The sequence below is a fragment of the Paenibacillus sp. DMB5 genome, assembly GCF_001517085.1.
Classification (GTDB): domain Bacteria; phylum Bacillota; class Bacilli; order Paenibacillales; family Paenibacillaceae; genus Paenibacillus_AQ.
Map to the genome: position 1 here is coordinate 1 of NZ_LRAC01000172.1, position 55344 is coordinate 55344.

General features: G+C 52.5%; 59 protein-coding genes, 3 pseudogenes and 1 riboswitch (1 of these 63 only partly in view). Of the genes and pseudogenes, 23 read left to right on the forward strand and 39 right to left on the reverse strand.

Features of this window, described 5'->3' with window-relative positions:
• Positions 1–764: 764 nt before the first annotated feature.
• Both AWJ19_RS32325 and AWJ19_RS32330 read right to left on the reverse strand, forming a co-directional pair.
• Positions 765–1577: an ABC transporter permease gene (locus AWJ19_RS32325; protein WP_068729800.1), complete on the reverse strand. Its 813-nt coding sequence runs from the start codon at positions 1575–1577 to the stop codon at positions 765–767.
• Complete coding sequence (locus tag AWJ19_RS32330; RefSeq protein WP_068729802.1) at positions 1561–2598, reverse strand: ATP-binding cassette domain-containing protein; 1038 nt, start codon at positions 2596–2598, stop codon at positions 1561–1563. The genes AWJ19_RS32325 and AWJ19_RS32330 overlap by 17 nt, the downstream gene beginning before the upstream one ends.
• A 253-nt stretch (positions 2599–2851) precedes the next feature.
• On the opposite strand from AWJ19_RS32330, the gene AWJ19_RS32335 reads away from it, so the two are divergent.
• Positions 2852–3316 (forward strand): MarR family transcriptional regulator, encoded by a 465-nt coding sequence (locus AWJ19_RS32335; protein ID WP_082708240.1) that lies wholly within the window; start codon positions 2852–2854, stop codon positions 3314–3316.
• Positions 3317–3323: 7 nt separating this feature from the next.
• On the forward strand, positions 3324–4154 hold the full coding sequence (locus AWJ19_RS32340) for a DUF6544 family protein (RefSeq protein ID WP_068729804.1): 831 nt from the start codon (positions 3324–3326) through the stop codon (positions 4152–4154).
• Between the two features lie 15 nt (positions 4155–4169).
• Here the strand turns inward: AWJ19_RS32340 and AWJ19_RS32345 are convergent, their stop codons facing one another.
• Positions 4170–4715, reverse strand: a complete 546-nt coding sequence (locus tag AWJ19_RS32345) for a GNAT family N-acetyltransferase (RefSeq protein WP_068729806.1) — start codon at positions 4713–4715, stop codon at positions 4170–4172.
• A gap of 95 nt (positions 4716–4810) precedes the next feature.
• Complete coding sequence (locus AWJ19_RS32350; protein WP_068729808.1) at positions 4811–5731, reverse strand: 2-dehydropantoate 2-reductase N-terminal domain-containing protein; 921 nt, start codon at positions 5729–5731, stop codon at positions 4811–4813.
• Positions 5732–5902: 171 nt separating this feature from the next.
• On the opposite strand from AWJ19_RS32350, the gene AWJ19_RS32355 reads away from it, so the two are divergent.
• The 3 genes from AWJ19_RS32355 (at position 5903) to AWJ19_RS32365 (ending at position 7954) form a co-directional block, all read left to right on the forward strand.
• Complete coding sequence (locus tag AWJ19_RS32355) at positions 5903–6475, forward strand: TetR/AcrR family transcriptional regulator (RefSeq protein ID WP_068729810.1); 573 nt, start codon at positions 5903–5905, stop codon at positions 6473–6475.
• 96 nt (positions 6476–6571) lie between these two features.
• Positions 6572–7153 carry a LysE family transporter gene (locus tag AWJ19_RS32360; protein ID WP_068729812.1) on the forward strand — a complete coding sequence of 194 codons (582 nt, stop codon included), beginning with the start codon at positions 6572–6574 and terminating at the stop codon, positions 7151–7153.
• 18 nt (positions 7154–7171) lie between these two features.
• Entirely contained in the window at positions 7172–7954 is a 783-nt protein-coding gene (locus AWJ19_RS32365) for an AraC family transcriptional regulator (protein ID WP_068729815.1), read from the forward strand.
• Between the two features lie 51 nt (positions 7955–8005).
• Here AWJ19_RS32365 and AWJ19_RS32370 read toward each other — a convergent pair whose 3' ends face one another.
• Together AWJ19_RS32370 and AWJ19_RS32375 are read right to left on the reverse strand one after the other, a co-directional pair.
• Positions 8006–8887, reverse strand: coding sequence for a GyrI-like domain-containing protein (locus AWJ19_RS32370; protein WP_068729817.1), 882 nt, complete (start codon positions 8885–8887; stop codon positions 8006–8008).
• A 93-nt stretch (positions 8888–8980) separates the two neighbouring features.
• On the reverse strand, positions 8981–9529 hold the full coding sequence (locus tag AWJ19_RS32375) for a hypothetical protein (RefSeq protein ID WP_157890134.1): 549 nt from the start codon (positions 9527–9529) through the stop codon (positions 8981–8983).
• A 246-nt stretch (positions 9530–9775) separates the two neighbouring features.
• Between AWJ19_RS32375 and AWJ19_RS32380 the strand changes: the two genes are divergently transcribed.
• Entirely contained in the window at positions 9776–10063 is a 288-nt protein-coding gene (locus AWJ19_RS32380) for a DUF2087 domain-containing protein (RefSeq protein ID WP_068729821.1), read from the forward strand.
• 93 nt (positions 10064–10156) lie between these two features.
• Here the strand turns inward: AWJ19_RS32380 and AWJ19_RS32385 are convergent, their stop codons facing one another.
• Both AWJ19_RS32385 and AWJ19_RS32390 read right to left on the reverse strand, forming a co-directional pair.
• Positions 10157–11584, reverse strand: coding sequence for an SPFH domain-containing protein (locus AWJ19_RS32385; RefSeq protein WP_082708241.1), 1428 nt, complete (start codon positions 11582–11584; stop codon positions 10157–10159).
• Positions 11585–11605: 21 nt separating this feature from the next.
• Positions 11606–12103, reverse strand: a complete 498-nt coding sequence (locus tag AWJ19_RS32390; protein WP_128083750.1) for a hypothetical protein — start codon at positions 12101–12103, stop codon at positions 11606–11608.
• 198 nt (positions 12104–12301) lie between these two features.
• Positions 12302–12485, reverse strand: a riboswitch (cyclic di-AMP (ydaO/yuaA leader).
• A gap of 291 nt (positions 12486–12776) precedes the next feature.
• Between AWJ19_RS32390 and AWJ19_RS32395 the strand changes: the two genes are divergently transcribed.
• Entirely contained in the window at positions 12777–13598 is an 822-nt protein-coding gene (locus AWJ19_RS32395) for a lipase family protein (RefSeq protein WP_068729828.1), read from the forward strand.
• Here AWJ19_RS32395 and AWJ19_RS35520 read toward each other — a convergent pair.
• The 3 genes from AWJ19_RS35520 to AWJ19_RS32405 all read right to left on the reverse strand — a co-directional run bounded on the left by AWJ19_RS35520 (position 13590) and on the right by AWJ19_RS32405 (position 16551).
• Positions 13590–13757, reverse strand: a complete 168-nt coding sequence (locus AWJ19_RS35520; protein WP_157890135.1) for a hypothetical protein — start codon at positions 13755–13757, stop codon at positions 13590–13592. The two genes, AWJ19_RS32395 and AWJ19_RS35520, sit on opposite strands and share 9 nt — an antisense overlap.
• Positions 13758–13858: 101 nt before the next feature.
• The gene (locus tag AWJ19_RS32400) at positions 13859–15799 is read right to left on the reverse strand and encodes an ABC transporter permease (protein ID WP_068729830.1); all 1941 of its coding nucleotides are present in this window, start codon (positions 15797–15799) and stop codon (positions 13859–13861) included.
• A complete protein-coding gene (locus tag AWJ19_RS32405; protein WP_068729831.1) occupies positions 15796–16551 on the reverse strand; it encodes an ABC transporter ATP-binding protein in 756 nt (251 codons plus the stop codon). The genes AWJ19_RS32400 and AWJ19_RS32405 overlap by 4 nt, the downstream gene beginning before the upstream one ends.
• 202 nt (positions 16552–16753) lie before the next feature.
• On the opposite strand from AWJ19_RS32405, the gene AWJ19_RS32410 reads away from it, so the two are divergent.
• The gene (locus AWJ19_RS32410) at positions 16754–17692 is read left to right on the forward strand and encodes a hypothetical protein (RefSeq protein ID WP_068729833.1); all 939 of its coding nucleotides are present in this window, start codon (positions 16754–16756) and stop codon (positions 17690–17692) included.
• Here AWJ19_RS32410 and AWJ19_RS32415 read toward each other — a convergent pair.
• The 3 genes and pseudogenes from AWJ19_RS32415 to AWJ19_RS32425 all read right to left on the reverse strand — a co-directional run bounded on the left by AWJ19_RS32415 (position 17684) and on the right by AWJ19_RS32425 (position 19867).
• Positions 17684–18691 carry a sensor histidine kinase gene (locus tag AWJ19_RS32415; RefSeq protein WP_068729835.1) on the reverse strand — a complete coding sequence of 336 codons (1008 nt, stop codon included), beginning with the start codon at positions 18689–18691 and terminating at the stop codon, positions 17684–17686. The genes AWJ19_RS32410 and AWJ19_RS32415 overlap by 9 nt on opposite strands.
• Positions 18688–19376: pseudogene (locus AWJ19_RS32420) on the reverse strand (response regulator transcription factor). Before AWJ19_RS32420 ends, AWJ19_RS32415 begins: the two are co-directional and overlap by 4 nt.
• Before the next feature lie 41 nt (positions 19377–19417).
• The gene (locus tag AWJ19_RS32425; protein WP_068729837.1) at positions 19418–19867 is read right to left on the reverse strand and encodes a hypothetical protein; all 450 of its coding nucleotides are present in this window, start codon (positions 19865–19867) and stop codon (positions 19418–19420) included.
• A gap of 307 nt (positions 19868–20174) precedes the next feature.
• Between AWJ19_RS32425 and AWJ19_RS32430 the strand changes: the two genes are divergently transcribed.
• Genes AWJ19_RS32430 through AWJ19_RS32440 form a run of 3 tightly spaced genes read left to right on the forward strand, consistent with a single transcriptional unit; the run spans position 20175 to position 24942 of the window.
• Positions 20175–21287: a winged helix-turn-helix transcriptional regulator gene (locus AWJ19_RS32430; protein WP_128083751.1), complete on the forward strand. Its 1113-nt coding sequence runs from the start codon at positions 20175–20177 to the stop codon at positions 21285–21287.
• Between the two features lie 59 nt (positions 21288–21346).
• On the forward strand, positions 21347–23149 hold the full coding sequence (locus tag AWJ19_RS32435; protein WP_068729842.1) for an ABC transporter ATP-binding protein: 1803 nt from the start codon (positions 21347–21349) through the stop codon (positions 23147–23149).
• Positions 23146–24942, forward strand: a complete 1797-nt coding sequence (locus AWJ19_RS32440; RefSeq protein WP_068729844.1) for an ABC transporter ATP-binding protein — start codon at positions 23146–23148, stop codon at positions 24940–24942. The genes AWJ19_RS32435 and AWJ19_RS32440 overlap by 4 nt, the downstream gene beginning before the upstream one ends.
• Positions 24943–24950: 8 nt before the next feature.
• On the opposite strand, the gene AWJ19_RS32445 is transcribed toward AWJ19_RS32440, so the two are convergent.
• From AWJ19_RS32445 to AWJ19_RS32455, 3 genes are all read right to left on the reverse strand, one after another.
• A complete protein-coding gene (locus AWJ19_RS32445; RefSeq protein ID WP_068729846.1) occupies positions 24951–25379 on the reverse strand; it encodes a GNAT family N-acetyltransferase in 429 nt (142 codons plus the stop codon).
• Between the two features lie 257 nt (positions 25380–25636).
• Positions 25637–25828 (reverse strand): hypothetical protein, encoded by a 192-nt coding sequence (locus tag AWJ19_RS32450; protein ID WP_068729848.1) that lies wholly within the window; start codon positions 25826–25828, stop codon positions 25637–25639.
• 145 nt (positions 25829–25973) lie between these two features.
• Positions 25974–26525, reverse strand: coding sequence for a polymer-forming cytoskeletal protein (locus AWJ19_RS32455; protein WP_068729850.1), 552 nt, complete (start codon positions 26523–26525; stop codon positions 25974–25976).
• Positions 26526–26804: 279 nt separating this feature from the next.
• On the opposite strand from AWJ19_RS32455, the gene AWJ19_RS32460 reads away from it, so the two are divergent.
• Positions 26805–27749, forward strand: coding sequence for a serine hydrolase (locus AWJ19_RS32460; RefSeq protein ID WP_068729890.1), 945 nt, complete (start codon positions 26805–26807; stop codon positions 27747–27749).
• Positions 27750–28348: 599 nt separating this feature from the next.
• Here AWJ19_RS32460 and AWJ19_RS32465 read toward each other — a convergent pair.
• The 3 genes from AWJ19_RS32465 to AWJ19_RS32475 all read right to left on the reverse strand — a co-directional run bounded on the left by AWJ19_RS32465 (position 28349) and on the right by AWJ19_RS32475 (position 30831).
• Complete coding sequence (locus tag AWJ19_RS32465) at positions 28349–29101, reverse strand: CPBP family intramembrane glutamic endopeptidase (RefSeq protein ID WP_068729852.1); 753 nt, start codon at positions 29099–29101, stop codon at positions 28349–28351.
• 112 nt (positions 29102–29213) lie between these two features.
• Positions 29214–29765 (reverse strand): hypothetical protein, encoded by a 552-nt coding sequence (locus AWJ19_RS32470; RefSeq protein ID WP_068729854.1) that lies wholly within the window; start codon positions 29763–29765, stop codon positions 29214–29216.
• A gap of 49 nt (positions 29766–29814) precedes the next feature.
• A complete protein-coding gene (locus AWJ19_RS32475; protein ID WP_068729856.1) occupies positions 29815–30831 on the reverse strand; it encodes a copper amine oxidase N-terminal domain-containing protein in 1017 nt (338 codons plus the stop codon).
• Positions 30832–31175: 344 nt separating this feature from the next.
• Here AWJ19_RS32475 and AWJ19_RS32480 point away from each other — a divergent pair, with 344 nt between their 5' ends.
• Positions 31176–31544, forward strand: a complete 369-nt coding sequence (locus AWJ19_RS32480) for a hypothetical protein (protein ID WP_068729858.1) — start codon at positions 31176–31178, stop codon at positions 31542–31544.
• A gap of 90 nt (positions 31545–31634) precedes the next feature.
• Here AWJ19_RS32480 and AWJ19_RS32485 read toward each other — a convergent pair whose 3' ends face one another.
• The 3 genes from AWJ19_RS32485 to AWJ19_RS32495 all read right to left on the reverse strand — a co-directional run bounded on the left by AWJ19_RS32485 (position 31635) and on the right by AWJ19_RS32495 (position 33796).
• Positions 31635–31817: a hypothetical protein gene (locus AWJ19_RS32485; RefSeq protein ID WP_068729861.1), complete on the reverse strand. Its 183-nt coding sequence runs from the start codon at positions 31815–31817 to the stop codon at positions 31635–31637.
• A gap of 120 nt (positions 31818–31937) precedes the next feature.
• A complete protein-coding gene (locus tag AWJ19_RS32490) occupies positions 31938–32810 on the reverse strand; it encodes a tetratricopeptide repeat protein (protein WP_068729863.1) in 873 nt (290 codons plus the stop codon).
• Positions 32811–32836: 26 nt separating this feature from the next.
• On the reverse strand, positions 32837–33796 hold the full coding sequence (locus tag AWJ19_RS32495) for an ATP-binding protein (RefSeq protein ID WP_068729865.1): 960 nt from the start codon (positions 33794–33796) through the stop codon (positions 32837–32839).
• Positions 33797–33928: 132 nt separating this feature from the next.
• Between AWJ19_RS32495 and AWJ19_RS32500 the strand changes: the two genes are divergently transcribed.
• On the forward strand, positions 33929–34357 hold the full coding sequence (locus AWJ19_RS32500) for a PH domain-containing protein (protein ID WP_068729867.1): 429 nt from the start codon (positions 33929–33931) through the stop codon (positions 34355–34357).
• A gap of 135 nt (positions 34358–34492) precedes the next feature.
• Here AWJ19_RS32500 and AWJ19_RS37095 read toward each other — a convergent pair whose 3' ends face one another.
• From AWJ19_RS37095 to AWJ19_RS32530, 7 genes are all read right to left on the reverse strand, one after another.
• Positions 34493–34744 carry a hypothetical protein gene (locus AWJ19_RS37095; RefSeq protein ID WP_241781968.1) on the reverse strand — a complete coding sequence of 84 codons (252 nt, stop codon included), beginning with the start codon at positions 34742–34744 and terminating at the stop codon, positions 34493–34495.
• Entirely contained in the window at positions 34678–35304 is a 627-nt protein-coding gene (locus AWJ19_RS32505; protein ID WP_241781969.1) for an alpha/beta hydrolase-fold protein, read from the reverse strand. The genes AWJ19_RS37095 and AWJ19_RS32505 overlap by 67 nt, the downstream gene beginning before the upstream one ends.
• Positions 35301–36350, reverse strand: a complete 1050-nt coding sequence (locus tag AWJ19_RS32510; RefSeq protein ID WP_068729869.1) for an ABC transporter substrate-binding protein — start codon at positions 36348–36350, stop codon at positions 35301–35303. Before AWJ19_RS32510 ends, AWJ19_RS32505 begins: the two co-directional genes overlap by 4 nt.
• A 42-nt stretch (positions 36351–36392) precedes the next feature.
• Complete coding sequence (locus tag AWJ19_RS32515; protein ID WP_068729870.1) at positions 36393–37598, reverse strand: helix-turn-helix domain-containing protein; 1206 nt, start codon at positions 37596–37598, stop codon at positions 36393–36395.
• Between the two features lie 128 nt (positions 37599–37726).
• Positions 37727–38272, reverse strand: coding sequence for a hypothetical protein (locus tag AWJ19_RS32520; RefSeq protein ID WP_128083752.1), 546 nt, complete (start codon positions 38270–38272; stop codon positions 37727–37729).
• A 129-nt stretch (positions 38273–38401) separates the two neighbouring features.
• Positions 38402–39112: a hypothetical protein gene (locus tag AWJ19_RS32525; protein WP_068729878.1), complete on the reverse strand. Its 711-nt coding sequence runs from the start codon at positions 39110–39112 to the stop codon at positions 38402–38404.
• Positions 39112–40056 (reverse strand): MBL fold metallo-hydrolase, encoded by a 945-nt coding sequence (locus tag AWJ19_RS32530; RefSeq protein WP_068729880.1) that lies wholly within the window; start codon positions 40054–40056, stop codon positions 39112–39114. Before AWJ19_RS32530 ends, AWJ19_RS32525 begins: the two co-directional genes overlap by 1 nt.
• A 151-nt stretch (positions 40057–40207) precedes the next feature.
• On the opposite strand from AWJ19_RS32530, the gene AWJ19_RS32535 reads away from it, so the two are divergent.
• A complete protein-coding gene (locus tag AWJ19_RS32535; RefSeq protein WP_068729882.1) occupies positions 40208–41245 on the forward strand; it encodes an asparaginase in 1038 nt (345 codons plus the stop codon).
• A 421-nt stretch (positions 41246–41666) separates the two neighbouring features.
• Here the strand turns inward: AWJ19_RS32535 and AWJ19_RS32540 are convergent, their stop codons facing one another.
• On the reverse strand, positions 41667–43085 hold the full coding sequence (locus AWJ19_RS32540; protein ID WP_068720820.1) for a PLP-dependent aminotransferase family protein: 1419 nt from the start codon (positions 43083–43085) through the stop codon (positions 41667–41669).
• A gap of 222 nt (positions 43086–43307) precedes the next feature.
• Here AWJ19_RS32540 and AWJ19_RS32545 point away from each other — a divergent pair, with 222 nt between their 5' ends.
• The 4 genes and pseudogenes from AWJ19_RS32545 (at position 43308) to glpX (ending at position 46978) form a co-directional block, all read left to right on the forward strand.
• Positions 43308–44258: an EamA family transporter gene (locus AWJ19_RS32545; RefSeq protein ID WP_068720782.1), complete on the forward strand. Its 951-nt coding sequence runs from the start codon at positions 43308–43310 to the stop codon at positions 44256–44258.
• A 177-nt stretch (positions 44259–44435) separates the two neighbouring features.
• On the forward strand, positions 44436–45092 hold the full coding sequence (locus AWJ19_RS32550) for a helix-turn-helix transcriptional regulator (RefSeq protein ID WP_068720780.1): 657 nt from the start codon (positions 44436–44438) through the stop codon (positions 45090–45092).
• An 18-nt stretch (positions 45093–45110) separates the two neighbouring features.
• A complete protein-coding gene (locus tag AWJ19_RS32555) occupies positions 45111–45911 on the forward strand; it encodes a pyruvate, water dikinase regulatory protein (RefSeq protein ID WP_068720778.1) in 801 nt (266 codons plus the stop codon).
• A 72-nt stretch (positions 45912–45983) separates the two neighbouring features.
• A pseudogene (glpX, locus tag AWJ19_RS32560) lies at positions 45984–46978 on the forward strand (class II fructose-bisphosphatase).
• Positions 46979–47125: 147 nt separating this feature from the next.
• Here the strand turns inward: glpX and AWJ19_RS32565 are convergent.
• Positions 47126–48313 carry a YsnF/AvaK domain-containing protein gene (locus AWJ19_RS32565; protein WP_068720776.1) on the reverse strand — a complete coding sequence of 396 codons (1188 nt, stop codon included), beginning with the start codon at positions 48311–48313 and terminating at the stop codon, positions 47126–47128.
• Between the two features lie 341 nt (positions 48314–48654).
• On the opposite strand from AWJ19_RS32565, the gene AWJ19_RS32570 reads away from it, so the two are divergent.
• The 4 genes from AWJ19_RS32570 to AWJ19_RS32585 all read left to right on the forward strand — a co-directional run bounded on the left by AWJ19_RS32570 (position 48655) and on the right by AWJ19_RS32585 (position 52302).
• Positions 48655–48966: a (2Fe-2S) ferredoxin domain-containing protein gene (locus AWJ19_RS32570; RefSeq protein ID WP_068720774.1), complete on the forward strand. Its 312-nt coding sequence runs from the start codon at positions 48655–48657 to the stop codon at positions 48964–48966.
• A 319-nt stretch (positions 48967–49285) separates the two neighbouring features.
• Positions 49286–50131 carry an AraC family transcriptional regulator gene (locus AWJ19_RS32575; RefSeq protein ID WP_068729884.1) on the forward strand — a complete coding sequence of 282 codons (846 nt, stop codon included), beginning with the start codon at positions 49286–49288 and terminating at the stop codon, positions 50129–50131.
• A gap of 121 nt (positions 50132–50252) precedes the next feature.
• Entirely contained in the window at positions 50253–51242 is a 990-nt protein-coding gene (locus tag AWJ19_RS32580; RefSeq protein ID WP_068720772.1) for an aldo/keto reductase, read from the forward strand.
• Between the two features lie 151 nt (positions 51243–51393).
• Positions 51394–52302 (forward strand): aldo/keto reductase, encoded by a 909-nt coding sequence (locus AWJ19_RS32585; protein ID WP_068720770.1) that lies wholly within the window; start codon positions 51394–51396, stop codon positions 52300–52302.
• Between the two features lie 194 nt (positions 52303–52496).
• Here AWJ19_RS32585 and AWJ19_RS32590 read toward each other — a convergent pair whose 3' ends face one another.
• From AWJ19_RS32590 to AWJ19_RS32605, 7 genes and pseudogenes are all read right to left on the reverse strand, one after another.
• The gene (locus AWJ19_RS32590; protein WP_068720768.1) at positions 52497–52790 is read right to left on the reverse strand and encodes a hypothetical protein; all 294 of its coding nucleotides are present in this window, start codon (positions 52788–52790) and stop codon (positions 52497–52499) included.
• Positions 52791–52884: 94 nt separating this feature from the next.
• Complete coding sequence (locus tag AWJ19_RS32595) at positions 52885–53616, reverse strand: ZIP family metal transporter (RefSeq protein WP_068720766.1); 732 nt, start codon at positions 53614–53616, stop codon at positions 52885–52887.
• Positions 53617–53675: 59 nt separating this feature from the next.
• A complete protein-coding gene (locus AWJ19_RS32600; RefSeq protein ID WP_068720764.1) occupies positions 53676–54239 on the reverse strand; it encodes a GNAT family N-acetyltransferase in 564 nt (187 codons plus the stop codon).
• Positions 54240–54279: 40 nt separating this feature from the next.
• Positions 54280–54420, reverse strand: a complete 141-nt coding sequence (locus AWJ19_RS35530) for a hypothetical protein (RefSeq protein ID WP_157889914.1) — start codon at positions 54418–54420, stop codon at positions 54280–54282.
• On the reverse strand, positions 54395–54544 hold the full coding sequence (locus AWJ19_RS37100) for a hypothetical protein (protein WP_241781558.1): 150 nt from the start codon (positions 54542–54544) through the stop codon (positions 54395–54397). The genes AWJ19_RS35530 and AWJ19_RS37100 overlap by 26 nt, the downstream gene beginning before the upstream one ends.
• A pseudogene (locus AWJ19_RS37825) lies at positions 54545–54589 on the reverse strand (hypothetical protein); the annotation flags it as partial.
• A protein-coding gene (locus tag AWJ19_RS32605) for an amidohydrolase family protein (RefSeq protein WP_277815773.1) crosses the window boundary here: on the reverse strand, positions 54571–55344 show its 3' portion. Its footprint extends 372 nt past the window's final position; 774 of the gene's 1146 nt are visible here — the last part of the coding sequence; the start codon falls outside the window, past its right edge; the stop codon is at positions 54571–54573. The gene AWJ19_RS32605 and the pseudogene AWJ19_RS37825, both read right to left, overlap by 19 nt.

The window sequence follows — 55344 nt, forward strand, 5'->3', positions numbered from 1 at the left end:
TCACTCATTTCGCCTCATCCGCCGAATCGAAAGGGCATTATGATCCTTCATTCTGCCTCATTTGGCCTCATCAGCCGAAATCAGAGGCATTTATGCCCTTCATTTCACTCATTTCGCCTCTTCCGCCGAAATCAGAGGCATTTATGCCCTTCATTCTGCTCATTTGGCCTCAACGGCCGAAATCAAGGGCATTTTTGCCCTTCATTCTGCTCATTTCGCCTCATCCGCCGAAATCAAAGGCATTTATGCCCTTCATTCTGCTCATTTCGCCTCAGCGGCCGAAATCAGAGGCATTTATGCCCTTCATTTCTCTCATATCGCCTCAGCGGCCGAAATCAAGGGCATTTATGCCCTTCATTTCACTCATTTGGCCTACAGAGGCTGCGTTAATCCAGCGCTGTAGCTCCAGACCGATCAGTTGCGGGTTATACTCCGTCAGATGGTGAATGCCGTTCCCTATCTGACATAAGATGAGATTACTTAAATGCTCCCGGCACCAGTTAAACTGCGGTTTGAGGATTGTACAGCAGGATCGGCATAAAAGAGCAGCTTAGGCACATCAGAACCGGTGGACCGGCGATTCGTAAGGTAGCGGCAAGTGTACGGAAAAACCGTTTGCATCCGAAGAGGTTTAGGCTGGTTCATATTTCAGATATAAGCAGTTCATTTTTCATGATCAGGTATTGCACATCAATTGCATGAAGTAAGTATAGAAAAAGGACAATCCTCCACTCAAGGAGGATTGTCTTCCGCTAATCTATCAGTTACGTGCGGCGCATATAAGCGCGGACGGTGATCGGTGCAAAGACCGCCACAATAACTGCTGCACCGATCAGGGAATAAACAAGGTCGGAGCCTGCTGTGCCTGCATTGGTCAAATTACGGACAGCGGTGACGAGATGAGAGATCGGGTTGATTTTGACAAACCATTGCAGCCAGTCAGGCATGGTATCAGCAGGTACAAAAGCGTTGGACATGAAGGTAAGCGGGAACAGCACGATCATCGAAATGCCCTGTACGCTGGAAGCTGTACGCGCAATGACACCGAAGAAGGCAAAAATCCAACTGATCGCCCAGGAGCAGCCGATGACCAGCAATGCCGCAAGGACAACAGAGCCCAGGCCGCCTTCCGGACGGTAGCCCATCAGATAACCCATTGCGAAAGTCAGCACCGTAGCAATGGTATAGCGGACGGTATCAGCCAGGAGCGCACCGGCAAGCGGGGCGATACGGGAGATCGGCAGTGACTTGAAACGGTCGAACACCCCTTTTTCCATATCCTCACGCAGCTGCACACCGGTTACAATCGAGGTGGTAATCACCGTCTGCACCAGAATCCCCGGGATAATGACCGGCAGATAGCTGACCACATCCCCCGAGATCGCCCCGCCGAAGATATAGGTGAACATCAGAGTGAAAATAATCGGCTGCAGCGTAACATCGAACAGCTGCTCAGGTGTGCGCTTGATTTTGAGCAGCCCCCGGTAAGCCATAGTCAGGGAGTTGCGGACCGACTGGCGGAGGCTGGAACGATTTTTTAATTGGCGTTCTGCGCCCGGTTTAATGATTGTACTCATAGTGCTGCTCCTCCGTTTTGGCTGTTTTATTTGCCGCCTGTGCTGCATGATCCTCCACCCCGCGGCCGGTCAGTGACAGGAATACTTCGTCAAGGGTCGGCTTCTGCACGCTCATCTCAGACAAGGCTACTCCTGCTTCACGCAGGGCAATGAGCAGATCGGTTACGGCATCCGAATTGCCCATCGGAGCTGTAATGGTTGCCGCTTCCGCTGAAATGGCAGTCTGTACGCGGAGTACACGTTCCACCGTCTGCCGGGCCAGCTGGATCTGCTGCGGATTCTGGACTTTGAGATGCAGCGACGAGCTGCCGATCGAGGATTTCAGATTATCGACGGTGCCCTCGGCAACGACGCGGCCATGATCGATTACAGCAATCCGGTCGGCCAGCTGATCCGCTTCCTCCAGATACTGCGTGGTCAGCAGCACGGTGGACCCTGAACCTACCAGGCGGCGGATCGTATCCCACATCTGGTTGCGTGTCCGCGGGTCTAGTCCTGTGGTCGGCTCATCCAGAAAAATCAGCGGCGGCTGCGCGATCAGGCTTGCCGCCAGATCCAGACGACGGCGCATCCCCCCGGAGAAATTCTTCAGCGGCCGTCTGGCTGCTTCGCTCAGCCCGAATTCCTCCAGCAGGTCTGCTGCCTTGCGCTTGGCTTCGGCCCGCCCAAGTCCAAGCAGACGCGAGAAGATCACCAGATTCTCGGTAGCGCTTAGCGATTCATCGACTGAGGCATACTGTCCGGTAACTCCAATTAGCTGCCGCACAATCTGCGGCTCCTTCACTACATCATGCCCGAAAATTCTGGCAGATCCGCCATCCGGTCTAAGCAGCGTTGCCAGCATGCGGATCGCGGTTGTTTTTCCCGCCCCGTTCGGCCCGAGCACGCCATAAATCGATCCGGTGGGTACCTGCAGATCGACTCCATCTACAGCGCGGTTATCCCCGAATCTTTTGACCAGTCCCTGCGCTTCAATCGCCAAGCCGCCCTGCTGCCGGGCTTCGTTCATTTGTTGACTCATTTGCTTCTCCTCCTGCACTGCTAATATATAAGGATCATAAACCCCTTATTTAAACTGGGTGTAAACGTGTATGTAAGGTTTCAAAGCGTTTTAACCGTTCACCGCTGTCTCATTATACGCCCGTTCTTTGTCCCCGATTAACGGTCTGCGAGACCATTTCCAACTCCGTCTAAAGATGTAGTGACAAAAGGTAACCTATTACATATAATAAATACGTAATAGGTTACCTTTATTCCGGAGGAGATGAAATGAATTGAACGAACAAGAACAGCAGGCTTATATTTTGGGTTCTCTGCTTATGCTTGCCAACAGGATACAGGTTCTGGGCGATAAGCTTGATGAGAAGATTACCATGAAGCAGTGGCTGCTGATCGCGGTCATTTTGAAGAGCGGCCAGCCGGCTCCCGCGTTAAGTGATCTGGCTGCCATGATCGGCAGCTCCAGGCAGAATGTAAAGAAAATGGCGTTGCTGCTGGAGAAGCAGGGCCTGGTGGAGCTTGCCAAAGACCCGCAGGATGCACGGATTCTCCGCGTACGGCTCACTGAAGGCTGTATGGTTTACTTCGCGGGAAGAAGCCGGGAGGAAGAGCGGTTTATGGCGGAGTTATTCGCTGATTTCGGTAAGGAGGCAACAACCGGCCTGTTCAACGGCTTGACCAGGCTTAGCCGGAACATCGCCCGGATGGAAGCAGGCTCGTCAGATGAAGAAAAGGAGTAGAAAGCTTATGATATTGTTGAGCGCCGCAATAATCGGCTTGGCAGCAGTTGCCGCCTTCTGGTACCTCCCCTATTCGAGAACAAAGTCCGACTTTCAGAGGCTGGCTTCCCGCCTGATGACCGGGATAACTGCTGCAGACACAGTGTTCACCAGCCAGGATTGGGAGGCATTGCCGCTGCCGGTGCAAAGGTATTTTGAGGGAGCCGGCTTTACCGGATTTCCTGAAATGTCCTCGATGAAAGCCAAGTTCCGCAATGTAACCTTTAGCCTGGGACAGGGCAAATCTCCAATTACTATTGATTACACCCAGTACAACTTCGTCCGGCAGACGGACAGAATTGCTTTTATCGACACTAAGATGTACGGCATCCCTTTTCAGGGACTGGATTCTTATGTGGATGGTAAGGGGGCTATGAAGGGGGTCCTGGGCAAGCTGATTCCCCTGTTCGACCAGAGGGGGGCAGAAATGGACCAGGCCAGTCTGGTTACCTTTCTCTCTGAAGCTCTACTGCTGCCAAGTGCTGCGCTCCAAAGCTATGTCACCTGGAAGCCCATTGATGATCTGCACGCCGAAGCGACGATTTCCCGTTACGGCAGCACAGCCAGCGGCATCTTCAGCTTCCGCGAGAACGGCGAATGCATATCTTTTACTACGGATGACCGTACTGCAATAGGCATGGACGGCTCCAAGCAGAACGTACGCTGGACGGCATACATGGATAACTACAGAATCATTAACGGGCTCCGCCAGCCTACCCGGCTCAGAGCCGTATGGCATTATGATGAGGGTGATCTTGTCTATTTTGACAGTGATAATCTGCACATAGAGTACCGCTAGGCTTACCCCGGCAGTCTACACGTAATCCTTCACCCTGCACAGCCACACCATATGCGGATTGCCGGGACCCCAGTAGTCCCGGGCGGTTACATAAGGCTCACCGAACTTCTGCAGCCATCTCTGCTGTGCGCGCTTATAGCCGCTGTCCAGACAGAACTGCTCGATTCCCTGTCCGTCCAGCCATTCTGCCATGCTGCGGATTAGCGCTGAGCCGATTCCCCGGTTCTGTAGCTGCGGAAGTACGTATAAGCTGCCCAGCTCCCCTACATCGTTCAGCCGGCCGCCGGTGCATATCCGCACTTCTTCACCGCAGGGGCCGAAGGATATCGTACCGGCGGCTTCGCCGTTCAGCCTGGCCAGCAGCAGAAAAGTGTCCGGATTGGCACGGCTAAGCGCAGCCTGGACCAGATGATTTTTACCGTCGATCTCCTGGGCCAGATCCTCCCGCAGATCTCCCAGCCCTTCCTGTTCAAAGGCATCCGTTATTGAAATCTCAAAAATCCGCGCAGCCGCTCCCCTGTCCCCGGCTGTTAGCTTGCTTATGGTCAGCTCATTATTCATTCTTATCGACACCTCAGATGCAGATTAAGCATGCGCTTAAGCTTAGTGTACACAAATTCTCCCGGATTGTCGCCGGATTCTACGTTCTGCCAGTCTTACCTTTCGCCGTTCAGAGCAACAAGCTCATCCCAGACCGGAGTTGCCACCCCTGCCTGCTGCTTCAGCCGCTCAAAAGCACTGTTAAGCGCCGTAAGCTCATGCACTGAGCCATCGATCATCCGGGCAACCGGAAGCCTGTGATACAGCTTCAGGAACAGATACATAAGCCTGCGGTAGGAACGGACTGCCTTAACCTGACCTGCCGGGACTATAGTATATCCCAGTGTCTCAAGCACACTGAAGCCTTCGTCCATCGCTGTGATAATCTGCTGCAGCAGCTTCTTGTTCTTCGCAAGTATTTTCACATCACCTTTGACAGCAAATGTAGCGAGGTTCATCGGCAGAATCGTGATGATGTGGCTTTTCAGCCATGTATCGATATCCTCAAGGAAGCTCAGTTTATATTTGGTATGTGCAAAAGCCGTAGCCAGCATGTCCTGGAACGGCACCGGTCCGTTCAGCGCACCAAGCACCATCTGCCCGCCTGCGCGGACGGAGATCATGCGGTCCTTCTCCCGCCGTCCGCCGCTCAGCTGAAATCCGAACGCTATATTTTTCTTGTTTCCGCTAAGCTCCTCCAGAATTCTCTGCGTAGCATGCGCCTCCGGATTATTGCCCACCAGGACAATGTTGCTGCTGGTATTCACTGCAAGCACCGGCAGGACAGCCGGAAAGTCATTGAATTTCATCACGACAAAAATCAGATCATAATGCTCCTCCGGCTCAAGCGTACTGATTACCGTCACCCTGTCAGTGGTCGTCCTCCGCTGAAAATAGTGGCGGATAACCAGTCCGTCCCGCTTCAGCTCCTCCGCCCGGCTGCCTCTCGCCAACATCGTTACATCATTTCCGCCCTGGATCAGCACATGTGCCAGATAGCTGCCGAGCACCCCGGCGCCATAAACCAATGTCTTCATCGTAATCCCCTCTTTTTCGAACAAATGTTGTTTTCTGATCATTTGTTCAATATAATTCAGCTTATCCTTCTGTACAATTGTTAAAATCGGCGTTAATGTCGGTTTCCCGACAGAATGCACACAAATGTCCGATAACTTTTTAAATAAACGGAATCAAAGGAGAGCCCGAGCATGGACAGACGAGTCCGGAAAAGCCAGGAAGCCATCATGGATGCCCTGATCAGCCTGATGGCGGAAAAGGAATTCGAAAAGATTACAATCAATGAAATTGCCGAGCGCGCAGACGTTAACCGCGGAACCGTCTATGCCCACTATACGGACAAGTACCACCTGCTGGACTTATGTATCGAGACCCATCTGGATCTGCTTATCGCAAGCTGTATGCCGCTGGAAGGGCTTAATGAACCGGCTTATCCGACAAAGGACTCCCTGCTGCGTGTATTCACTATGCTGGAGAAGCATACCGCGTTCTACACCACCCTGCTGACAAGCAAGGGGGTGCCCGCCCTGCGCAGCCGCCTGCTCGAGATGATCTGCCTGGGTATCAGACAGCAGTTTGCAGATCATCAATTCCCCGCTGGAGTGGATCATGAGGTACGGATCCAATTTATGGCTTCTGCGACTGTCGGTGTTATCGAATGGTGGTTTACGAACCCCGTGTCCTATTCTGCCGAAGACATTACCGGGCAGCTGTGGGCGATGCTGGAGCAAAATCAGATGCTGCCCGGCAAACAGCTTGTCTAAGGAATAAGCACGCATGCTGCAATAATGTACTATAGACCGCCCCGCGTTCCGGTGTACGATTCATGTTGACTGTTGACTACACATCAGGAGGTCCTCATGAATCTTACCGCTTTTCTTGTATATTGCGTTGTTGTTACTTTTACTCCGGGACCGACGAATATTGTCATCCTTTCCACTGTCCAGCACAACAGCCTGAAGCAGGCTATGAAGTATGTATGGGGAGCAACGCTTGCCTTCGGCCTGCTGCTTGCCGCTTCCGCCCTGCTGAACCGGATGCTTGCCGGCGTGCTGCCTGGTGTTCTCACCGTAATGCAGGTCGCTGGCAGCCTGTATATGCTGTATCTGGCCTATCAGATTTACCGGATGAACACAGCGGAAGCCCAGAATCACTATACGTCCAGCTTTGCCTCCGGCTTGCTGATGCAGTTTATCAACCCTAAGGTGATCCTGTTTACGCTAACTGTGATTCCCGGCTATGTGCTGCCTTATTACAGCTCTCCGCTTACTTTAGCCGTCTTTGTCATTGTTATAACCGTAATCGGATTTTTGGCCTTTATGGCCTGGCTGGTATTCGGAGCGGTCTTCAGAGCCTTCCTCCAGGCTCACCGGCGGGCGGCGAACACGGTTATGGCGCTGTTTATGGTATACTCGGCTGTAATGGTTTCGGGGATTTTTTAACGAAGGGAGGCGGAAGCTGTGGAGCAGTTTATTTACAAAAAAACAGAGGATGTTCTGGCCTTATCCGCAAGCATGAGCGATTTCACTTACAAAAAACACTGCCACGAGGAATATGCGGTCGGCGTCACCCTGCGCGGCATCCAGCAATATCAGCTCGGCGGCAGCTTCCAGTCCTCACACCCGGGAGGCGTCATGCTGTTTAACCGCGAGCAGTATCACGACGGCAGCTCCTATGACCGGGACGGGATTGACTATATCATGCTCTATCTCCGGCCGGAGCTCGTATCTGAGGCGCTTGGCGGCAGGGAGCTGCGCTTTGATACTCCAATCGTGTATGACCGCGGGCTGGCCCGGCAGATTTGCGCCCTTTCCGGTGCAGTCCAGTCCGGCCGGGAGGATGCTTTATCCGGTGAGCTGCTGCTCTCTCTCATTGAGCGCCTTGCCCGGACAGCTGAAGATACAGCCGCAGGCAGCGCAGGAACAGATAACCGGTTTATTGAACGGGCAAAAGAAATGATGCTGGGCAATCTTGGCAATGTGCTCAAGCTGGATGAGCTGTGCCTTGCGTTCGGCATGTCGAAGTTCCAGTTCATCCGCGGTTTCAAGCAGCATGCCGGCATCTCCCCTTACCAGTTTTTTCTGAATTGCAAAATTGAACACGCCAGGCGCTCCATCGAACGCACCAAAGATATTTATGCGGCAGTGGCAGACTGCGGGTTCTTCGACCTGACCCACTTGAACCGCCATTTCAAAAGCATGTTCGGCATCACAGCCTATGAATATATGTCTCAGCTTAGCTAAAACAAACAGAAGCTCCCGGGAACACTGGTTACCCGCAGGAGCTTCTGCCTGTTACACTTCGTTTTTCTTTTTAACCGGGATCCATATTTCGCTCCGGTATGCCGGAGAAGCCGTATCCTTACTTTCATTCCACAGGATTTCCGGCCCTTCCACCAGCTCATAATGAGAGGACGGGAACCATTCCGAGTAGATTCTGCCCCATATATTCTGCAGTGTCTCCGGAAACGGGCCTACCGCTTCAAATACTGCCCACGTTCCTGCAGCTACCTCCAGCTGTGCGAAGGTATCCGGACATTCCAGCGTTGTAGCTACCCCGATATAGTGGTCCAGCTCCCCTTTTTCCTCCATCCGCCCTTCAGAAAAGTTAACCGAAGCACTGATCATCCCCTGAGGCTTCATGTTGGAGAGCGCCTTGAGCTCGCTGATCAGCTCCATATTCAGACTCTGCCACATGGCGGCAATCTCCGGGTTCACCCCTTCGAACACAATCGGCACCCTTTTATACAGCCCTGCTATACTGAATGCTTCCTTTTCTTCAATCCGGTAATTCATTTCGTTTCCTCCTCTAACCGTTAATTGGAACGTCATCCGGGGAAAGGCCTTCAGCGGTTGTCCATTTAATCTGGCTTCTGAGGGAGTAATACCGTGAAACAGCTGAAATGCTTTGGTGAATGCATCGGGCGAGCTGTACCCGTAGGTTACGGCAATATCAATGATGCGGAGCGGGCTGTGCTGCAGATCAAATGCGGCTAAAGTAAGCCTTCTGCGGCGCACATATTCAGAGAGCGGAATCCCTGCCAAAAAGGAGAACATCCGTTTAAAATGATACTCCGAGCACATTGCCAGCCTCGCTGCTTCCCTGTAATTGATCTCGCCCGCCAGCTGCTCCTCAATATAGCTTAGCGCTTTGTTCATATCCTCCAGAAGATTCATTCGCCAGCCTCCTTTCCCTGACTCCAGAGTAACAAAAAGCTTCCTCTGCGCTCCGATAGTTCGTGCACAGGATTGACGGGTTCACTGCTCCTGTCATTGAACCGCTGCAGGCTCCTGCAGGGAAATGGTGTTCAGAATATCAATGAACTGCTGCTTGCTCCGGGGGTCTTTATCCAGATTCGTAAAATCGAGAATATAGATTACTTTATCCTGAATCGAAACAACTCCGTAATATGTATTATGCGTTCCGGTTATGCCGGACGCAGCTGTGCCGTTATCGGCATCAAGGGTAATTAACCGGCAGTCTCCGGCTGGAAGCTGAATCGTTTCATCGTTAATTACCGAGCTGTGATTAGGCAGCGCATGCTTAAATTCATAGTTAGCCTCATAGGGACTTGAAGAAATTCTTCCTGCAGCCTCTCCCCGCTCATTTATCATCAGGTAATTTAGCTTGTCCCCTTTATCAAGCTCCCACCCGGCGGGCAGCTCAATAACAAGGGAAGACAGGTCATAGGCTGGAATGTCCGCGGCTGCAGCAACAGTTTCCTCGCTGTTGGCCTGGACATCTTCATTTGTTCCGCTGATAAAACAGCCGGTAAGGGTTAACAGTAAAAAAACGGATATAATTATTGTTTTACTCACACTTGGCATTACGCTCTCATCCTCCACGGCTTGTTCAACTGGCCCTGAAGCCGTTATGTTCCCAAGCATTATAACAGATCATTAAGGAATATTATCCCATAGGAATTACTGCAGCGCAGCGGGAAATAACGAAGATTAATAAACAATTGCTTGTCAGACCCGGAAAGAGAACTTTCAGTTGCATTCTAATTAGATATACATATAATTAGATTATGTTCGAATATTATACTATGGAGGGAACAGACTATGAAAAGTAAACTGGATAATTTTCTGGACAGTGACCGGAAGCTGCGCAGCTGGCCGGCCAAACGCGCCAATCAAAGAATCGTCGTGGAGTATCTGAGCACGAATTTTTCTGAGAATGTGGAGTATTCCGAAGCAGAGGTTAACGAGATCATAAAGGACAACCACACCTTCAACGATCACTGCTTCCTGAGAAGAGAGCTGGTAGATAACCGGCTGCTGGGAAGAACCGGCGACGGGAGCAGGTACTGGAAGATCCCGCTGCCGGCAGACCATGCCCGGACGGATTAGGCTTGGGCTTATCCTGCCACTGCAGCTTTACGGCAACACAAACCAGCCCCGCACAGCGCACAATTACGGTGCTGCATGAGGCTGGTTTATAAATCACTGTTCTGATTCGCGATTGCGGCCGAGCAGGCCGCCGAGCGCCTCGGTTACGTCCATGCCGGTTAGGGTGCGGGTCAATTCAGGAACCTGGGCCATCATTTTGGCAATATCGCCGGTAATTTTATTCACACCGGCTGAGGCACCATCCTGGGAAATGACAGTAATCTTATCAACCTTGGCCAGCGGGGAAGCGATTCGCTCTGCCAGCTCAGGCAGAACTTTCAAGAATTCTACCGTAAGCGCGGCTTGGGTGAACTGCTTATAAGCTTCAGCTTTCTTCTCAAGCGCTCCTGCCTCTGCTGCTCCGGCCAGCTGCACGATTTCCGCATTGGCCTTCCCCTTTGCCAGCTCCGCTTCTGCCGTTGCCAGCCCGCGTTTGGTCGTCATGGCGGCTTCAGCCTCCGCTTCAAGAATCTGCCGCTGCTTGGCTGCTTCTGCTCTCATAATGACTGCCTGGTTCTCAGCCTCGGCAGGCTTGATCACGGTTGCCTCCAGCTCCTTCTGTCTCAGTCCAACCTCGATTTCACGGACTGTGCGGTTGGCTTCTGCTTCCATTTGTGTAATCTTGACCTGTTCTGTAACGAGTGACTGCTTGATTTTGTTCTGCTGCAGCTCGTAGGCGAGATCCGCCTGTGCTTTTTTCACTTCTGTCTCCAGCTTGAAATCCGCCTGCTTGATGTTCAGCTCCTTTTCAAACAGGGATTCCTTGGCACGGGCAGCTGTTTCAGCTTCAATGGTAGCCTGGTGCGCATTAGCTTTGGCGATGGAGGATTCCTTCTCGGCTTCAGCCTGCTTGATCTGGATGTCGCGCTCTGCTTCCGCTTTGGCAATGCTGGCATCGCGGCGGATGCGTTCGATTTCCGGCACACCCATATTATCGATATATCCTTTATCATCGGTAATTTTCTTAATGGTGAAGCTGACCACCTCAAGCCCCATTTTATCAAGATCCTCGGAGCAGGTTTCCCGCATCTTGCTGTTGATTTCGTCCGGTGTCTTCAGAATAGACTCAACGCTCAGCTGACCGATCAGTCCGCGCAGATGACCCTCCACCGAATGCAGAATAATGGTCTCACGGTCTTCCTCCGGCCGGTCAATAAACTGCTCGCTGGCAGTCAGAATGGCGGTAGGGTCGCTTTTGATCTTGATCTGGGCCACGGCCTCCAGATTAAGCTTGATGCCCTGCCGGGAGAACATCGCCTGTGCCGGAATGACATCAAAGCTCATCAGCATCATGGAGATGGTCTTATTATTCTGAAAGCCGGGAATAACGAACGTCCCTCCGCCTTGTACCACTCTTTTGCCGCCGAGACCGTACACAATCATCGCCTGGTTGGGCGGTACCTTCTTATACGCGTTTACGATACTGAACACAGCCAGCAGGATCACTGCCACAATTCCCCCGGTTAAATAGAGAATAACCATCTGCTCCGACACTCCCCGATTTTATAATTGGGCGGCTTCCCTTTCAAAAAGAGTTATCTCCGCCATACCTTTATCCACCCTCAAAATAATCACCCTGTCGCCCTTTGCAAGCTGCTGGCCTGTCTCGGCCCGTACACCAATAGAACGCATAGTCCCGTGCAGCACATATTTCATTTCCCCGGCCGTTCCATCCTCTGCAGCAATGCTGATGTACCCGAGCTGTCCCGCCAAATCATAATCTGATTCATTCATGCTGCTGTCATACCGGGTCATCATCCGGATTAGCACAACATACAGCAGACAGCCCGGCAGCACGGCGATTACGGTGCAAATCAGTATTGCCGGCGGCAGGTTCATCCTGCTGAACCGGACAAGCACATAACCCGTGCCGCCCCAGACTGTAACAGACACGATCAGCGGCAGCAGGGGCACAAAGCCGTGACCTCCGCTGCCTCCGGCTCCCGCATGCAAGTGGCCCGTCAGCCCGTGGCCGTGAAATCCGCCGCTGAGAATAAGCACCAGTCCCGCCCAGAAGCACACAATAAATACACTAATGATTTTAATCCCCCCTTTCGTGCAGGCGAGTAAAATAAATGACTATCAAACGTTGTTATAAGAATAATCATTCTTATCCGGACGTCTTATCTGCCTTTATGCGCAGCAAAAAGACCACAGAAGGGCAGGGCTTCCGTGGTCGGTTAAATGATCATGGCGCTCATCCTCTCTCTTCGAGGCTTACGGGGTTAGCTGACGGATTCGGGCAGTGAGATAGCCCTACCCTGCCCGGTTGATGTTCAACCTGCAGCAAGGATTCACCCCGGGTGAGCAGCATCATCAGAACAATACCGCATTCACCGTTGGTTCCCCCGTTCCCTAAACCGGAATTCAGCCGTTTGAGAACAGTTATATTAGATTCAGTTGCTGATTGAATCTTACGCCTGCGGCTGAATATTGTAAAATGTCACGGATGGCAAAAGAAGCCAAAGAATGCCATCCCCAATTGAATGAAGGCGTATTCTTTGGCTTCGTTCTTAATCAGCCGGCGATTTGCTCCTTGTTGCTCCGTTTTCCGTAAGGCCGGATTTTCTGCAGCCTATTTGGCTCCCTCAAAGAAAACCGGGGCAGTTAATGCGGCACATACAAGCACCGCACCGCCCATATCAACATACATAGTGATAATAAGAAGGGCGGGATGCGGGTGAGGAACAATAGCGGGTTTGAGCAGCGGGCGATTTTCCTGGCAGCCATATGCAGTCAGACGTATGTACAATTTAATAATCCGGACGGCTTATTTGTAGTGCCGCAGAATTATACGCTGAGACATACAATCTACGCCAAATCCTTCGGCAGCGGGCGTGAACGGTTCGGCTTTATTCTGGAATCTCCGGATGAGATTATCGTGGCCTTCCGAGGCACCAGCCAGCAAGCCGACTGGATATCCGATCTGATCGCCTCGCAGCGCAGCTTCAAATATATTAAGCAGGACTGCATGACCCACCGGGGATTTACCGATATCTACGCCACCGCCAGAAATGAGCTGATATCCGCACTCTCCATCCTGCCATCCGGCAAACCCTTAACCGTCACCGGGCACAGTCTCGGTGCAGCACTTGCCACCTTGTGTGCGGTTGATGCAGCTGCCAATACCGCCTTCACGTCACCTGCACTGTACACCTATGGTTCACCGAGAGTCGGGGACCCTGCCTTCAAAAAAGCGTTCAACTCATTTATCCGTACCAGCTACCGCATCGCCAATACTTTTGACGCTGTAACCTTTGTCCCGCCCACAGTCTACAAGCTGCCAAAACGCGATAAAAGATTCTATTACAGCCATGTTCCCGAGCTTGTCACACTCACCTTCCAGCTTGGAGCGGTCGGCCTGAATCATATCATCAGCAGCTACTTTGCCGAGCTTGCCAAGCTAGACCCGGCGTATGCCGGGCAGCTGTGCCAATTGAATCCCGGTTTCTGTCCGGCCACCATTCCGGCAGCGGTACCTGTCCCTCTAACCTGATACAGAATGCCTGCTGATGAACTGCAATACCGTTTGTCCCGCCTCTGCCGGCTGATGTTCGAATATACTCTGTACGTACATGGTTCCGGTAACAGTAGGTATATCTCCCGTCTTCCAGCTGCTGCAGACTGTTCTCATAGAACGGCTGGAAATGCTCATTCCACAGGCCCTCTTGTTCCAGCTCGGCACATACCCGGCGCAAAAAGGCAGCTCAGCATCCGCTGGAAGCGGGCTGAGCTGCCTCTTTTCATCAGAATGCTTTACAGTGACTCTCTGATCACACGCTTGTAATACAGCACGGACAGGAAGCCGAAGATCGAATATAGCACCGTGTACAGCACCATCACCAGAATCATCGGTGTCAGCATTTCCGTACCGAAGAAGAACCAGCCGGATTTGACCGCAAAATAGCTGTGGCTGAGGCCGATTACGAGCGGGATGCCGAAGTTGAACAGCTGCTTGAACTGGATGCCGCGCAGCAGATCGCCCTGGGTAAAGCCCAGCTTGCGCAGAATGGTATAGCCGCCCTTTTCCTCCTCGCCCTCATCCATCTGCTTAAAGTACAGAATACAGCCCGAGGTAATCAGGAAGGTCAGGCCGAGAAAGCCGACAATGAACATGATCAGGCCCATATTGCTCCGCTGGTTCAGCTCATATTCATATTGGGAAAAGCTCGGATCCTCCGGCTTCTGTTCCATGAAAATCTTGTTAGCCTGAACCCGCTGTGAACGGTCGGCCAGCTCAATCCCGTAATAATCTCTTTTCCCTTCTCCTCTTTGCACCTTTGGATTCTGGGCTTTAACAAATTCCTCATATATGCTCTCATCCACCACAAATATAGCGCCGCCCCCGCCATAGTAATAGGGCAGAACAGCTTCAGAGGAGCTGCCGTTAACCTGCAGGCTGACAGGTCCGTTTACCGTATCAAATTTGACTTCACCTGAATCGCTGAGTGACATGAACTTCTGCAGCGCACCGCCGTAACCGACAATCGTTGTCTCTCCCGGCTGCAAATCCATACCTTTAATATCCTTTTCACTGAGTACAGCGGTTAGAAGAAGACGGTCATCCGGGGATTTAAAAGCAGACTTGTCCATGATCCCGCTGGCATCCACTTCCATCATGATGGGCTTCATGTAAATCTCTTTGTATTTAATCTTTTGCGCATCCAGCGCCTGGACAAACTTCTCCTTCGCTTCCACACGGGTAAACCCGAAATCATCCGGTGAGCTCTCTTTAGCCGTAGCTTCTGCCGAATAATAGGAAATGTAACTGAGTGACAGCAGTCCGATGGCCAGTGCTGATACAGTGGTGATGATTGTCAGTAGCAGCGCATTCGACTTCATCCGGAACATGATAGAGGACAGCGAGAGCACCTCATTGATCGACAGGTAGCCCTGCTTGCTCTTGCGGATCGCATTGAACAGGAAGCTGACTGAACCTTTATAGAACAGATAGGTTCCAATAATGACCAGGGCCAGAATCGTAATCATCGCCCTCATCAGCTCGGACATTTCTGTATATTTCCCGCTGAACAGCTGGGTTGAAATGTAATAGCCGCCCCCTACAAAAGCAATGCCAAGGAGTCCAAGAACAATCTCCCACAGCGGCATTTTGCGGATCTGTGTCTGAGTGGTTGCATTTACTTTAAACAGTGACAATATACTCTGGCCTTTGATGAACGTATAGTTCATCAGCATAATCAGTACATAAATTGCTGCAAAAACGATAATTGTCCGCACCAGCGCCTCAGACGAGAACCGCAGCTCGGCCATCGCGTCGATCTCCAGGATTTTGAACAGGATCATCAGAATCAGACGCGACACTGCGAATCCGGCGGCTATTCCGGCAACCATCGACCCGAAATAGAGCATCAGGTTTTCGGCGCTGAGCAGCCTGAAGATTTTGCCTTTGGTGAGTCCGATCAGCTGGAACAATCCGATCTCCCGGCTGCGCCGCTTAATGAAGATCGTGTTCGCATACAGCAGGAAAATAGCGACGATTGCAACCAGCAGGATCGAGGAGGTTCCGATTGCTGCGCCTCCTTTTACCGAGCCGGCAACCTCGTCCATCGAAGGATCAAACTGCAGGGTAACGAAGGAGAAATACAGTGCCACACTGAAAATAAGCGCAAAGACGTACAGATAATAGTTTTTGATGTTCTTTTTGAGATTGCGGTAAACAATATAATTCAGGCTCATGACTGGACACCGCCCAATACGCCCTGGGTTTTGATAATATCATTGAAGAAGGACTGCCGCGTTTCATCCCCCTTGTTCAGCTGGGTGTAAATCTGCCCGTCGGAGATAAACACCACCCGGCTGCAATAGCTGGCTGCCACCGGATCATGCGTAACCATGACAATGGTCGCCTGGCGTCCCCGGTTCATATCTGACAGCTTGTTCAGCAGGTCAGAGGCGGATTTCGAATCCAGCGCCCCGGTCGGCTCGTCGGCAAAAATAATGCTCGGTTCATGCACGAACGCCCGCGCAGCCGAGGTCCGCTGCTTCTGTCCGCCGGAAATCTCCGCCGGATATTTATTTTGCAGCTCGGCTATCCCCAGCTCCCCCGCTACCTGCGCAAACCGCTGATGCGCCTCCTTCTTGGAGATTCCGGTAATCGAGAGCGGCAGCAGCACATTTTCCTTGACAGTCAATGTATCCAGCAGGTTATACTCCTGAAAAATAAACCCCAGATGATGCTTGCGGAACTCCGCCAGCTGCTTCTCCTTCATTCCGGTAAATTCCTTGCCCTCAATTTCAATTGTCCCCTGGCTGACCCGGTCGATGGAGGACAGCACATTCAGCAGGGTTGTTTTGCCTGATCCGGACGCGCCCATAATGCCGACGAACTCGCCTTTGTCCACCTGCAGGTCGATCCCCTTCAGCACTTCCTGCTTGTTAAATTTATTTCCGTAGGTTTTGTAAATTTTATTGGCTTGTAAAATGACCATTTCGCAACCACTCCTTTTCTGTACCTCAATCATACCCGGGCCGTGCTTACGTTCCTGCGTTTCACCTAACAATATGAACAGGCATGTGACATTATTGTCACACGCCCGTTATCTGGTGCGGCGTCAGCCGGTGTGCTATATTCAGAGTACGAAACGAAACCCATATTTTACCTATATTCAATTTGTCTGTCAGGAGGATGGCATGAAACAGCTATTTATCCCTGCCCTGGAAAACTTCTCGCTGGATGATCTGCGCAAAATCCCAAAAAGCGATCTGCACAACCACGCCGGGAGGGGCGGAAATTTAAAGTACATAGAAGCCTCGGCTAACATCACGATCCAGCCTCATTCGGGAACTTTTGCCTCACTCGGTGAAATGCAGGAATGGTTCGTGCGCAGCGTGAAAAGCCATTGCCCCGGAATTGAAGGCTATCTTAAACGAATCGAAGCCGCTTTTGTCCAGGCTGCAGACGACGGAATTGAGCTGCTTGCGCTAAGCTTCGGGATTGATGAGATTGAATCGCTTGGCGGCATGGATACGTTTATTCGCATAATGGACACGCTCCGTCAGCGTTATGCTCCACAGACTGCGTTTCTGCCTGAGCTTGCCCTGGATTGGGCCTGCAATACGGATGCTGTTCACGCACGCCTGGATGACATTTTTGCTTATCACTGGTTTCGCTCCATTGATATTTGCGGCCCCGAATTGGCGCAGCCGGTCTCGAATTTCCGCTCCATCTACCGCACAGCCAAGTCTGCCGGACTGGTGCTCAAAGCGCATACCGGCGAATTCGGGACTGCCGACGATGTGCTGGAAGCAGCCGTAGAGCTGGAGCTCCAGGAGGTGCACCACGGCATCGCAGCAGCAGCCTCCCCGCAGATATTGCATTGGCTGGCTGATCATCACATCCGGCTGAACGTATGCCCAACCAGCAATGTGATGCTAGGCCGTGCCCGGGATTATGCCAGCCATCCAATCAGAACGCTGTATGATGCCGGCGTTCCGGTAACTATCAATACTGATGATCTGCTGATTTTTAATCAGAGTGTCTCTGAAGAGTATCTCAACTTGTATCAGTGCGGCTTAATGTCGGCGGTTGAGCTCAACGAAATCCGTGAATGCGGACTCCGCTCAAGCTGATCCATTCGTTTTCACAAAATCATTCTCCCGCGGAAAGGTCATCGTAAAAACTGTACCTATTCCAGGTTCCGACTCCACACCAAGGCTGATCAGCAGCGGTTCCGCCACCTGCTTCGTCAAGTACAAACCCATGCCGGTAGCGGCCCCCTCCTGCCTGCCGAGCACTGAGGTAAACCCTTTGTCAAAAATACGCGGGAGGTCCTTCGGGGCAATCCCTTTGCCCTCGTCTTTAATAACCAGCACTACATGCCCGTCCTGCTCCCGGCTCTTTATTACAATATCTGAAGCTTCACTGTACTTAACAGCGTTGGTCAGCAGCTGACGGAGCATAAAACCGAGCCACTTGCCGTCCGTAAGCACCTCTTCCGCCTCCAGCTCTACATCGAACCCGATGCCTTTCGGGATACACCAGGTTCGCAATCCCCGGATCTCTTTATTTAGAATCGGCTCAAGCGCTGTATGCTCGATAAATAGATCGTTCTGCATAAACGGAATCCGCTTCTGGTGCAGCTGCTGGTCGAGCAGATGGTGAATCCGCAGCCATTCGTACATCATCTGGTTTTGCAGTGTTTCATCCGGCAGGCGCTCGATCATCAGCTGCATTGCCGTAAGCGGCGTCTTCACCTCGTGAATCCAGGCCAGCAGATCGTCCTTTTCCTGCTCCAGCAGCCGGAAGTTATCCGCGGATTCCCGCCGGTAGCGTTCCGTCTGGAGGGTTACTGCATCCTGCACGATGTGCTCAAACGGACTGTCCGCCTCCCGGAACGCCTCCAGATCATACACCTGATCCCAGGCCTCCATTGTCCTGTAGAAACGGGTCTCCTTCTGATACCGGAAGAACACAAACAGTGTGCAGACGAGTACATTCAATAGCACAATATACAGCACAGGCAGGAAAGGGATCGACGCATCGACAAAAGCCACGAACAGTATCAGCAGCTGCATTCCGGCCAGCAGGCAGAGCCAGCTTCTTTTTTCAGCTATGTATTTGGTAATCATAATGCCGCCTCTTCGGTAGCCATGTAGCCCTGTCCAACCCTGGTTTCGATGTAAGCATCCAGCCCGAGCGGCTCCAGCTTTTTACGCAGACGGTTCACATTCACGGTTAGGGTATTGTCGCTAACAAAATGCTCATTGTCCCACAGATTCTTGATCAGCTCCTCACGGTCCACAATCCGGTCCTTGTGCTCAACCAGAATTTTGAGGATGAACATTTCGTTTTTGGTCAGCAGAGCTGCACCCTGGCTGTTGGTTACAGTATTCTTCACATACTCAATCGTGGCACCGCGCCATGTTCTCAGCTCTGTCCGTTCTGTGCTGTAGTTATACACCCGCCGGAGCGTAGCCTGGATTTTGGCGATCAGCACATCGAAATGGAACGGCTTTTGCATAAAATCATCCGCCCCCAGCTGCATCGACATCACCATATCACTCGGATGATCACGCGAGGACAGGAAGATAATCGGCACATTGGAATGCGCACGGATCATCGGCACCAGTGGAACCCGTCGAACAGCGGCAGCTGAATATCAATAATGACCAGCTCTGGCTGAACCGCCGTGAACTCCTGCAGCACCTTGGCAAAATCGGTGACACCGTACACTTCATACGACCATTGGGATAAGCGTTCCTTAATTTCGGTGAATAGCGTAACATCGTCTTCAATCAGCATGATTTTGAACATATCGGCACTCCGTTTCAGGTCTTCGTCTTGTTAGTATCTTCTTACAGCCAGCGGCTAAAATTCTTATGGGCCACCTTAATTTGCCGCTGTTCCGCCCACTGAGTCAATTCCTTTATGTACCGTTCGTCTTCAAAACGGAAGCAATTTTTATACGGAACCAGCACATTTCCCTTAGGTCTGATGCCGATGACAGGGGCAAAGTAGCCTTTTACAAAAACAGTGTTGATATGGTCTGCTGCAATAGTCCTGTTGTTAATGATAAGACTATCCTGATTAAGAATGATGTCAAAAGATCTTCTGGCTGTAAAAGCGCGGTATATCAAAATAATCTCAACAGCAGCAAACAGGGCAAGAATCACCGATGTTATATAAATATTCTGAAAATTTCCGTTAGTCAAAATATAAATCCACAACATTACATTTATACTTATCCCTATAAGCTGCCTTTTTTCTGCGGGAGCTCTGGCTGTGCGTACTATTGGATTGTTCATGTACATCTCCTCCTGATCAAACTGTCCACTACTTCCCCCCGACCTTCCTGCTCCGAACATTATACTATAAACTGGCAAAAAACGGTCGCTAACCTTTCGCGGTCCCCGCAATATCATCCAAGAACTGGGCCGCATCTCATCACAGACGCTAACCCGATAAAGCAACCGCTGTATTTAAAAAATTCAAAGTGATTTTTATCCTATGCGCTTTTTCAGGCATGGGTTATTTTAACATTAAGTGATAACTTAATGTTATGGCACATAATCAAATATTAAACTTTTACTTAAATTCATAACGGAGGTCCAGATGCAAATGCAAACTCTCAATGAACAACTCCGGCATAATATCCGCTTCACCTATAACGAGGCTCTGGAATTAATCGTCGCTATGGGGATGGCGGCTTGCGGAGAGCAGATGTATGCCATGGCTCAGGATTACAAGATAGAAATTGACTCCATGGCTGATTCCTTCTACGAGGATACCAAGGCCCGGCTGTCACCGCACACTTTACGTGAGCTGCAGTTTTTCTTCGGCCACAATTTTCTCCATAAAACACTGGACTTTGGTTTCTATGTGTCCATCTGCAGTAATCCTGAGCCGCAGACAGCGGAAGACTGGATTAGATCACTGGAGACCGTGCCGGCGGAATGGATGCTGACAGAGATGGTATTCGGGGTTTATCACGATAAGCTGGAGGAGCTGCTGCAAGGAAGAGATTGGGAAGCATTAAAAGGCAATCTCAGCCTGCTGGCCGCATTAGTCAGGGATACTCCTCCGCATCAGGAGGTCCTTCTTACACAGGAGCCGCTGCTGGAATGCCTTGCCCATCCGGAGGAATGCAAGCTGAGGTACATGCAGCTTCTCCGCCGGTTCTACAAGGATGTTTTTATCCACTGGAAAGAACAGCTGAAGGAACGTTCTGAACAGGCTTCAGATCATTATAAGACGCTATTCGCTGCCAAGCCTGAGCAGTTCATCCGGGAAATCCACAAAAATGAGCCTGAAATTTTCCTCTCTTTCCCTACTGCTTTTCACGTAAGCCAGGCATCCCAGGTCGGAAATCATTTTTTGAATTTTACTACTGCGGCCGGCAATGTAGGCTGGGTTATCTTCGGAATCCATAATGAGCGGGTATTCGGCCCGGCTGCAGACCGTGAACAGACTGAGCTGTTCCTGAAGGCCTTTTCTGATAAGCGGCGGCTTGATTTCGTACTGTTGCTGAAGCAGCGCCCGCATTATGGGCAAGAGATCGCTTCCGCGCTCGGTATTACACCTGCAGCCGTGAATTATCATTCCAACTTCCTGTTCTTCCTGGATCTGATCAGTGTAAAACGGGAGGATCACCGCATGTATTATCATCTGAATGTTGAGCGGTTACGGGAGCTGCTGGCCTTGACTGCTAAAGTCATGTTGGATTAGAGCTTAATCAGGCAGCATTCTGTAATAAGGGTTACATCTGATAACAGGGAGGGTCTCCATTGAAGAGATCAGAAGCTTCCGGCACATTCATCCGTTTAGTGAAGCTCGGCAGGCCGTATATCGGCTGGTATATTGCTCTTTGTCTGGCTGCTGCCGTTATATCACTGACCTCTGTCGGTATCGCTGAAGCATTGCGGCGGATCATTAATGCAGCCACGGAGCGTGACATATCCAGCCTGGCTTCCAGCGCTATATTTGCTTTAGCTATTGTACTTGTTGATGTTGTCTTTAATTTTCTAAAAAGCTATTTATCCGCAGTGCTTGAGTATAAATCCACTTCCCGGCTGCAGCTGTCCCTGCTGGACAAACTGCTGAAGGTGAAGATGAAAGATCTGGACCGCTACCATTCCGCCGATCTCATCAGCCGTATTCACGATTCCGCACCTGCGGCGCAGCAAGGCATTAACCTGAAGACGGTCGAGCTGTTCAGCAGCCTGCTGCAGATCCTCTTTCTGCTTACCTACCTGATGTCCCTTCATTTCACGCTCACCATGGGCATACTGCTGATCTGCGCCCTGCTGCCGCTGGTGATGCTGCCTTTTACCTCACGGATCCGCAGCCTGTACCGGAAAAGACAGGAAGTGGAAGCCGCCCAGCAAGTGCTGATTCAGGACTCCGTACAGGGTGCTGAAGTCGTCCGCGCCTTCTCACTGGCTTCACGGCTGCAGCAGCAATTCATGGAGCGGGTGCAGCACTACTTCAAGTTCCATGTTCCGCTCTCCCGTGCAGAAGCGGTTGGCTATAATATGAACTTTACCGTTATCTTAGGCGGTCTGCTGTATCTGCTTACTTATGGAGGATATCTCGTAATTGGCGGACGGCTTGATGTGGGGGCGGTGGCGGCATTTCTGATCAGCTTCGAGCAGATTACGAATCCGGTCTCCAGGCTCTCCAATCTATGGGCACAGCTGCAAACCTCCCTGGCTCAGGGCAGCCGGATCTTTGAACTGTTTGAGCTGCAAAATGAACAGGCAGGACAGGAACAAGACATACAGAAGCAGAGGTCCGAGCAGCAGCAGGACAATGTAACAGCAGGTCTCAAGGGACTGCCTATTTTCTTTAACAATGTAAGCTTCAGCTACAGCGGCAATCCGGTCCTGCAGCAGGTACAGCTTAATATTGAGCCGGGCAAAGTGACCGCTTTGGCCGGACCGAGCGGAAGCGGAAAAAGCACGCTGCTCCGCCTGCTTCTGGCAGAATACGAACCCGACAACGGCACCATCTGCTGCGGGTCACAGCCGTTAGGAACCCTTTCGCCTCATCTCTGGCGCAGCAGCCTTGCTTACGTATCTCAGGAGCCTTATCTTTTCTCAGGTACCCTGTATGAGAATATTGCCTGGGGCAGATCCGGAGCTGCCAAAGAGGAGGTTATACAGGCTGCTCGGGACGCAGGAATTCATGAGTTCATTATGAGTACTCCGCTGCAGTATGAGACTGCCATCGGTGAACGGGGAATCACCCTGTCCGGCGGGGAGCGGCAGCGGCTATCTATTGCCAGGGCCTTTGTCCGCGGGCCGGAGCTGCTGCTGCTAGATGAACCGACGGCCGCGCTTGACAGCCACAGTGAAGAGATTGTCCAGCAGGCGCTGCAAAAGCTGATGCAGGGCCGGACAACCGTAGTGATTGCCCACAGGCTGTCGACGATCCGTAATGCCGACACGATCTATTTTATGGAGGCGGGCTCGGTTGTTGAGGAAGGAACCCATCCGGAGCTGATGGCAATGGAGGGCAAATATTACAATATGGTACAGTCCGTCCACCGGACGGATCATTCCCCTGTGCCGGAGGAGAATCAGATATGACGACCAAAGAAGCCGGAAAGTTACCGCTTCGCACCGTTCTGGGCCGGCTGCTGCCTTATGCCTCTCCTTACCGGATTGGCCTGCTGCTGGCTACTCTGCTGCTTGCCGCCAGACTGGTGATGGACATCGGTTTAGCAGCCATCCAGCAGCTGTTCATTGACACCATTAACAGCGCAGATATGGATTCACTTCTCCGGCTGAGCGTTATTGTCGCCGCTGCCTGTGTCCTGATCATACTTTGTCTGATGCTTCAGCATTATTACCGGTTTGTCGTTCAGAGCAGGATGTCCTGGGATCTGAGGGCAGCGCTGTTTAACAAGACGCACCGCCTGCCGTTCCGGCAGATTCAGTCCATGCATTCCGGTGATCTTACCTCACGCAACACCAAGGATGCGGAAGCCGCGATGGGCACAGTCAGCAGCATTATCTACGATTTAAGCTACAATCTTCTGCTCTGCTTTATCTCCTTTCTCTATCTGGCTTCCATGGATGTGTGGCTCGCTTTACTTGCGCTTGGCTCCGGGCCGGTCGTCTTTTTCTCCAGCCGCTTCTTTGACCGCAAATTGCGGCAGCTCTCAACCCGGATTTACGAGGCTGAAGCTCAGCTGCGCGGCATTCTGCAGGAGACCCTGCAGGGTGTGAAGATCGTCCGGGCTTTTTCGCTGGAAACGATGCTGCAGGACAAATATGCGGCTGAGCGCACGAGGCTGAACCGTCTGCTGCTGCAGCGGGCGCTTTTAACGACACTGTTATGGAACAGCGCCGCTTTTATCAACAATCTGGTGATGGTCGTCTGCGCAGGCTTCATTGCTTACTCGGCAATCAAGGGCGGGACCTCTGCCGGGGAAGTGCTTGCTTTCATCATACTGATGGGGCGGGTTCAATGGCCCTTTGTCCATATGTCACAGACCTGGGGCGGTGTCCAGCAGTCGCTTGGCGCGGCAGACCGTGTATTCTCTGTTCTTGACGCACCGTCCGAGGATGACATTCCTTATGGGCACCGGAGCCTCCACTCAGAGATTGATCCGGATGAATCTGCTGCATTAACTATTCATGGTGCATCTTACAGTTACTCCGCAGCAACGGATGATCAGAAGCAGATATTCAGAAATTTGAATCTTCATATCCGGCATGGCGAAACGGTCGCGCTGGTCGGGCCAAGCGGCTCCGGCAAAACAACCCTTATGCGGATGTGCTGCGGATTACTCAGACCCGATGCCGGACATATTTCCGTGTATGGCCAATCTGCATCCGGCGGCCTCCAGGAACTGCGCAGCATGATCACTTATGTGCCGCAGTCCCCTTACTTGTTCTCCGGTACAATTAAGGACAATATTGCGTTCAGCAGCGATATGGCCAGTGATGAAGAAATCCGGGAAGCTGCCAGACTTGCAGGGGCTGATGAATTTATTCTGAAGCTGCCAGCCGGCTATGACACCCGGATCGGCGAACACGGAACTGGCTTATCCGGAGGACAACGCCAGCGTATTGCCATTGCCCGGGCCTTTCTGCGCAATGCACCGCTTCTACTGCTGGATGAAGCGACCTCTGCCCTGGATAATGAATCGGAGCAGCTTGTTCAGCAGTCCCTTGACCGGCTTATGCAGAACCGGACCACGCTGGTCATTGCCCACCGGCTATCCACTGTACGCAACGCCACCAGAATCATCGTGCTGGATAAGGGAGCTGTCGCCGAGGAAGGCACTCATGACAGCCTGCTAGCCAGCAACGGAGTATACGCGGAGCTGTACCGGCTGCAATTTAAGGAGCCGGTCGCTGAAGCTGTCCTGTGAGGCTCGGATCACTGTAGCTTCTTGGTAAGTACAGCTTCATTGTCTCTCGAATAACCGTTATTTTCATAGATTCGCTGAGCCGAATGATTATTACTGCCTGTCAGAATCCTCACGCTAACCACGCTGCGGCGGCTTAACTCTTTTTCAAGCAGATTTAGCAATGCCGTCGCAGCCCCTTTTCTTCTGTAAGCTTGCTCAATGTACATTTCTGTAATCTCACCGCAAGCCTCACTGTAGCAAAAGGAATTATAGCTTCGGGCGCAGCCGAATCCGATCACCCGGTCCTCCATCAAGGCCACTGCTACCACCTCACCATCTCTCAGTAAGCTCTCCGATATTTCCGCAGCCTGCCGCAGCTCACCTCCATTAAATTCATAGTTCAGCCTGGCTAATGCAGCGGCATCGTTTACTGTAGCCAGTCTCACTTTTATTGACACCTAGTCCACCTGCCCTTCCGTTCAAAATTACTCCCCATAAATAAGCTTCCGCAGCTCCTCATGATTTTTAGATGGAATAGAGTAGCCTTTTCCGCTATCTTTAGAGTCCACCAGCAGACCCCGTATCCCCTCCTCTTTTGAATCAGAAATATTTAACACATAATGCTTGATCCTGCCGTTCTTATGAGTCACATCCATCCGAAAAGTCGCACCGTAATCCAGTTCTCCTTTTATCCTTTTAGCCTTATTGATAGCCGTTACGAATAGCTTGATTTCCTGTGGTGCTGTAAAGGTCTTTTCTGCAAAAAGTCCGGCGGGTATCTGCCCGTCACCACATAAATCCGCACACTCCAGCCGGATGCTGCAACCTCGCTTACTTTCAGCTTGCTGTAGCTCATAATCCCAATGGCAAGCAGACAGATTACCAGCAGCGGAATCCACTTTTTCATATCAGCCCCTCCTTCTCTCAGCGCAAAACAATCAACACCTTTCCATATATTTCTATGTAAACATAAAGAAAGCCTGCAAACTCAATCCCCGTGTCAGAGATTAAGTCTACAGGCTCTATCTATTCGATCATCCGCAAAAAACTGATTATTTAACTTCAGTTGTTCCAGTCACTTTGCCTTCCATCACTGCAGTTGCTTGTACATCAGCACTTGCGAAGTACAGGTTACCGTCGATGGTAGCATCTTTATACAGGTTAAAGCCGTTAGCTTCTACATATACGTCACCTTTGATTGTACCGCCTTGTACTCTGAAGTTCTCGCTTTGTACAGTCACTTTAGGTGCAGTCAGTGTATAAGTAGCAGTTACCTTATGGTCAGCATCCTGTGCGTACAGGGCGAGCTTGCGGTAGATAGCATTTTCGGCAGCGCCTTTATCATGGAATTCTCCGGCTACAACAACATCCTGATCTACTGTCAGATCATTCAGAATCGCAACGATCCAGTTGCCCTCTGCACTTACTGCTTTCAGGAACGGATCCTGTTCTTTCACGATGGAAGCTGTCGATACAGCATCGGTCTGTGCAGCAGCAGTTGCAGTGGCAGCCGCTTCATTTCCCGCATTATCACTATTCGAACCGCAACCCGACAACAACGCAGCAGCAACCCCGGCAACCAATAAGCTTTTTACAAATTTCATCTCAATTCCCCCAAATCATTTTTATTTAATTTCTTTTTGATAATCATATTATATATTAAAATTTGATAATTATTAAGTGAACTTTTTCACAAATTTGTGTCTATTACTATTTGTTTTGCCTACAAAGAGACACCGGTCGTAAATAGGCACCAGCGCCTTTAGCATTATGTTATTTAATCGATTTCGTTTTTTGCAATAAGGCTGGTACACTGTTAACAGATATGTACAAATATAATAATGGATTACGCCATCCGGCAGCATAAGAAAGGAACTCATGAAATGGATACATCCAAACTTTCCGCAGTGCTCTCACCTTACCAGTTGCGCAGCTGTCTAATTAGCTCCGAAGGCCGTCTGGTCTTTGAACATTATAGAGAAACCGGCACAGCCGGTGAACTCGCCAAAATCAACTCCTGTACCAAAAGCATCCTGTCTGCTCTCGTCTGCATCGCGGTGCAAAAAGGACTGCTGCCGCAGCCGGAAACGTTTCTGGCGGAATTTTATCCCCGGCTCCGGCAGGACCGTGATCCGCGCAAAGCTGCAATAACACTGGAGCATCTGCTAACCATGTCTGCGGGCTTTAACTGGACGGAATTTGGCGGCCAGAATTCCTTTCCCCGAATGACGCGCTCAGCGAACTGGACAGAGTTTGTGCTGGAGCAGCCGCTGTCCCACAATCCCGGTGAGCATATGGAGTACAACTCCGGTGTTTCCCAGCTCCTGGCGGCTTTGCTGGCAGAAGGTACAGGGATGCCGGTTGCCCGGTTTGCCGAGTCCGTGCTGTTCAGTCCGCTGGGCATAGAACAATATGAATGGGAGCAGGACCCGCAGGGCATTCATACCGGCGGCTTCGGGCTGCGCCTGCGCCCGGTTCATCTGCTTAGGTTCGGCCAGCTCTATCTGCAGCGCGGACAATGGGACCAACGGCAGCTGATTGCTTCAGAGCTGATTGACCGTTCTACGCAAACCGCCCTCCTGGCTGAAGCTCCCCGCCGCGGCGGTTATGCCTGGCACTGGTGGACGGACAGCTATCCTCATTCCGGTGATTCTGCTGGGGAAACAGAACTTCATTATTATTACGCCCGGGGATACGGCGGGCAGTTTATTTATGTTCTGCCGAAGCTGGAAACCGTCGTTGTCCTGACCCAGGATAATCGCGGCAGGCAGAAACGCACTGCAGATGTATTCCGTGAATCGGTCTTACCAATATTAACTGCAACCTGACAGCTTTTATTAGCATAAACGCATAAATCCCCGACTACCTTATCAACCTAGGTAACGGGGATTTATGTGTTCAATCCATTATTCAATTCAATCATTTCCTCCAGCCACAATCCATATCCCTGACATGGTTATTGTTCATTCAATTTCGGTACTTCCCGTTCGCTCCTGATAAGGAGTATTGCCCCATGTCCTGCATATGGGATGAGTTCCCCACGTACACGATTACACGAAAAACGTTTTCACGGACGTTTTCCCTACTGTGTTAACCGTAATTGTACGCTTCGCTAACCTGCTTCAACGGAATCACGCTCCTTCGACTGCAAGATATGTCTTGCCTGAAAAGCTTGTCCCTGGTTCATGGTTTCTTTGGGAATCTCTCCTTCCTTCAGTACTCACCATAAGTAAGCTTAAAGGATAGCCGCTTAGCGGTTATCTGTGCAGTTACTTGTTGGTGATGTCACTATAGTAGCGCATATCTGATAAATTTTAAACTTCCAAAATTTTTCGTATTTTGTCGTATTCTCCGGAAATTCCTAGTCCCAGATATTGGGCTCTCCGAGCCTGAAAATTGCTTCTTTTTTTGCGGTTTTACGCAGATTTTACACTTTTACAATTGTAAATTTACGGCGCAGATTATAAACCAGGTAAAGGCCGTACAGTAAATACAGGACGTTGAGTACAATAACCACCGTCAGCTCTTTATCGGGATTCTCTTTGGTCATGAATGCAAGGGCATCATAGACAAAATGGAACAGAATCAGCGGAATAATATTCCCCGTAGTCTCAATCAGCAAGGCAAGAATTAAGCCGATCAGGAAGGCATTGATTACCTGAAGCACGACACTCAAAGGATCTTTACCGTTTAACGCATTCGCCATATGTAATATTCCAAAGAAGACCGATGAAAACACGATATAAAATACAGGACCCTTAAACTTCAGCTTATCGCGTATAACTCCTCTGAAGATGCTCTCCTCAGTAAAGCCGACCAAGAGGGTAAACACCAGAAACAGGAGTACTTCAGCAGCAGTGAGCTGTACATTAAGTCCGCCCATAACTGGTTGAACCATTGCAATGATCACCAGCGGTATGTAAAACAAAGCGGCCTGAAGCTCTGCTGCACGAATGGGCCTGAATCCAAACTGCTCCAGAGAACGGCTGCCTCTCGTCATATAAACAGTAACAATGACTGCCATTACCAGAAAAGCTGCCGCCTGGACAGCAATTACCCCGTTGTCGCTTAATTCCATGATGGTCGCAACGGCTGAGGCGGCTGAAATCAGAAAGGTCAGCAAAACCCCCAGCATAAGCGAAAAAAGAATGGGGTGAGCCTTTTTAGTGGTATTTGTCATGATAACTCTCCTTTGATCCTGTTTGATCAACGCCCAATCCGGGCAATACTGGATGAATTGTACTACAGGCCCGCGATGAATGAATTACATCTTTTTCAACAATCCCGCATGATCAGTCTTTGCTATCTTCTATCATGGTTTTCAAAGGCCCATCGTCCCACACCTGTACCTCAATATACCGTTCCGGACCGCCGGTTCCGTCTTTATTCCAGATCTGCGGCAATCCGTACTTTTCAATTAGCTGCAATATTTCACAATAAGTATACACTTGACTGCGATATTCCCGTCCGTCCTGCACCCTGGGACTAAAGGTGGGAAATAAATCACCGTATGAGAATGACAACGTACCAGGATCAAAGCTTGAAATCTGTATCTGAACCGATTCTCCCTCAGCGTACCACGATTTCAGCCAGTCACATTCACCGAATACCATATAGTGCGGCACTGTACGGACCGGGTTCCCGCCTTTTGCAGTAAACAGTTCTCTGGCGAGCTGCTCCAGCTCTCTTCTTCGCTCAAGGTAACCTTCTGGTCTGCGCGAAGCCATTACTTCTTTTTCCCGCCGGATCGCTCCCAGTACTTCTTCCGCCTCGGCAGCCGGTAAATCCGAGAGATTCCGGAAGGGGCCCAGCGCTTTTTCGTAATAATGATACAGCATATCCATATCCGATCTATCACCTCCCTGCAGCATGGTTTAATATCAAAAACTCAGCCTAAGGCCGAGTCTTTGACAGATCATATTCGTAAATCCGGCCGTCCAGAACCGCCTGATTCTTGAACTGCAGCAGATTGCCGGTGCGCCGGACAAATTCCAGCTGATCCCCGTGAAACGGAACGTCGTTGGTTTCAGCATACAGCTGCTGGTCAGCATCTAGCAGTTCCTTGTACAGCAGCGTATTGCTCCCTGTTTTGCGGTCAATCAGCATAAGCAGCCCTTTCTGGTTGGGACGGATCAGCAGGAAGTCGTCATCCATGGCCTCCACCAGGTACTTATCATTGATCCCGCCAAGCTTGACCAGATCCAGCGTCTCTTTTACCATTCCGGTCCCGTCCTCAATTACTCTAAGCTGCCTGCCATCCGTCAAAATCAGGTTATCGCCGTACATTTTCACATTATCCCCGTAACGGATCCAATAGCCCACACTGGCCTGCCGGATCACCATTCCGTCCTTAAGGATCAGGGTATACCATTTGTTATTGATGTGCGGTTCTCCGTAAACATCGGTGATTGTCAGGTAAAGTAATCCTCCGTCTGTCTTGCGGAAATCAAAATTAACCATGTCGTACAGCTCGGAGCCAAGACTAGCAATCAGCCGGGGCTGGCCTGCCGGACTTTGGGCATACAGCTTTCCCGTCTGCTTATCAACAGTATAGGAAATTCCTCCGTAAACAGCACTGGCGCTTGAAAAGAACTGAAGATTTTTGGCGGTGTATACCCTGCTTTTGGCGTTCCAGCTTACCGTCTCTCCGTGCAATGCCTGTACTACGAACCGGGCCGGCAGATACAGCTCGTCCTTATATACAAAAGGCCGGCCGCCCAGGCTGACAGTCTGACCATCCAGCTTTCCCTTTGTACTTGCTGTTGTTACAGTCACCGTCTTCTTCCATCCGCTAAAGGTGTATACTGTCCCGCTGCGTGTGCTGCTCCGGGAAGCTTGCAGACCAGCCGACTCCAGGATGCTGGCACGGGCATAAACAGTCCCTTCTTTCAGCAGTGCCGGGCTTGTCATCTGGCCTCCGTTTTCCCAGCTTATTGTTAAATAAGCGGTTGAAGCCGCAGAGGTTACTGAAGGAAAAACCAATAGTAACACTAGAAGAGGCAATAACAGCCAGCTCTTTTTCATAAAAATCAACCCTTTCATCTTGTTCTGATTCCATCTACTCTTTGGACTCCAAAAACAGGAAAAAGTTGCAGACAAAGCCTGTCTATTCCCATGTTCATTAGACTTAGTCCAATTGAACTAGCTTACCATAACTTCCAGTGGGAAAAGCCTGCACTGCATGATATAATCGCTAATAGTTTTGCCGCGAAATGAATCCCGTTTTGGTGTAGGGTGCAGGAGGATTTGTTACCATGAACAGTCATATTAAAATTGTGAAAGTCTCGGCAGCCATTGAAAAGGATGAATTTGCCGTTAAGGTGAGCCATTGGAAGCTTTTGCTGGAGACAAGCCGCTATTATGAGATTAGAGGCGAAGAGGGTCCGGTCAAGCGGATTTACAAAGAAAAGCTTAACACTGTTGTGGATGAGACGAAGTCTTATAGCGCCGGGCAATTATCCTGCTCAGCCTTTTGCGCGGAGGAACGGATTAATGAGATGCAGATCGAAATGCTCCGCAAGCTGCAGCTTAAAATCAACCAATACATGAATGAGCTTCACCTGAATATGAAAGCGATCCAGCGGCAGACGATTTGCCCTGAGGATTTCAAGCAACCGGAGTAGCCACAACGTGAATTGAAGCACAAAGAGCCGCAGATTACAGACTATAATAATAGTTCTGCAGTCCCGGCTCTTTTGTGTTTGCCATGTTCTTTACAGCAGTTCCGCGTTCTTCACAGCATGCTCCCAGCTTGGAAAATAGTACAGCGCACTCCGCATTAATTCCGGGTCATGCTGCTTAACCTGCTTCTTGTTGATGCTTCCTCCGCCCGACTGGAGCTGCTTAATCCGGCTGATGACCTCATCTGATCCCATTGTAATATCCAGCTTTGCCACTCCCTTCCTTATGGTTACCCCCTATTATCACCCATTGTGCTATTTTTAAACCTGTATGAATAAAAGAAAAGAGTGCCCCTGAGCTTAACGGCTGCCGGAGCACTCGTATAAATCAATCTCTTACTTTCGTCTTCGCTGCCAGCCGTAAACCTGCACATGAACGATCGCTTTGGTCACCACATTGGCTATGATATACAGCAGAAGCAGCAAAAGCACCAGCGGCCTGAATACCACCCAGGCCACAATCCAGACCGCGAGAAGCTGCCAGCGCTTCAGCCTGCGGATATACTTGGTCGGCCACAGAAAGATCCCCAGCAGCTTATTGGTCTGCTGCAGCGACTCCAGAAACTCATCCCGCAGCTGCTTGTCATCCGGATCCAGCCGGACGGCATTTCTCATGTAAGTTTCTTTGAGCTTGTAATCCCCGCGGTGTCCGGCAGCCCAGCCCAGGTATAGCAGCACATATTCATTCTCTACCCCGGTCTGGACCGCCTGCCTGTCAAGACTGACCGATTCAGCCATGTTGCCAAGAAGGGCTTCAGTATAGCTCAATGTAGCCAGATAGACAGCATTCTCGGGGCTCAGCTCCAGCGCCTGCAGCAGCTCTTCCTTCGCTTCCTTGTATTTGGCCCGTTTGTTCAGCACATTAGCCTTAAGGAAGTAATAATGCGGCTCATAGGGGTCGATCCGCATCGCTTCCGCTACTGCCTCTATCAGCGCTTTATAGTCCTGTGTATCGTAGTAGACATTAACCCTTACGAACCAGGCCAGCTGCTGCTCGGGATCCCGCTGCAGCGCTTCGCCCGCCCAGTGCATTGCCTTGTTGTAGTCCCCCAGATATAGCTGAATCTGTGCAATAACAGCATAAATATCCGGGTCCTCAGGATCCGCGCGAAGCACCTGCTCCGCTTCAGCCAGCGCCTCCTTGTACCGTTTCATTCCCATAAGCTCATGGACCGCAGCCAAACCGTAGCCGCTGGATTCATACCCCATCCTCAGGACCCCCTGCCTAGCCTGTACTATTTGATGCCATGCTTCTTGGCATAGTCGAGAACAACCTGATAATCCCGGTTCACATCGCTGAACGTGGCATAGTTCTTTGCAGTGGCGAACCACTCCAGTGTTGTCGCCTTGCGGGATTTGGCCGCCTGCCGCAGATCTCCCGCCGTAATCGGCTGAATCTCCCCGGTTTCAAAGGTGCGCTCCATCGCCGTCTCAACGGCATCGCTAACTACCTGCTCCAGATCAGCGCCTGAGAAAAACTTGGTCTCTCCCGCAAGCCTGGACAGATTGAGCGGTTCAACCGGCTTGCCGGCAAGCTTCAGGCCGAGAATGGTTTCACGCTCCGCTTCCGCCGGCGGCGGAACAAATACAAGATGGTTGAACCGCCCCGGACGGCGCAGCGCCGAATCCAGATACCACGGTGTATTGGTCGCGCCGATCACAAACACCTGGTCATTCTCCGCCTGCAGCCCGTCCAGCTCCAGCAGCAGCTGGTTCACCAGCATCCGGTCATGGTGCTGGCGCATCTGATGACGGCTGCCGCCCATGGCGTCCAGCTCGTCAATGAAGATGACGCAGGGCTTGTTTTCCCGGGCCTTTGCAAAAATGTTGTGCAGATTGTTCTCACTCTGTCCCACGTACATAGCAAGGATTGCCTGCAGCTCGATATGCATGAAATTGGCTTCAATCTCTCCGGCTACAGCCCGGGCCAAAAAGGTCTTTCCGCAGCCCGGAGGACCGTAGAGCAGCAGGCTGCCTCCCGCCTCTTTGCCGTAAGCGGCAAACAGCTCCGGCTGCTGCAGCGGCAGGATGAAATTCATCCTGATCTTCTTCTTCACATCCTCCAGCCCGCCGACATCGGCAAAGGTCTCCTTAGGCTTGTCCGATTCAATCAGCGCGTCGTCCTCTTTACTGAACTGTATGAGCTTCAGATTTTTGCGTCGTTTCTCTGCCAGCTCATCATGTTCATCCGCCATATGCCTCTCACCCCTATCATTATTGAAATAAGTTTACCATATTTACAGGCAGGATTAGTCATGAGTTTGGAGAATATTAACAGGGAACTATGCAACAGCATTTCCACTTCGGTGGACTCAGGAGGGAATATAATGGCTAACTTGTTTGGCGGTTTAATGGGCAATTATTCAGAGGTGACGATTCCGGAGCTCATGAACCAGTACGGGGCCTATCTGATGCCCCAGGAACAGATCCGCACAGGCTTCAAGCTGGTCCGCGATGCGTTCATCATTACAGATGAGCGGCTGATTCTGATTGATCATCAGGGGGTTACCGGCAAAAAAACGCGGGTTGCTTCCATTCACCTCAGCTCTATTTATGAAGTAACCATGGAGACCGGCGGCACAGGCTTTGATGATTGTGAAATTAACCTGCACTATATTACCTCTCCTTACCATAAGTCTAACAATCTGCAGACTGCAGTCTATAAATTTGAATTCGCCAAAAAGTTCAACGTACAGCCGCTCTATACCGCCCTTATCAGCATCGCCCATGAGAATCATAAACGGTTGAATGGTTAATTAAAAAATTAAGAGGAACAAAGAAAACCTCTCAGTTATACAAATGGTAATAGTACAATTACCATTTGATAAAGAGAGGTTTTTTGGTGCTTTCCTTTAAGTCTCCCAGCTCTGGTCTGCCGTCAAGAGCCGTCCCTACTGCTTCTCCAGCGCAAACTTCAGCAGCCGGCTGAGCGCTGCAGGCAGGACGCTGACATGATTCTCACCGGAGAATTTGGCCAGGCTGACCTCGAGTCCCTGCGCGGCGAGCGGCTCCAGCAGCACGGGAAGCTTCACGGCATCCTCGACCATATGGTCAAGCTCGTCGGTCCCGATTGTAATCAGCAGCTTCCGCTGCAGGGCAAGCAGAGGATACTCAGCCGTAAAGGCCTTAAGCTCCCGAAGCACTTCATAATCCCCCCACCAGGCGGATGGACTGCCGCCGCATAATGGGTGAACAATTCCGGCCTGGTGAACAGGGCATGCAGGACGAACAAGCCGCCGAAAGAATGGCCAAATACTGCCTGCCGCTGCTGATCTACCGGAAACAGGCCGGCAATCAGCGGCATGATGTCCTTCTGCAGGATATCCAGGAAGCTGCCTGCACCGCCGTACTCCGGCCAGGCGCTGCCGTCCGGCCGCTTGAGCAATGTCTCTTCCTCTACAGGCATCGTGAAATCGTAGCAGCGGCGGGTCATATCAAATGGCTCGCCTGACGGATAGCCGATGGCGACGATCAGCACCGGGTCGAAGCCGTGCGGCTTGCGGGTCTGCAGCCGTGCGGCTTCCGCCAGGGTATGAAATACAGCGTGCCCGTCCAGCGCGTAAATCACCGGGTAACCGTCCGGCGGAGCTTCACCGGACGGATGTGAGAGCAGCAGCCGGTATTCGGCCTTACGCGGACCGGCGGTAATGACAATCTCCTCACAGCCCTGATGCGGATAGTTTAGTTCCTTGATGCTGCTCATGGCACGATAATCTCCAGCACATCATCTATAACATTGCTGTAGGCGACAACGCCCCCGCCCAGCCAGTACCGGTCATCCACATTGTATACGTGCCCGGCCTGAACGGCAGGAATGCTTTTCCAGAGGGCACTTTCCGTCAGCTCCTTGTAGAAGGTCTCCCCGCTGTTAGCAGTGTCGTTGGCCAGGAAGATGTAGTCGGCATCAATCTGCGGCAGCAGCTCCAGCGACAGCTCCAGGCTGTTCTCTGTCGCAACGAGATCGCTTTTGGCAATGCCCAGCTGATCCGCCAGCACGAACCCGCCGTATACTCCGCCCATCAGGAACATTCCACGCGAATTGAAGCGGATGATCAGTGCTTTTTTGCCGTCCGTATGCGGAGCAAGTGCCGCTTTGGCATCTTCAACCTTCTGGTGATAGGCGGCCAGCCCTTCAGCTGCGGCCTTCTGCTTCCCGATGAGTTCACCCAGCAGCGTTACAGAGCTGTCCAGATCACCTGCCGCCTGTTTGAATACATAGGTCGGGGCGATCTTAGAGTATTGCTCGTATACCCCGTTCTCGGCATAATTGGCGTTGTGCAGCACAATCAGATCCGGCTGCAGATCCATAATGACCTCCGGTGAAGGCAGCCCGCTGTTAAAATCAAGCAGCGGCACGCCGGCTAGCTTGTCCTGCAAATAGGCCTGCCCCTGTCCGTTGTTCGCCCACTGGGCCACAGGCTTGACGCCCAGCACAACGAGGGAATCTTCCAGGTACGGGGCAAAAATGCGCTGCGGCGCCGCTTCCAGCGTCAGCTCATGGCCCAGCTCATCAGTAACAGTAAGTGGATAGGCCGTTTCAGCTGTATGTTCAGCTGCAGACGGCTCAGAGGACGGTTCAGCAGAAGGCTGTGCGCTTGCGGCAGCGGCTGCCGAGGCTGCATTGTCTGCCCCGTGATTTGCTGCATCTGAGCTGCAGCCGCTCAGCAGCGCAGCTGCCAGCAGCAGGCTGAGTGAAGCGGGCAGCAATCCTTTTCTTATTTTACCTGCCGATACGGTTATGTCTTGCATGTCTGATCTCCCCCTAATGATAATCGTTCTCATTAATGGAGATTATAAAGGATAGGCCTGCGGGTAACCATGGACTCTGTCCTCCTGCAGGTTTGGACAATTTCCGGTAAACATCAGCTGTGTTTCCTCCAGCATCCGGTCGATTGCCACCGCCGAGTATTCAAACCAGGGGTCAGATGGCAGCAGATAAATCTGCCTGTTGCGTACCGCCTGAAGGCAGCACCAGCGCTCATTGTGCTGCAGGGACAGCCAGCTCATCCTTGTCTGGGAATCCGGGCAGATCAGCAGCAGCAGCCGCTGCGGGTTCAGAGCCTGAAGTTCATCAATTGAGACAGGTTCATTATAAAGCTCGCTTGAGTGGTTATAAGCCGGGCAGAGTCCAAGCTGCTCATACAGCACGGCCCTGATCCCCCGGTTACAGTAGGCGTACAACTGGTCGCCGCTTAGCCGCAGAACAATCACTTTGTCCCGGCCTACTGCTTTTGAGACCTGCTGTGTAATCTGCTTTGCCTTCTGCTTATACAGCTCAATCCACTGCCTGTACTGCTGCTCCCTGTCCAGAAAAACCGCCAGCTCCAGCAGCTGTTCATCCCAGCGGCCCTGCTCTCCGGGAATAAACAGGGTCTGGGCATTGCGGAGCAGTGACTCCTGCCAGTCCTCAGCCATCCCGGCATGTCCGATGATAACATCAGGTCTCGACCGGATCAGCTTGTCAATCTCCATCTCCTGGTCAAGAAGATCGACCCTCAGATGGGTCTCGATAAGGGAATAGTATTTGTTGTAATAGTAATGGGTCCATTTCGCATCGAGCGGCGCTGCCGCCGGGATGATATCCAGCGCCAGCAGCTGTCCGGTGGCCGCAGCAGAGCAGGCGGCAATCCGCTGCTTCTGACGGCGGACGAAGGCGGACGGCGGTAACCCTGTCTCTTTTTTAAACTTCCGGCTGAAATAGAATTCATCGCTGTACCCGACCATATGGGCAATTTCCCGCAGCAGATAACCGGACTCCTGCAAATATTGCTTTGCCCTGCTGATCCTCAGATCGGTCAGGTAGTCCATCGCACTTTGCCCGTACGTTTTTTTGAACAGCTCACTGAAATATTTCGGTCTGAAGCCGGCCATACGGGCCAGCTGATCAATGGACAAGGGTTCATGAAAGTGATTCGCCATAAAAGCCCGGATACCGGCCATGCCGGTCCGTTCACCAGTATCTGTATCGCTTATATCAAGCGGTTGCACCCGCTCCATCGGAATCCCTCCATTCAAAACACAGCTTTATATTAGTGATAATGATAATCATTATCTTGAAGGATTTCAATAAAAAAGAGCGCCCCAAGGCGCCCTTCTCCTATCATGATATGAACAGCCGCTGTTTATTACAGGCTCGGTCCGACACTTCCGGCATCTGTCCGGAGCACAAAATAAATGTCCTGCAGCTCTCCCCCGCCCATCCCGCTCAGGCGGAAGCCGCGGAGAGTGGCACCAGGCTCATAATCCGATGTACTTGAGCTTAAAAAGGCAGCCGGATTGATACTAAGCTCAAAAGACCCCGACCCTCCGCTAATCACAACCGTCTGAGACCCGTTATCGGGCATTTTGTATTTGTAGCTGCCGTCCGGCAGCAGAATTACATCTGTCAGCTCATAATCAGCATCATCTACCTCCGCCAGATGGACTTCGATCGACTCTCCAAGCTGAATATATGGGATATTCCCCGGTTCTATCAGCTCGACAAGGGCCTGGTATTGCTTCTCATGGCGTTCCCGGTTTGTCTGCCCGTCATTGGCCGCCCGGACCGCCAGCGGAATTTCAGCGCCGTCCGCCAAAAGGGTAACCGCCCTCCCCGTTGAATCTTCCTCCTGATCCCACGGGCTGCAGGCCGTCAGGAGAAACAACAGCAGTACGCATAAGCTACGCTTCATAAGCCAGGCCATAATAAGGAAGCGTCAGCACCGGGCGGAAGCCCAGCTTGTGCGCAAGGCGGTATGATCCGGTATTCTCCAGCCGGCAGGCCCAGACCGGCTCCAGACCATGCTCCAGACAATATTCAATCAGCGCCAGGCTGACCGCAAAAGCGTATCCTTTTCCCCGGTGGGCCTGCAGCGTCTCAATTCCAATCTCCAGCTGCCCCCGGCACAGCAGGAGGAAAACGCGGCAGCAGCTATATCTCCCTCCGCTGTAAGCACTACGAAGCCTGCCCCTTCCTCCTTAAAATGTGCAGCATCCCGCCAAAAAAAGCGGGGAACCACACCCTGCTCCAGCGCCGTAAAATGCTCTTCAGTCAGAAGAACGATGGGAGCGGGCTGCCTGCCGGCAGCTCTTTTTGCAGCTGCAAATGCGGTACGGTCCAGAATAAAATTGACCCTAGTATTGCACTGAATGGCCCTGGAGCAAGCCTCTGCATGTAAGCCTTCACCCAGTCCAAGTGTACTATTATGCAAGGCAGCAGCGGCATCGATGATTTCCGTCCAATTTCCTGCAGGATCTGCCTGCAGCCATTCTGCCGTACGCCTATCGCCTCTGGTGTTCGTTATGTATTCACTTACCGCGCTAACAAAAGCATCATTACTGGTATCTCCAAGCACAAGCGACATCCCATAGGGATGCGCTATATAATAAGCGCTCGGATCGTCCGGATCATCCGTATAGACTTTACCGGTGATCGTGTGCTCCAGAACCGCTTTTGCGAACAAGGTGTTGATCTCTATTAAATCCAGCAACGGGAGGACCTGTGCGTACTTGCCGGTATCCAGTTCAATCATTACTTCACCCCTTCCCCTTGTTTATACTGCTGGTACAGCCAGCGGAAATCCCAGCCGAACACATGGGACATTTCCCATTCGGCAAAAGGTTCAGGAACACCGCCGGCAAGCCAGTAAGCTTCCGTTTCACCGCTTGCTGCCGCCTGCCGGGCATACTCAGGAATGGCTGTCAGGTAACGGATCATTTCCCCGAGACTGCTGCGGTCCGTCACGTCACCGTGTCCGGGAATCAGCTTACTGAATTCAAGCTCACGCCTGATCCGCTTAACAATCCCCGGCCAATTCTCCAGACTGCCGCTCAGCATAGCCGGATGTGTCCGGCTAAGTACAAGGTCACCGGCAATTAATACGCCAGCATCCTCTACGTACACCATCGCATCACTTTCTGTATGCCCGCCGCCAAAGGTAAGTACGGTAGCGGTGCGCGCACTGCCATGTAGCGTCATTTTATCGGAAAAGGTTACTGTTGCCGTCACTCTGCGGATATCCGGAACAGCTCTCAACAAAGCTTTTTTATCCGCGATTTCATTGTCAAAGGCCGTTTGAAGCCTGCTGTCCTGTGCGGACTGTCTGCCTTTTTCCAATGTAGTAATTACCTGCTGTAATCCGTCTTGCCAAGCTTCTACAGGCGGCGTACCCTCTCTGGTTAAAAACTCTCGTGTTACAGCCGTAGATATAATCTGACTGTCCGCAAAAGCCTGATTACCGTAATGATGATCTCCGTGATAGTGGGTATTCACCACGTATTGCACCGGTTTTCCGGTCAGCTTCACTGCCGCTTCTTTCAAAAGTACTGCCGCCTGCGGAAGACTGAATGTATCCACTACTACCGTACTGTCTCCCAAGTCAATGATCGCCGCATTTCCTAATGCACCGCTGCCCGGAACAACAATTGCCGCCCAAACTCCGTCTGCCACTGTATGTAAACTAAAAAATGTATTCATGCACACTCCCCTCAGCGTGTCCCGTGGTATTTTTACCCTCCTATATATTCGGCTGCAAGGTAATATTTTCCTTTAACAAAAATCAGTTGACTTCTTTCTTATTATAAGTTAGCTTTCTCACATAATAGTTTAGACTGAAAGGAACGTACCCATGATCATTCCAACGCCGGAAGTCAATTTTACTGCATCCCCCTTCTATAATCCTAATCTGAAAAATGTCGTTATTCTCGCCACCGGAGGAACGATTGCCGGCAGCGGCGAAGCCCATAAAACCTTAAATTACGAGCCTGGCGCCCTGCCAATTCAGGATCTGCTGGACAGCGTACCCCATCTGGAGCGTGTAGCCAACTGTGTCGGTATTCAGGTAAGCAACCTGGGCAGCGCCGACATCACCAGCCAGCACTGGCTGACCCTTGCCTCCATTATTAACACGTTAGCGCAGCGGGAGGATATTCACGGCTTTGTCATCACCCATGGAACGGATACGCTCGATGAAACCTCCTACTTTCTGAATCTCGTCATCAAAACCGACAAGCCGGTCATTATCACCGGTTCCATGCGCCCCGCTACAGCCATTAGTCCGGACGGTCCGCTGAATTTGTTCCAGTCGGTTGCTCTCGCTGCCAATCCGGAGGCGTCCGGTCAGGGTGTCATGGTTGTGTTCGCAGAAGGCATCTACAGCGGCAGAGATGTGCAGAAGGTAAATACATTCAAGGCCAACGCTTTTGATGAGCGGGACTTCGGCTGTCTGGGATATATGCGTGACAGTGAGGCTTTTTTCTATACCCGTTCCCTGAAAAAGCATACGACCGCCGCCCAGTTCGATGTGTCCCCGCTCAGCGGGCTGCCTGAGGTGTCCGTTGCTTATTTCCATGTCGATGCTGATCCCGGCATACTTGACTACCTGTCCACGATCTCCAAAGGAATTGTCATCGCCGGAGCAGGCGGCGGCATCTACAGCAAGCCGTGGATTGATAAAGTCGGGGAGCTGAAGGATAACAACATTCCGGTTGTCCGTTGCTCACGGATTTCCAGCGGTATCACCCTTAAAGACACCTATATCGATCTTTCTGCCAACTCTATTCCCTGCAACAGCCTGGTCCCGCAAAAAGCGCGCATCCTGCTCTCGCTGGCTCTGACCCAGACGACCCAGTATGACGAAATCGCTGCAATGTTTAATGTGTATTAAAAATAAAGCGCCCGTGGAAATTGAACGGGCGGCTTTATTCTTTGTGGTGCTCGGCTGCGCTAAACGCTGGCTGAAATCAAGGGCATTTTTGCCCTTCATTTCGCTCATTGGGCCGCTTGGGCTGAAATCTAGGGCATTTTTGCCCTTGATTTGGCTCATTGGGCCGCTTGGGCTGAAATCTAGGGCATTTTTGCCCTTCATTTTGCCCGTTTGGCCGCTTTAGCCGATTTCAAGGACATTTTTGTCCTTCATTTTGCTCGTTGGGCCAGTTGGGCCGAAATCAAAGGGCATTTTTGCCCTTCATTTCGCTCACGCGGCCGCCTTTCGGGCAAATCAAGAGGCATTTTTGCCCTTCATTTCGCCACGCGGCCGCCTTGCCTCTGAGTCCCCCAAAAGGGCGGTTCATAAGCATCTCCGCACCTCACAGCTCCCGCGCCAGCTGCATCAGCTTGCGCATCCCCTCGCGCAGCACATTCTCGCTGGCGAAGGAATAGCTGAGCCGCAGCCAGGAGGTCATCTCTCCGAGCGGGTCGCACAGCTCACCCGGGACGAAGGAGATGGACTGCTCCATGCTGCGCTCAAACAGCGCAGCGGCGGAGACGGACTCCGGCAGCTTGATCCACAGGTTCAGCCCGCCCTCCGGAGCGGTCCATTCCCAGCCGCTGCCGGCCAGCTCCTCCTCCATAATCTCCTTATGTACCTGCAGCGCAATCCGCAGCTTGCCCAGATGCTGCTGCAGGCGCGGCGACGTATAGTAATGGAGGAAGATCTTCTGGTTCAGCAGCGGCGAGCCATTGTCGGCCATGGATTTGGCCGTAATCAGGCGCTCCATGAACGGATGGCGGCAGGCCACTGCGCAGATCCGCAGGCCCGGCGCCACGTATTTGCTGAAGCTGCTGATATAGATGACCCAGCCTTCCGTATCGTAGGCGAAGAATGGCGCCGGCGGCGCCTCTCCGAAGTAAATGTCGCGGAAGGGATCATCCTCAACCAGCAGGCAGCGGTACCGCTCGGCCAGCTCCACCAGCAGCTTGCGCTGGCGAGCCGGTACCGTGAAGCCGGTCGGATTATGATGGGTCGGGTTGATGTAGAACATCCTCGGCCGGCAGGTGCGCATCAGCTCCTCGACCGCCTCCAGGTCATAGCCCTCCGGCGTGATCGTAACCGGCAGCAGCCGTGCACCCGCGCGGCGGAAAATATCAAGCGCCACACTGTAGGTCGGCCGCTCCACCAGCACATAATCCATCGGCCCGAGCACAAGTCCGGCGATCAGATTGATCGCCTGCTGGGCCCCCGAGGTAACCAGCAGCTCGGCAGGCGACAGCTGCAGCTTGAAGTGCTCCTGATAATGCCGGCTCAGCACGCTGCGCAGCTCAGGATCGCCCTGGACGGAGGAATACGTGCCCATGACCTTGGGATAGAGGTCGAACACTTTTTTGACATAGTCGGACAGGAACAGGTTCGGCAGCAGGCCGGGATCAATCAGCGCCTGGGAGAACTGGTACTGAACCGGCATACGCTGAATATCGGACATCGGATTGGTCAGCGAGTAGGCCGGTACTCCTGCGGCAGCTTCTGACGCAGGCTCTTCCCTCAGCATGCCGGCAGGTGCAACATAATAGCCGGATTTGTCTTTTACATAGACCCTGCCGCTGCTCGCCAGCTCCCGGTACGCCTTAAAGACAGTCAGCCGGTGCACCTGCAGCTCCTCGGCCAGCATCCGGATCGACGGCAGCTTGTCATGCACCTTCCACTCCTCGCGCACAATCCGGTTCACCATATAATCATAAACCTGCCGGAAAAGCGGATGATTCTGCTCCATGTTGGCCGGTTGTTTCATAGCTTTTGCACTCCCCTCAGCAATTCCCGCAGCCCGTATCTTCTGCAGAGACAGCGTTACAGCCGCAGCCTGCAGCCCGCAGCTCTTGTTATTTCCCCTATTGTACAGCATCCGGCCCGCCATCTGTTCTGTTACTTATTAACTGTTCTGTGCCCGGCCCGTTATGATTAACCAAAATGCTTCACCGTACTGCCATATTACATTCACAAAGGGGAACTATTCATGATTATGCTGGCTTATTCGCTCGTCTGTCTGATCTTTGGCACTACCTTTCTCGCTATTAAAATCGGAGTGGACGCCGGGCTGCCGCCCTTCTTCTCCGCAGGAATCCGTTTCTTTCTCGCCGGTGCTGTCCTGTTTCTCTGGATGGTCATCAAAGGCAAAGCCAGCTTTTCCCTGCTCCTGCGCAAAGAAATGCTGATTACCGGAGCCGCCCTGACCTTTGGCACCTTCTCTGCGCTGTACTGGGCCGAGCAATATGTGTCGTCGGGACTTGCCGCCGTGCTGTCGGCTACCGGGCCGATGATGATCCTGCTGATGCAGACTGCTTTTCTCCGCCAAAAAGCGCCCTCCTACTCCCTCTACGGCTGCATCATCGGCTTCACCGGCGTTCTGCTGCTGGTGCTGCCAAGCCTTGTTGTGGACGTATCCCCGCTATGGATCACGGGCTGTATCGTTGTGCTGATCGGGGAATGCTGCTACGCGGCCGGAGCGATTTATTCCAAAAAAGTGATCAATGCCTTTTCCGGCGTCTCGCCCGTTGCCTTGAATGCCGCGCAGATGATGTACGGGGGTGTACTGCTGTTTCTTTTATCGCTTGCTGCCGAACCATGGCATCCGGAAATTCTGCTCTCCCTCAAAACCGCAGGTTCCCTGCTCTATTTGACCGTTATCGGCTCCATGGTCGGACATACCCTGTTCTACTGGCTCGTCGCCAAGACAAATCCGGTGTTTCCGTCTACCTGGCTGTACATCTCGCCGCCGATTGCCGTTGGTGTGGGATACCTATTTTATAATGAGGCCGTTACCTGGATTACGCTGCTTGGCGTGTTCACCATCATCGCCGGAACCGTACTGGTTAATGCGGGGGCTCTGAAGGAGCTTTTGTTCAAAAAGAAAACAGCACCGGCTGTCCTGTCCGCCCCTCCGCTCGATGCTGCTGCACAGAAATAAAGCAATTTTCACTTACTAAATTTATTTATGACGTACTATATGTTGCATTAGTGATCATTATTGCGTATTATATAAACAAGTTAAGGGGTATTATTACCATTAAGACGTCTGAATGAGAGGGGGAATCGGCTAACGGTACTCCTTTTCCCATAGGAGAGACCTGATAATATCCGGAAAATGGAGGGACCCGCAATCGAACTGACATCCCGTCAACTGCAAATTATTGAAATTGTAAAAAAACGCGCACCGATTTCCGGCGACCAGATCGCCGAAAGCCTGAACCTCAGCCGGCCGACCATCCGCAACGACCTGTCCATTCTGGTCATGCTGGAGTACATTGACGCCAAGCCGAAGGTCGGCTATTTTCCCGGGCAGCGCTCTGTGGCGCATCTGGGCAGCGGCTATCTGCTGCGGGAAACGAAGGTCAAAGACATCCAGAGCATCCCGGTGGTCATCCGTGAGACAACCACGATCCAGGATGCCGTCGTCACCCTGTTCCTGCAGGATGTCGGCACCCTGATTATCTGCGACGGGGACGGCAGGCTGGCCGGAGTAGCCTCGCGCAAGGATTTCCTGAAGGTAACGCTTGGCAATCCCGGTGCGGTATCCATGCCGGTCAGCATGGTTATGACCCGTATGCCTAAGGTAGTAACGGTATCGCCTGATGAGCCGGTGCTGGATGCTGCACATAAAATGATTTTTCACGAGGTAGACAGTTTGCCGGTGGTTATACCCGGCGGCGCGGAAGATACCGTCCCGGGACTTCAAGTAACGGGCCGGCTGACCAAAACTTCCATCGTTAAGCTTCTCCTCGATCTCGAAGCCAAAGGATAACGGGAGGATTAGAAACGCATGGAGCAATCTTCGCACTACATCACGATATGCTCGGATTCAATAGGCGATACGGCAGAAGCAGTAGTGCAGGCCGTTATCCACCAGTTCCAGAATCAGCGTGTCACAATCAGGAGATACGGCAATGTCAGGCATGAGGATGAATTGCGCAAGCTGATGGAGGAAACGGCGCAGCTGCAGGGTTTTGTCGCCTACACCCTGGTGCAGCCTGAGCTACGGGAGATGATCCGTGAGGAAGCAGTCCGGCTGGACCTGCGGATTGTCGATATTATGGGCCCGATGATGCAGGCCTTCATCGACACCTTCGATGACGCGCCGCAGGCCCGTCCCGGACTGCTGCACCAGCTGGACGAGAACTATTTCCGGCGGATCGAGGCCATCGAGTTCACCGTTGCCTGCGATGACGGCCGTGACCTGGGCGCCATGCTGAAGGCCGATATCGTACTGCTGGGCATGTCCCGGACCTCAAAGACACCGCTTAGCATCTTCCTTGCCCACCGGGGCAAGAAGGTGGTCAATTATCCGGTTGTACCGGAGATCGCTCCGCCGCAGCAGCTTCTGAGCCTGCCGCCAAGCCGGATTATCGGCCTGACAATGGAGCCGGAATATATGCTGAAGATCCGTTCCGAGCGCCTGAAGATGCTGGGTCTCCCTGCAGGCTCGCAATACGCCAGCCTTGAGCGCATCCATGAGGAAATGGAATACGCTGCAGTGCTGTTCAAGAAGCTGGGCTGTCCGGTCATCGACATTACCGACAAGGCTATTGAAGAAACCGCCGGTATCATTATGGGCCACTTGTAGACGCATAAACGGCCGCGCGGATGCTTTGCACAACAAACAAATCGATAACCTATATAAATGGAGGGAAAACATATGGAACGCGAATTGGCACTGGAGATTGTACGGGTAACGGAACTGGGCGCTTTATCCTCAGCACGCTGGATTGGCCGGGGCGACAAGAATGCGGCGGATGATGCCGCCACAACTGCCATACGTTCCATGTTTGATTCTGTCTCCATTGACGGAACCGTTGTAATCGGCGAAGGCGAAATGGATGAGGCCCCGATGCTCTATATCGGAGAGCGTGTCGGCACTAAGAACGGTCCTGCTGTAGATGTAGCCGTTGACCCGCTTGAAGGTACGGAGGTCGTCGCCTGCGGGCTGCATAACGCCCAGTCGGTCATTGCAATTGCCGACCGCGGCAGCCTGCTGCATGCGCCCGACATCTACATGGAGAAGCTGGCCTGCGGCCCCGAGCTGGCCGGTAAGCTCAGCCTGGACGATTCTGCCGAGGTTACGCTGCGCAAAGCCAGCATGATTACCGGAAAGGCGCTGTCCGAGCTGACCGTTATGGTGCTCGACCGCAAGCGCCATGAAGATCTGATCAGCACCCTGCGTGAGCTGGGTGTGCGGATCAAGCTGCTCGGCCACGGTGATGTGGCCGGAGCGATTGCGCAGCGCTGCCGGACAGCGATGTCGATCTGTACATGGGCTCCGGCGGTGCGCCGGAAGGTGTTCTCGCTGCCGCTGCCCTGAAATGCCTCGGCGGCGAGCTGCAGGGCCGGCTCCTGCCGGAAGGGCCGTTCGAGCTGCAGCGCTGCCTGATGATGGGTCTGGATAACCCGACCCGCGTGCTGTCGATGGAGGACATGGTCGGCAACGGCGATGTCATCTTCGCTGCGACCGGCGTTACCTCCGGCGAATTCCTGAATGGTGTCCGCTTCATCGGCAAGGAACGCGCCGAGACACATTCGGTTATCATGCGCGCGCAGAGCAAGACTATCCGTTATATCCGCAGCATTCATTTCCTGCCCGGCAAGGAAATCCCGCAGGGTGTCTCAGACCGCCAGAACGTTGCTTTTATGTAAGCTGCCGCCAGGCTCTGGAATCTGCCGCACCAGCCTCAGCGGCAGCCGGACTGCTGCGGAATGCAGCAAAAAGGGTTTGCCCGGGGTCCAGCAGGACCCGGGCAAACCCTTTTATTAGTTATAACATACTGTCAGCCTGGCCGCCGCTTAACGCGTGCGGCTGTGGTCTCTGTTTCTCAGCAGCTCATCGCTGGTATTCACCTTTACATCCCCCGTCTTATCGACACGGGCCTCTTCGCGTTTCAAGGTATCTTTTACCTGCTGAGTACCCTGAACTTCACGCTTGTGAATGTCCACTTCACCGGTGACCACCGTGTTCTTATGAACCTCGACCTGCTCTTCGCTGACCGGGATACGGATGGTTTCATCGGCTCCGACTGGCGTTTGGCTGGAGTCATTGTTGACCGAGCGCCGCTCAATCACAATTTCCTCATGGGATACAGGGACGTTAATCGTCTTCTGCTCCTCCACGATTTCCTTGCGCACGCTGACCTCACCGGCCTGCACCCTGTTTTTGGACACATCCAGCTGTTCCTCGCGCAGGCGGAGCTTACGGGCTTCCTCATCCTCGCCTTCGTAAGCAAGCGAGCTTCTGCTGTCTACATCTTTGCCCATGCCGTCAGGCGTTCCGGAGTACAAGTCAGCCTTCATTCCCGGCCGGTTTAAATCCTCATGTGCCCGGTTATCCGGCAGATCGTGAACCGGAGCCGAATTCATTGTATCAAGCCCGGTGTCTGTCCGTCCTTCAAGACCTGAGCCGTTAAAGGCGGCATCCACGACATCTGACACTGAATGATCAGCCGCATCTCTATACGAACCGTTCGTGCTGTTATCTTCAATATATCTTTCGGCATTGGCCGAATTATGGTTACGGAATACAGTGTACACATCGTTAACGCGTGTATCATCTGCATCTACCATGACCAGAATCCGTCCCTCGTCTACATAATTTTCATAGCTTTCCGCTTCATCCTCAGGAATGCCGAGGCCGATCAGGCCGCCTACCAGCCCGCCGGTACCGGCTCCGATAGCTGCCCCTGTCAGTGTTGCGGCAATAGGGCCGGCAGCAATAATCGGTCCGATCCCCGGGATAGCCAAGGCGCCGATACCTGCCAGGAGCCCTGTCACCCCGCCGAGTAATCCGCCGGTTGCTGCACCGGAGGCCATGCCTTCCGGAGCTTTGGTGCCTGTCTCCTCATTAATGGCTTCGACATCTCGTTTATTTCGGGCAATCACGGAGATGTCCTCTGTCAGAAATCCGTGACTTTTCAGATCTTCAATAGCCTGCGAAGCCTCATATTCGGTATGGAACACACCTACAATTTTCTTATTCATAACGATTCCCTCCTGATAGCTTTTATTTGATGTTCTTAGCCACTCTTTCACATTTCTTAATTAACCACTCCCCTATCCGCTAAACTGAAAGTTATTCGATTTTTAACGATTCCTCAAATATATTTTCTAAACAGAATTTGTACTGGAAATCCTATCCTCCGACACATTTTTATCATATTTCCCTTGCAAAAGTCAGGTAAGATCACACAATATTTACGGCATCAGCCTATTTGTTAAGCCTTTAGGAACAATCGCTTCAACCCCATTACACCACCGGCAAAAGGGACTATACTCCTCGTAAGATAGGTCAGCCATTTTCACATGACCAAGGAGGTCTACCCATGAATATGCGTTTAAAGGTATTGAAGAAGCATCTGCTGTTCTGCTGCAGTGAGCACTGCAACAATCAGGAGGTCGAGGATGTCATGCAGGCATTCAAGGAGCAGCTGGTCGAGCAAGGCATCAACAAAACCGTCAAAATCAACAAAACCAGCTGCCTCGGGCTGTGCGGCAACGGTCCCTTTGTCATCGTCTACCCTGACGGCGTCTGGTATTACAATGTAACCACTGATGACGTTCCGCGCATTGTGGAGGAGCATCTGGTAGGCGGCGAGCCGGTGGATGAGCTGGTTATGCTGAAAATGGAAGCCTGACGTTATAACGCCGAACGTTCTCCCGTCAAACAGCCGCTCCATATGAAATCTCCCGAAAACTTTTAAAAGCTTAACCAAGCAGAAACGGCTACGCCGTCCTAAATAGGACGGCGTAGCGTTTCTGCGGGAAAGATAAGGATAAAGGATAGCGTGAAATATATACTTTCTTATCTTTTGGAAAAAGTCCCCGCTCCGCTTCCGTCACCGGAAGGGCGCCGGGACTTTTTGCCTTGTCTTACGCCGCTGTAAAACTATTGTATAATGGTGACTATACACGCATATATCCAAGACCACTTTACACAGGAAAAGAGGCTGAAGGATGGCCATATTTAAATATAATCCGCAGCGCGCTCGCAGCAGCCCCGATCTGCATCTGCATTACTGGGGCTTCGAGCATTGTGCGCCCGGCCACACCGTCGGTCCCGGTGTGCGTGACCTTTACAAAATCCACTTTATTCATGCAGGCACCGGCAGGGTTGCCGTCGGGGAAGCCGAGCACAGGCTGCAGGCCGGACAGGCTTTTCTGACCTATCCCCATATCGTGACTTATTATGCAGCAGACAGCACGGAGCCGTGGACCTATTCATGGGTAGCTTTTACCGGGGAAGAGATCGAATCCCTGTTGTCCCGGACTTCGCTGTCGCCGGAGCAGCCCGTGTTTCCGATGGATCAGCAGCTGATGCCTGCCCTTTACGACCGGCTGACTGCAGCAGCGGATACGGCTGAGGGGCTCGACCTCCCCCTTAAAGCAATCATGTATGAGTTCTTTACGGTGCTGCTGCATATAGCCCCGGCGGCGAAGGACAATGTACGGCTTCCGCGTGCCAAAAGCTTTTATGTCGAGGAGTGTCTTCATTTCCTGCATGCCCACTATTGTGAGAATATCACTGTAGAGATGATGTCGTCCTCCCTGAAGCTGGACCGCAAATATCTGTCGGCCCTGTTCAAACGGACTGTCGGCCTGCCGCCGCAGCAGTATCTGCTGAATTTCCGCATTGCCAAAGCCTGCGAGCTGCTGGCCGAGAGCAACTGCACCGTCGGTGAAATCGCCCGCTCGGTCGGCTACCAGGACCCGCTGCTGTTCTCGCGGATGTTCAAAAAAGTCAAAGGCTGCTCCCCCAAGGACTACCGCAGCCGTCATGCGAATAACGACATTGTGCTATAAACATCTTCCATGCTGACATACGCTTTTGCCCCGTGGTTCCGCTACAATAGAACGTGTCAGTTAAGCCGTAAACGCTTCCGTTATGAGGATTAACACATCACCACTATTAGGAGGATCTCACATGTATATCGCCAGTCCTGAACGTTATGACAACATGAAATATAACCGCAGCGGCCGCAGCGGCCTGCTGCTGCCGGCAATCTCGCTCGGCCTGTGGCATAATTTCGGCGGCAACGACCTGTTCGAAAACGGACGGGCCATGGTTCGCCGGGCTTTTGATCTGGGCATCACCCATTTTGACCTTGCCAACAACTATGGACCGCCTCCAGGCTCCGCCGAAGAGAACTTCGGGCGGATTCTCCGCCAGGATCTCGCCGCTTACCGCGATGAGCTGATTATCTCCACCAAAGCCGGTTACTATATGTGGCCGGGTCCATACGGGGAATGGGGCTCCAAGAAGAATCTGGTGTCCAGCCTGGATCAGAGCCTGAAGCGGATGGGCCTGGATTATGTCGATATTTTCTACCATCACCGTCCGGACCCGAATACTCCGCTTGAGGAAACCATGGCTGCGCTGGATCTCATCGTCCGCCAGGGTAAAGCACTGTATGTCGGTATTTCCAATTACCGGCCCGCTGAAGCCCGCGAAGCGGCGCAGATTCTCCGCCGTCTGGGCACACCTTGCCTGATCCACCAGCCGAACTATTCGATGATGTCGCGCTGGATTGAGGATGAGCTGCAGGATGTGCTCGCTGAAGAGGGCATCGGTACCATCGCCTTCTCGCCGCTGTACAAAGGCATCCTGACCGACCGCTACCTGAACGGAATTGCAGCGGATTCCCGCGCAGCCGGACCAAGCGTATTCCTCTCCGAGAAGGAAATTACCGAAGAAGTGATCGATAAGGTACGCAAGCTGAATGATATCGCAGCAGCCCGCGGACAAAAAATGTCGCAGCTCGCCCTCTCCTGGGTTCTGCGCGGCGGTAAAGTAACCTCTGCGCTGATCGGCGCAAGCAAAGTGAGCCAGATTGAGGACGCAGTGGCATCCCTGAACGCTCCCGAGCTCAGCACGGAAGAGCTCGAGCAAATCGAAGCCATTCTGCGCGGATAATTGCGGCGATAACCGCAAGGATGACTGCATAAAAGTCATCCTGAAGACGGCAAATGAACCTGCACGGCCGGGAGGCTTGGCGGGGACATTTGCCGTCTTCTGCATCAGGGATGCTATAATGGACACAAAACCGCACAGAAGGGGATGCATCATGAACAAGAACCGGTTAGGGCAATCCGATTTATACGTAAGCGCTATGGGGCTGGGCTGTATGTCTCTGGGAACCGAGGAGGCACCGGCTGTATCCATCATCCATGAGGCGCTGGATAAGGGGATCAACTTCCTTGATACAGCCGATCTGTATGATGCGGGCCGCAATGAAGAGATTGTAGGCAACGCCATACGCGGCCGCCGCAGTGACGTTGTTCTGGCCACTAAGGTCGGCAACCGCCGGATTCCCGGCCAGGAAGGCTGGTCGTGGGATGCGTCCAAAGCCTATATCAAATCCGCGGTGCATGACAGTCTGCGCAGACTTCAGACCGACTATATCGATCTCTATCAGCTTCACGGCGGAACGATGGAAGACAATATCGACGAAACGATCGAGGTCTTTGAAGAGCTGAAGCAGGAAGGGCTGATCCGTTATTACGGCATCTCCTCCATCCGTCCCGCTGTGGTCCGCGAATATGTGAAACGCTCGGGTATTGTAAGTGTGATGAGCCAATACAGCATTCTTGACCGTCGTCCGGAGGAATCGGTTCTGCCGCTGCTTGAGCAGAATGGCATCAGCCTTATTGCCCGCGGTCCGCTGGCGCGCGGCATCCTGACTGATAACGGCCGCTCCAGGCTGGAGAAAGACTACCTGGATTATTCTGTGCCGGAGCTGGCCTCGCTGCAGGACAGACTGACCCAGCAGGCTCCTCCTTCCCGGACCCTTACGCAGACCGCGCTGCACTACCCGCTCTCACAGCCTGCGGTTGCAGCTGTCATTCCGGGTGCAAGCAGCCTGGAGCAGCTGCGGCTGAACATTGCTGCGGCCGAAGCAGCGCCGCTCACCGCCGCCGAAGCGGATGCCGTCCGCCAGGCCAGTAAAGCGAGTGTCTATACAGCCCACCGCTAGGCTTAGCGGGGCGAGCATCACTATCGCCCGCCGCTGGGCTTAGATTAGCGGAGTATGACAAGCCGGCTCAGCAAACAGGCTATCCCATAAGCTGCATTGCGCAGCGGGGATAGCCTGTTTTGAGCTTTTACCTGATATTAGTGCCTTCTTTTTAAGCTACAGCCGGGTTAATCCGGTAACCTTTCTAAATTCGGCTACTTTCTTTTCCGTAAACGGAGAATCCAGAAGACCAGTGACACCAGAAACACCAGTCCCGTAATCGCCCAGGTCAGCAAGAAAGCCATACCCAGCCCGATATTCGCGTCGGCAGCCTCCCGGAGGCTCTCCTGCACCAGCAGGATTGCAAGCGGAGCACCGCTCGCCAACAGCAGTACCAGTACACTATAGCGCGCAAAAGAGGTCCGTTTGGGTAACGCGTAATACATACTGAGATATGAAAGAATCAATAGAACAAAAGATAACGAAGCCTGCTGTATAAGTCTGTCCATCCTGTCCACTCCCTACCTTAAGCCTTCGAATGCGTACAGTATAGCGGCTCTGCGGGTCTGATGCAAATGCAATGCAGATGCTCTGCCGGCCGGATCAGCCGAAAAATTGCGTAATATAAACCATCGCCAGCAGCCCGAAAATAAAGGAATAGGTCGATGGCCGCTCATAGCCGTGGCCGTGGCTCTCCGGAATCAGCTCCTTATAGACGATGAAGAGCATCGCACCTGCGGCAAAAGCCAGCCCGTAGCCTACCGCATGCTGCAGCGAGCTTGCTGTGAAATAACCGACAACTGCCGACACCATCTCCATAAGTCCGGTCAGCGTGGCAACTCCCAGCGCCTTCCACCGGGTAGACTTGGAGTTCATCATGAAGACAGCGAGAATCAGACCTTCCGGCATGTTCTGCGCCCCGATCGCGATCGCCACCATAGGACCGAGACTGGCCTCCTCGCTGGCATAGCTGAAGCCTGTGCTAAGGCCTTCGGGAATATTATGGATAAACAGTGCAATCATGACGAGCAGTGCCTTGGAATCCATATTGGCAAAGCCGGGTTTGTTTTCGACATCGATATGCGGAATATTTTTTTCAATAAGGTCAAGCAGCAGCACACCGGTGATCAGACCAAGCGTCAGGGCTGTAATCCCCGATTCTTCAATCGCCTGCGGCATCAGGCCGAAGGTCGAAGCAGATACCATAATCCCCGCGGTAAAAGCGACCAGTATATCCTTCCAGCGCTCGGACAATCTCCGCACGAACAGAATGGGTACCGCACCAAGCACCGTTGCCATTGCAGATAAAAAGCTGCCTAGCAGCGCAGTCTCCAAGTTATTTCCTCCTCTTGTCAGGACAGAATTTCATAGACCCAATTTATGCGGCGGGCAGCTTAGTTTATGACCGGGCCGGCATTTATGTGCCTATCCTGCTCATGCCCCTGCTCCCCTGAACCCAGCTCCAGTGTCATCAGGTCTTCATCCAGATACCGCCCGTCCAGCTTTACCGCATTGCGCTCAGTGCCGTAGCATGTGAAGCCGAGTGCAGCATACAGCCGCTTTGCCGGCTGGTTGTCCGAAAATACGGTCAGATTCACCGTCATAAGTCCCTGAATTTGCCTTGCACGCATGATCAGCTCACTCATCAGGGAATGGCCCAGCTTCTGCTTGCGGGCCGCAGGAGTCACATACATGGCGAAGACACTGCCTTTATGGCGGAGCTTCTCCCTGCTCTCCCGGATAAAAGTAACTACGCCGGCCAGCTCCCCCTGATCGGTGAACCCGCCCAGGGTGAACTTGTCCTCGGCAGGCTCGAGCCTGCTGCGGGTAACCTCCAGCGGCATTTCCTTCTCTGCTTCATAGGTGCTGAGGAAGGCTTCCGGATGAAGCTGCAGCGCCTGCAGCCGCAGACCGCGGTATTCTTCCGCATCGTCCGGATTTAGTAATCTTATGTACATGGCAGCTCCTTCTTCCGCCCGGGGCGGACAACTGATCTAGTTAGATTATAGCCGCAGACCGGAACTTTTGAAACGGGAAGGCAGGCAGGGCAGCAGCTCCGCCGGAGAGCCGCAGCCCTGTTAATGACAGGCGCTGCACCTGCTCATTAACCATTTCATCCCCGTCTGCCCCATTTTTCAAACAGCTCATCCACCCGTCTGCCTATAGCAGCTTCCGGTACAGTCAGCAGCTTTCCGCCGTCTATCACAACCCTGCCGCCTACAACAACCGTTGTAATCGCCCCCGGCTGCATGGCGTAGACCATGTTGGCGAACAGCTCCTGACGCGGGGCTAGTGACAGGTCATGGATATCAAGAACAACAAAATCCGCATACTGGCCGGTTTCCAGGGAACCGGCGGCAGCCGCAGTATTTCACCCCCGCGTGAAGTGCCCATCTCAAAGACCTGACCGGCGGTAATGCAGGTACCGTCCAGGCGGCTAACCTTCTGAAGCAGCGAGCACATGCGCATTTCCTCAAACACGCTGATCCGGTTGTTGCTGCAGCCGCCGTCTGTACCGAGCGCAACCTTGACACCGGCCCTCAGCAGGTCGGGAATGCGGGTCACCCCGTCCGCCAGAAACATATTGCTGGACGGGCAGTAGGCCAAAGCTCCTTTTCTCCGGCCGATCAGCTCAATCTCCGAATCCTCCAGCCAGACCAGATGAACAGCGATTATTCTCTCATCCAGCACCCCCAGCGAATCCAGGTAATGCACCGGGCGAAGCCCGTAGGCCTGCAGCATCTCCTCAACCTCGAACATCTCCTCGGCAACATGGATGTGAAACGGCGTATCCAGCTCCTGCGCCAGCCGGTGTCCGGCGCGGATCATCTCCGGGGAAGCCGCATGCGGGCTGTGCGGAGCCGGATGAACCGTAACCAGCGGATTGCCCTGGTATTTCACAGCCAGCTGCCTCGTCCGTTCCACCGCTTCAGGAACCGTTTCGCGGTAGGCCACCGGAGCACCGGCCCAATCATACATCGTCCGGGCGAATACCAGGCGGATACCCAGATCCTTCGCCGCCCGGATGACGGCTTCATCATACGCTGTACCTCCGCCGTGGAC

What these genes read in the sequence shown, in the direction of transcription:
- AWJ19_RS32350 (WP_068729808.1), bottom strand. Translation starts at nt 5,731, where the DNA reads ATGAAGACATTGGTTTATGGCGCCGGGGTGCTCGGCAGCTATCTGGCA.
- AWJ19_RS32470 (WP_068729854.1), bottom strand. Translation starts at nt 29,765, where the DNA reads ATGGATATGCTGTATCATTATTACGAAAAAGCGCTGGGCCCCTTCCGG.
- AWJ19_RS32520 (WP_128083752.1), bottom strand. Translation starts at nt 38,272, where the DNA reads ATGAAGCGTAGCTTATGCGTACTGCTGTTGTTTCTCCTGACGGCCTGC.
- AWJ19_RS32515 (WP_068729870.1), bottom strand. Translation starts at nt 37,598, where the DNA reads ATGGAGCGGGTGCAACCGCTTGATATAAGCGATACAGATACTGGTGAA.
- AWJ19_RS32460 (WP_068729890.1), top strand. Translation starts at nt 26,805, where the DNA reads ATGGATACATCCAAACTTTCCGCAGTGCTCTCACCTTACCAGTTGCGC.
- AWJ19_RS32555 (WP_068720778.1), top strand. Translation starts at nt 45,111, where the DNA reads ATGGAGCAATCTTCGCACTACATCACGATATGCTCGGATTCAATAGGC.
- AWJ19_RS32585 (WP_068720770.1), top strand. Translation starts at nt 51,394, where the DNA reads ATGAACAAGAACCGGTTAGGGCAATCCGATTTATACGTAAGCGCTATG.
- AWJ19_RS32510 (WP_068729869.1), bottom strand. Translation starts at nt 36,350, where the DNA reads ATGCAAGACATAACCGTATCGGCAGGTAAAATAAGAAAAGGATTGCTG.
- AWJ19_RS32570 (WP_068720774.1), top strand. Translation starts at nt 48,655, where the DNA reads ATGAATATGCGTTTAAAGGTATTGAAGAAGCATCTGCTGTTCTGCTGC.
- AWJ19_RS32545 (WP_068720782.1), top strand. Translation starts at nt 43,308, where the DNA reads ATGATTATGCTGGCTTATTCGCTCGTCTGTCTGATCTTTGGCACTACC.
- AWJ19_RS32590 (WP_068720768.1), bottom strand. Translation starts at nt 52,790, where the DNA reads ATGGACAGACTTATACAGCAGGCTTCGTTATCTTTTGTTCTATTGATT.
- AWJ19_RS32425 (WP_068729837.1), bottom strand. Translation starts at nt 19,867, where the DNA reads ATGAACAATCCAATAGTACGCACAGCCAGAGCTCCCGCAGAAAAAAGG.
- AWJ19_RS32525 (WP_068729878.1), bottom strand. Translation starts at nt 39,112, where the DNA reads ATGATTGAACTGGATACCGGCAAGTACGCACAGGTCCTCCCGTTGCTG.
- AWJ19_RS32385 (WP_082708241.1), bottom strand. Translation starts at nt 11,584, where the DNA reads ATGGTTATTCTCTATTTAACCGGGGGAATTGTGGCAGTGATCCTGCTG.
- AWJ19_RS32455 (WP_068729850.1), bottom strand. Translation starts at nt 26,525, where the DNA reads ATGAAATTTGTAAAAAGCTTATTGGTTGCCGGGGTTGCTGCTGCGTTG.
- AWJ19_RS32480 (WP_068729858.1), top strand. Translation starts at nt 31,176, where the DNA reads ATGAACAGTCATATTAAAATTGTGAAAGTCTCGGCAGCCATTGAAAAG.
- AWJ19_RS32400 (WP_068729830.1), bottom strand. Translation starts at nt 15,799, where the DNA reads ATGAGCCTGAATTATATTGTTTACCGCAATCTCAAAAAGAACATCAAA.
- AWJ19_RS32495 (WP_068729865.1), bottom strand. Translation starts at nt 33,796, where the DNA reads ATGGCGGATGAACATGATGAGCTGGCAGAGAAACGACGCAAAAATCTG.
- AWJ19_RS32360 (WP_068729812.1), top strand. Translation starts at nt 6,572, where the DNA reads ATGAATCTTACCGCTTTTCTTGTATATTGCGTTGTTGTTACTTTTACT.
- AWJ19_RS35520 (WP_157890135.1), bottom strand. Translation starts at nt 13,757, where the DNA reads ATGAGCATTTCCAGCCGTTCTATGAGAACAGTCTGCAGCAGCTGGAAG.
- AWJ19_RS32565 (WP_068720776.1), bottom strand. Translation starts at nt 48,313, where the DNA reads ATGAATAAGAAAATTGTAGGTGTGTTCCATACCGAATATGAGGCTTCG.
- AWJ19_RS32505 (WP_241781969.1), bottom strand. Translation starts at nt 35,304, where the DNA reads ATGAGCAGCATCAAGGAACTAAACTATCCGCATCAGGGCTGTGAGGAG.
- AWJ19_RS32580 (WP_068720772.1), top strand. Translation starts at nt 50,253, where the DNA reads ATGTATATCGCCAGTCCTGAACGTTATGACAACATGAAATATAACCGC.
- AWJ19_RS32600 (WP_068720764.1), bottom strand. Translation starts at nt 54,239, where the DNA reads ATGTACATAAGATTACTAAATCCGGACGATGCGGAAGAATACCGCGGT.
- AWJ19_RS32490 (WP_068729863.1), bottom strand. Translation starts at nt 32,810, where the DNA reads ATGGGGTATGAATCCAGCGGCTACGGTTTGGCTGCGGTCCATGAGCTT.
- AWJ19_RS32325 (WP_068729800.1), bottom strand. Translation starts at nt 1,577, where the DNA reads ATGAGTACAATCATTAAACCGGGCGCAGAACGCCAATTAAAAAATCGT.
- AWJ19_RS32415 (WP_068729835.1), bottom strand. Translation starts at nt 18,691, where the DNA reads ATGATTACCAAATACATAGCTGAAAAAAGAAGCTGGCTCTGCCTGCTG.
- AWJ19_RS32530 (WP_068729880.1), bottom strand. Translation starts at nt 40,056, where the DNA reads ATGAATACATTTTTTAGTTTACATACAGTGGCAGACGGAGTTTGGGCG.
- AWJ19_RS32550 (WP_068720780.1), top strand. Translation starts at nt 44,436, where the DNA reads ATGGAGGGACCCGCAATCGAACTGACATCCCGTCAACTGCAAATTATT.
- AWJ19_RS32440 (WP_068729844.1), top strand. Translation starts at nt 23,146, where the DNA reads ATGACGACCAAAGAAGCCGGAAAGTTACCGCTTCGCACCGTTCTGGGC.
- AWJ19_RS32330 (WP_068729802.1), bottom strand. Translation starts at nt 2,598, where the DNA reads ATGAGTCAACAAATGAACGAAGCCCGGCAGCAGGGCGGCTTGGCGATT.
- AWJ19_RS32500 (WP_068729867.1), top strand. Translation starts at nt 33,929, where the DNA reads ATGGCTAACTTGTTTGGCGGTTTAATGGGCAATTATTCAGAGGTGACG.
- AWJ19_RS32405 (WP_068729831.1), bottom strand. Translation starts at nt 16,551, where the DNA reads ATGGTCATTTTACAAGCCAATAAAATTTACAAAACCTACGGAAATAAA.
- AWJ19_RS32535 (WP_068729882.1), top strand. Translation starts at nt 40,208, where the DNA reads ATGATCATTCCAACGCCGGAAGTCAATTTTACTGCATCCCCCTTCTAT.
- AWJ19_RS37100 (WP_241781558.1), bottom strand. Translation starts at nt 54,544, where the DNA reads ATGGTCTACGCCATGCAGCCGGGGGCGATTACAACGGTTGTTGTAGGC.
- AWJ19_RS32430 (WP_128083751.1), top strand. Translation starts at nt 20,175, where the DNA reads ATGCAAATGCAAACTCTCAATGAACAACTCCGGCATAATATCCGCTTC.
- AWJ19_RS32540 (WP_068720820.1), bottom strand. Translation starts at nt 43,085, where the DNA reads ATGAAACAACCGGCCAACATGGAGCAGAATCATCCGCTTTTCCGGCAG.
- AWJ19_RS32575 (WP_068729884.1), top strand. Translation starts at nt 49,286, where the DNA reads ATGGCCATATTTAAATATAATCCGCAGCGCGCTCGCAGCAGCCCCGAT.
- AWJ19_RS32395 (WP_068729828.1), top strand. Translation starts at nt 12,777, where the DNA reads ATGCGGGTGAGGAACAATAGCGGGTTTGAGCAGCGGGCGATTTTCCTG.
- AWJ19_RS32465 (WP_068729852.1), bottom strand. Translation starts at nt 29,101, where the DNA reads ATGACAAATACCACTAAAAAGGCTCACCCCATTCTTTTTTCGCTTATG.
- AWJ19_RS32475 (WP_068729856.1), bottom strand. Translation starts at nt 30,831, where the DNA reads ATGACAAGCCCGGCACTGCTGAAAGAAGGGACTGTTTATGCCCGTGCC.
- AWJ19_RS32380 (WP_068729821.1), top strand. Translation starts at nt 9,776, where the DNA reads ATGAAAAGTAAACTGGATAATTTTCTGGACAGTGACCGGAAGCTGCGC.
- AWJ19_RS32340 (WP_068729804.1), top strand. Translation starts at nt 3,324, where the DNA reads ATGATATTGTTGAGCGCCGCAATAATCGGCTTGGCAGCAGTTGCCGCC.
- AWJ19_RS32355 (WP_068729810.1), top strand. Translation starts at nt 5,903, where the DNA reads ATGGACAGACGAGTCCGGAAAAGCCAGGAAGCCATCATGGATGCCCTG.
- AWJ19_RS32450 (WP_068729848.1), bottom strand. Translation starts at nt 25,828, where the DNA reads ATGAAAAAGTGGATTCCGCTGCTGGTAATCTGTCTGCTTGCCATTGGG.
- AWJ19_RS32410 (WP_068729833.1), top strand. Translation starts at nt 16,754, where the DNA reads ATGAAACAGCTATTTATCCCTGCCCTGGAAAACTTCTCGCTGGATGAT.
- AWJ19_RS32345 (WP_068729806.1), bottom strand. Translation starts at nt 4,715, where the DNA reads ATGAATAATGAGCTGACCATAAGCAAGCTAACAGCCGGGGACAGGGGA.
- AWJ19_RS32370 (WP_068729817.1), bottom strand. Translation starts at nt 8,887, where the DNA reads ATGAATCTTCTGGAGGATATGAACAAAGCGCTAAGCTATATTGAGGAG.